The sequence below is a fragment of the Pseudomonas sp. MF4836 genome (genome assembly GCF_002018875.1).
Taxonomy (GTDB): domain Bacteria; phylum Pseudomonadota; class Gammaproteobacteria; order Pseudomonadales; family Pseudomonadaceae; genus Aquipseudomonas.
Genome location: NZ_MVOL01000003.1, coordinates 682176 through 737519, shown reverse-complemented (window position 1 = coordinate 737519; position 55344 = coordinate 682176). Strand labels below are relative to the sequence as shown.

Sequence of the window (55344 nt, the reverse complement as noted above, 5' to 3'; positions counted from 1 at the left end):
GTAGATGGAATAGAAGGTCACACCCACCCCTTCGCCGATCTCGGTTTGGTGCTTGATGAGCATGACGCCATTGCTGGTCCAGCCGGTGTAGTACAGCAGTGGGTGGGCGGCCTGGACCTCGGCGCTGTCGCTGTTGAGCGGCATCGGGTCGCTGTGACGGGCAAACACGACCTCACCATCGGCGATGGCGCGGACGGGTTCGGGATCGCTCGGTGCGCCTGGGGCTACCAGGTGCACGCCACCATGCCAGCCGAACTGGTGGCTGACAGGAAAGGCCCCTTTGCCGCTTTTCTCGCCCAGATTGAAGGTGCCATCGTCGATCGTATCTTTCTCTTGAAGATCGGCGTTGCGCAGGAAGGGGAAGCTGACAAGCATCTAGAGCACTCCTGGGGCCGGGCCGCTACTCGGACAGTGGCAGGCTGGTGGGATCGAGAGGGAGAACCGACATCGGCTGACCATCAGTAACTCCCTGTCACTGAGTCCTTGGGTTTTAGAGATCTGAGCCTATGCAGGTGTGCAGGACCTTCCATGGCTGAGGGAATCTAGGGCTGAGGTCGAGGGCGGGGATATAAGGAAAATCTGAAACTCTCCTGGGCCGGAGACGGAGTGCGTTGACAGTGAGGAGAAGCTCCCTCGCCATAGGTGCCAGGGCCATATACCGCTGAGCCGTGAAGAGGTTTCGCTTTGTTTTGTAGGGCGTTTCCTAGAGAATCCAAAACGCCTTTGAGCACCTTGTACAGCTCATACCGATCCGGCAGTCTCCGTGCGTCGCTGCAAAAACAGCGGCCCGGATGTGGAAGTTCGGGATTGAGTAAGCATGAGTGCTCTTGAGCAAGCGTCGATGCATTTTCATCGACGGCGCTTTATGGCAGTTGTGCGCGGGACACCTTCGGGTGTGCCGGGTTACTCAGTCCCGGTCTTCCACACCCACGCACAGCTGCCACCCCTCATGTGGAAGTGAGCTTGGCAGTCGGACAACTACTGAGTGAGTCACACACATGAAAAAGCTCGTCCCCGATCCACCCCACCAGCAACGCCGTGACCCAGACTTGGATCGCGCCAACGCCCACCTGCTTCAATCCCTGAAAAACACCCGGCCTCGCCCCTTTGGCCTGCGCGATGCCCAAGGTCATGCGCTGTTCGCCGTGCAACCCGGGGTCAATGCCGAAGACGCGCTGATGCACGTCGCGCTGCTGCTGAAATGCGCCGAAGAGGTGTCCGATGAAATCACCGAGCGCGCCAGCGGCATCGAGCGCGGGCTGATCTGGTCCATGGTGCACTCGGTGGAAATGGCCCGAGCGGTGGTGGAAGCATTGCTCGATGGTGCCCGTACCCGCGATTGACGCCGCCTTGTAGCCGCTGCCGCAGGCTGCGCTGGCCGGGGCTGACGTCACCGTCAGCTCAAGGCCAAGGGCTACAGGGCGTTGCGCCGAACCACGCTGAGTTCCGGCGTGGCGCTGCGGCGCTGGCTGAGGTAGCGGGTGCAGCTGACGCGCAGGAAGGAGGCGAAGTTCACCACTTCACCGCGGTAGTCCATGACCTCTTCATACAGCTTGGCGATCAGTTGGTTGGTGGTCATGCCGTCTTCCCCGGCGATTTCGCTGAGGATGTCCCAGAACTGGTTTTCCAGGCGCAACGTGGTGACCACGCCGCAGATGCGCAGCGAGCGTGAACGGGATTCGTAGAGAATCGGATCGGCTTTGACGTACAGCTCGCACATGCGCAGGGCCCTCCGTTACAGGGTGATTCGGGTGCCCAGCAGGCCGAGGAAGCCCGCCAGCCAGCTTGGGTGCGCCGGCCAGGCCGGGGCGGTGACCAGATTGCCCTGAACGTGGCCCTCGGTCACGGGAATATCGATGTACGTACCGCCCGCCAGTCGCACTTCCGGAGCGCAGGCCGGGTAGGCGCTGCATTCGCGGCCTTCAAGCACACCAGCTGCCGCCAGCAGTTGCGCGCCATGGCACACCGCGGCGATGGGCTTGCCCGCCTGGTCGAATTCCCTGACCAGTTGCAGGACTTTTTCATTCAGCCGCAGGTATTCCGGAGCCCGTCCGCCAGGAATCAGCAGCGCGTCGTAATCGGCAGCCTGCACCTTGGCAAAATCGAAGTTCAAGGCAAACAGGTGACCCGGCTTCTCGCTATAGGTCTGGTCGCCCTCGAAATCATGGATCGCGGTGCGTACGGTCTGGCCGGCGTTTTTGTCCGGACACACGGCATGCACGGTATGCCCCACCATCAGTAGCGCCTGAAACGGCACCATCACTTCGTAGTCTTCGACGTAATCGCCGACCAGAATCAGGATCTTTTTAGCGGCCATGGGATGACTCCTTTTACAGAAACACGTGGGCAGAAAGAGTATTCAAGGTAGTCCTAATCTGCCGGCCCAGGTAATACGCGGGTACTACACGAGCAGCGGCAAGCTTCAAGCTTGTAGCTTGCCGCTGCCCCACCAACTGTACCTCCAAGTCTGTGCCCAGCTGTAACAGCGCCGCTTGGCGGCTTTATGGCTAGATACGCCCTGCCCTCCCCTTGATCTGGTTGCCCTTATGTCCTCCCGCGAAAACACCGGCATGGCCCTCGGCTTGCTGGGTGTCATCATTTTCAGCCTGACCCTGCCCTTTACCCGCATCGTGGTGCTGGAGATCCACCCGCTGCTCAATGGCCTGGGGCGGGCGCTGGTCGCGGCGATTCCGGCGGCGTTGCTGTTGCTGTGGCAGCGGGAGAAGTGGCCGACCTGGCGTCAGATCAAAGGCCTGAGTTTGGTGATCCTCGGGGTGATTCTGGGTTTTCCGGTGTTGTCGGCCTGGGCCATGCAGACTCTGCCCGCGTCCCACGGCGCACTGGTCAATGGCTTGCAACCGTTGTGCGTGGCGCTGTATGCGGCGTGGCTGTCCCATGAGCGGCCGTCGAAAGCCTTCTGGGCCTGCGCCGCCCTGGGCAGCGCGCTGGTGCTGGGGTATGCGTTGATCAGCGGCGCCGGGAGCATTCAGGCCGGCGATGTGTTGATGCTGGGGGCGATTGCCGTCGGCGGCCTGGGTTATGCCGAGGGCGGCCGCCTGGCCAAGGAGATGGGTGGCTGGCAGGTGATCTGCTGGGCCCTGGTGCTGTCGACGCCCCTGCTGATTGGCCCGGTGTGGTACCTCGCGATGCAGCATCAAGGGGCGATTTCCAGCCGCACCTGGTGGGCCTTTGGCTATGTATCGCTGTTTTCGCAGTTCTTTGGTTTCTTCGCCTGGTACGCCGGGTTGGCCATGGGCGGCATTGCCCGGGTCAGTCAGATCCAGCTGTTGCAGATCTTTTTCACCATCGCCTTTTCCGCGCTGTTTTTTGGCGAGCACATCGAACCGATCACCTGGGTGTTCGCAGTGGGCGTGATTCTGACCGTGATGCTCGGGCGCAAGACCAGCGTGCGCCCGGCCCAACCCGCGCCAGCCCGGGCCCTGTAACCCCACACCATCCTGTAGCTGCTGCCGCCAGGTTGCGCTGGCCAACATAGACGCCGCGTTGGGTTACAGGTACCCATCCGCCTTGAGCAGGGTTTCCAGGCAGTGCTCGCTGATGTGGTAGAAGGCTTTGAGCTCTTCGATTTTCAGCAGCAACTGGGCCGGGTCTGCGGGTTCGGCGCGTTTGACGGCGAGGATCATTTTGTTTTTGTTGGTGTGTTCCAGGGAGATGAATTCGAAGACTTTGGTTTCATAACCACAGGCCTCGAGGAACAGCGCGCGCAGGCTGTCGGTGACCATTTCTGCCTGCTGGCCCAGGTGCAGGCCGTATTGCAGCATTGGCTTGAGCAGCGCCGGGCTCTGGATCTGCAGGCGGATCTGTTTGTGGCAGCACGGCGAGCACATGATGATCGCCGCGCCGGAGCGGATCCCGGTGTGGATCGCGTAGTCGGTGGCGATATCGCAGGCATGCAGGGCGATCATCACATCAAGCTCGCTGGGGGCCACACTGCGCACGTCGCCACACTTGAACACCAGCCCCGGATGCTCCAGGCGCGCGGCGGCGGTGTTGCACAGGGTGACCATGTCCTCACGTAGCTCGACCCCGGTGACTTCACCCTGGGCCTGCAAGGTGTTGCGCAGGTAATCGTGGATGGCAAAGGTCAGGTAGCCCTTGCCGGAACCGAAGTCCGCCACCCGCACCGGCTGCGCGAGATTGATCGGCGACGTGGCCAGGGCGTGGCTGAAGACTTCGATGAACTTGTTGATCTGCTTCCACTTGCGCGACATCGCCGGGATCAGCTCGTGCTGCTTGTTGGTCACCCCAAGATCAGCGAGAAACGGCCGGTTGAGGTCGAGAAAGCGATTCTTCTCGCGGTTGTGCTCGGCCGACGGCACTTCACGCTGCTGCTGGGGCTTGCCCTTGAACAGCGAACTCTTGCCCTTTTTGCTGTATTCCAGCTGCACTTCATCGGTCAGGGTCAGCAGGTGCGCGTTCTTGAACGAGGCCGGCAGCCACTCGCCAATCAACGCCGCGCCCTCCTCCAGGGAAAAGTTCTTGGTGATGTCCCGGGTCTTGTAGCGGTAGACGAAGGACAGGCACGGCTGCTCCTTGACCGTCAGTTGCTTGATGATGATGCGCTGCAAATCCGCTTCGTCGCCCACGTACTTGGCCAGCACCAGTTTGATAAAGGCGTTCTGCGCCAGGCTGGTGTCCAGCAAGGCCAGAAACTGGGCATGGTGATCCGGCGCCGGACGGGTGGAGGTTGCAGTGACAGACATGGGGGACGGTGCCTCGGGCGATACGCGCGGTGATTCAAAAGTGGCGGGTATTTTAGGGGGGATGGCCCGTCGGGGCACGGAGTTATTGACCCAGCGGTGTTTTTTCCGCGAGCCGGGGCGCGATCAGGGCAGGCAATCGAGCCGCGCCCCCGCTGGCTATCGGTTGCCGAACGCCCGGCGCAACGGGCGACAAGGAATCGCCCGGCGCCTGGCAACCTGAGGCATAAAGCGCCTGTTAAGCGCCTGATGCGGGATGAAAATAAGGGGTGGGTTCCAGCTCCCACTCATTGTCCCAATCCACCAGCCGTTGCTGATACGCACTGAAACCCTCATGAAAAAGCTGGGCCACAATGTGCAGGGCAAGGCGTTCGGCGGCGGCGGAAATCGCCGGGATATCCGAGGCAATCGAACCAAAGCTCAGGCTCGCGGCGTGGTTGAGCAGGTGCACCCGGTTCAGTTCGGAAGCACCGTCGGCCAGTCCGCGCTCTTGCAGTTCAAACCCCGCCCCCAGCCACGGAAACAGGCCCAGGTGCGGCCGTTCGGAACCGGCAGTCGGTTCAAAGCGATCACGCCACAGGGCCACGCGCCCGGCCACCTGGTCAAACAGCGGTTCACGGGCCAGGTCGACGCGAAAGCCGGTCCCGGCAATCAGGAAGTCCGCGTGATCGGTGCGCTCGGCCAAGGTCAGTTGCACCTGCCCGGCCACCTCGGACACGGCCTCGAACCGCGAGTCGAAATTAAGGGTAAAGCGCTCGCCCCCAGCCGCCAGGGTTCGCAGCACGGTCTCATGGGGCGGTGGCGGCGGCGTGTCGTCGAGGTAGGCCGAGACCGCCCACTTCTCCTGCGCGGCCAGCCCGTGCCAGCCCTCGATAAAGCCCGGATAAATATAGCCCCGGGCCTTGTTGATCTGCGGCAAATAACTGCGCCGGGCATACAGGGTGACCTGCGCCGCGCCGTGCTCCAGCGCTGTCGCGGCGTTGTCCCAGGCCGAGGAACCGGCACCGATCACCGCCACGCGACGCCCGGCCAGGGCGGCAAAGTCGATCGGGTCGCAGCTGTGGGCCGCGCGGGTTGGAAACAACCCCGGATCGATAAATCCAGGCAGGCTCGCGCCCCCCGTCCCCGAGCGCCCGGTGGCGATCACCAGGCGCCGGGCAATCAGGCTGCGCCCGTCCTCGTGCTGCAGGGTGACGGTCTGCGGCCCCACCGAAAAACGTCGGATCACCGCGTTGTGTTCGATCGGCAGGTCAAAGGCCTCGGCGATCCATTCGAGGTAGTCCTGCCACACCGCATTGGGAATCTTGTACAGCGCCTCCCAGGCCTCGGCGCTGTAGGTCGCTTCGTACCAGGCGCGGAAGGTCAGCGCGCGGATCCCGAAACTCAGCCCCGGCAGGTCTTTGGGCGAGCGCAGGGTCGGCATCCGCGCATAGGTGGTCCAGGGCCCGCTGCGGCCAGGCGGCTGGCTGTCGAACAGGCGGATGTTGTGCACGCCCTTGAGGATCAGGGCCACGGCGGCGGCAATGCCAAACATGCCCGCGCCGATAATCGCGACATCGGGCAGGTCGAGTCCGTCAGGGCCCTTGCCCGCGGCCGTCCAGGCCGCACTGGGCAATTTCAGGTAGGCCAGTTCTTCACGCAGGCGGCTCGTGGCCAGGGCGTTGGACGTTGTGTGCGTCATGGGTGGTAATGACCTCCGAGGTAAGCGTCGACAATGCGTGGATCGGCGGCAATCTGCGCGGCCGGTCCTTCAAGCGTGATATGGCCGCCGTCCAGTACCGCCGCATAGTCGGCGACCCGCAACGCGGCCTTGGCATTCTGTTCCACCAGCAACACGGTGAGGCCGGTGGAGCGGATGTGCTGGATCAACCGAAAAATCTCCCCCACCACTTTAGGTGCCAGCCCCAATGAGGGCTCGTCCATCAGCAGAATCCGCGGCCGGCGCATCAATGCCCGACCGATGCACAGCATCTGCTGCTCGCCGCCGGACAACGAGCCGGCCAGTTGGTGAAAGCGCTCGCCGATCACCGGAAACAGATCCAGCACCGATTCAGCCTCACGCATGCCATAAGGCCCACCGCCCACCAGCAGGTTTTCGCGCACGGTCATGTTGGAGAAAATCTGCCGCCCTTCCGGCGTCTGCAGAATCCCCTGCTGCACCCGTTTGTGGCTGGGCAGGCGGTTGATGTCCTGTCCATCGAACAGGATCTTGCCGGCGCTGGCCTGGTAGATCCCGGAAATCGCGCGCATCAGTGTGGTCTTGCCCGCCCCGTTGGCCCCCAGTACGGCAATGATGCTGCGCTCGGGCACGGCCAGGCTGATGCCGTGCAGAATGTCGTGGGTGCCCAGGTTGATCTTCAAGCCCTGGATGTCGAGGATGTTCATTCCCAATCAGTCCCCAGATAGGATTCCAGGACCGCCGCGTCGCAGCGGATGGCCGCCGGCGGTCCATCGGCGATCTTTCTGCCGGAGGCGAGCACCAGAATCCGCTGACAGATCGACATCACCAGGTTCATGTCGTGCTCCACCAGCATCACGCTGAGCCCGCTGCCGTGCAGGCGCTGGATACAGGCCGCAAGCTCGGCGGTTTCGGTGTCGTTGAGCCCGGCTGCCGGCTCATCCAGGATCAACAGCTCAGGCTGCATCGCCAGGGCCCGGGCAATTTCCAGGTACTTGCGCTGGCCGTAGGAGAGATTGGCCGCCAGCTGGTTCGCCAGGTGCTGCAACCCCACCGACTCCAACGCCTGCCAGCTCTGCTCCGAGATCCGTCGGCGACGCTCGCCGCGGCCGAAAATGGTTTCGACCAGGCCCTGGCCGATCATCCCTGTGGCGCCGACCGAGACATTGTCGAACACGGTCATGTTGGGGAAGATCCGCAGGTTCTGGAACGTGCGCGACAAACCGAGCCGAGCGACCACATGGGGTGGCTTGCCGGTCACATCGCGGCCAGCGAAATGCACCGTGCCGGCACTGACCGGGACGAACCCGGTGATCAGGTTGAACAGGGTGGTCTTGCCGGCCCCGTTGGGGCCGATCAGCCCCAGCAACTCGCCCTTGGCCACATGCCCCGAGACGTTATCGATAGCGGTAAGCCCGCCGAATCGGCGAGTCAGTCCGTTGAATTCAAGGAGCATTATTTCCAGCCCACCTTTTTGCCCGCATCGGTTTTCCAGGCGCCGCCCAACAGTCCGCGCGCCAGGCTGATCGCCGGCACTTCACCGCACAGGCCCTTGGGCAGGAACAGGATGGAGAGGAACATGACGCTGCCGACAATGATGTTGCGCAAGTCGCCAAAGCCGCGCAGCGCTTCCGGCAGCAGGACCAGCAGCAGCGCGCCGATGATTGCCCCCGGCAGGCTACCCAGGCCGCCCACCACCACCATGGCCAGGATCAGGATGGTTTCCGAGAATTTGAAATCGTTTGGCGAGATATAGCCCGTGGTGTAGGCCCAGAGCGCGCCGGCAATCCCGGCAAAGAACGCCGCCACCGTGAACACCTGGGTCTTGAGCCGCACCGCATCGATGCCCATGGCCGCCGCGCATTGATCGTCTTCGCGCAGGGCACGCAGCGCGTTGCCGTAATAGGAGTAACTGAGGCGGTAGATGGCCCACACCGACAGCGATACCGTCACCGCCACCACGTAGTAGATGCCGGTGTTGTCGGTGATCTCCCAGCCAAACAGGTCCATGGGGGCAAACAGCGTGACCCCATTCGGGCCGCCGGTGACCGGGACCCAGTTCATCAGGATGATGTTGATCATCTGCCCGATGGCCAGGGTCGCCACCGCAAAATAGATACTGACCAGGCGCATGGTGGGCAGCGCCACCAGCAGGGCGATCAACGCCGAGCCCAGGCCCGCCAGGGGCAGCGCCAACCAGAACGGCACGTGGCAGGCCACACCGGCCAGCGCCGCCAGGTAGGCGCCGACCCCGTAGAACGCTGCTTGCCCAAGGTGCAGCAGCCCGGTCACTCCCGACACCAGGTGGAGGGACGAGGCCAGCAGGATGAAGATCAACGCCAGGCTGGCGAGCTGGTAGTAATAGCCGCCACCGTGAGCGTGCAGAGCCAGGGGCACGGCAACGAATACCAGCAGCACCAGCGCGGCGATCACGGCGGCGGGAACAAAGCGCTCAGACACGTTCGCGCCCTCCGCCGAACAGGCCCCGGGGAAAGAAAATCAGGGTCAGGATCAGGAACAGGTACGGCACCATGTCCGCCCACGCCGAGGGCATGAAGGTGGTGGCCATGCTTTCAGAAACGCCGAGAATCAACGCACAGATCACCGCGCCGGGGATCGACACCAGGCCGCCCATGACCATCGCCACGAATGCCTTGATGCCCGGGGCAAAACCCATCGAAGGAAACACCGAACCGTAATAGAGCCCCACCAGCAATCCGGCCACCGCGCCCATCAACGAACCCAGGACAAAGGTCGAGACGATGGTGCGGTCGACATTGATCCCACTGTATTTGGCACCCAGGGGGTTATTGGACACCGCGCGGATCGACAGGCCGATCCGGGTCTTTTTCAGCAGCAGTTGCAAGCCGATCAACATGCTGGCCGATACCGCGAAGATCACCACATCGCCACTGACGATGGTGATGCTGCCCAGGACAATCGGCGTATTGAGCATGTAGTTGAAGGGGACGGGCTGCATCTGCGAGCCCATGACCAGCTCCAGCCCCTCGCGCACGATGATCGACAGCGCCAGGGACGACATCAGCGTCGACTCGCGCATGGCCCTGGACTTCAGCGAGGCCTCGTCGGAAAAACGCCGGAACGGCTTGAACGCCAGCCGCTCCAGGCCGAACCCGAGCGCCGCGCCTACCGCGGCCACCAACAGCACCACGCCGGCCAGGGGCGGGGCGTAGGCACCGATGACGAACAGCCCGGCCACGGCGCCAATGGTGTAGACCTCGGAATGAGCGAAGTTCACCGCGTTCAGCACACCAAAGATCAGGGTGAAGCCAATAGCGACCAGCGCGTAGGTCATGCCTTGCGACAGGCCGATCACCAGTTGCTGGAAATAGTAGGAATCGATCACGGGAAACGCCTCGAACAGGTACGGCTTTATCGCCGACGCAGACACCTGCGCCGGCTCCTGGGTGTTTCCACACAGTTGAATGCAAGGATTGCCGGCGACCGATCAGTGCGCCGAGGGCTCGAATTTGCCGTTCACGACTTCAACCTTGACCAGGGACTTGTGCGGCTCGCGGTCAGCATCAAAGGTGGTGGAACCGGTGACCCCGGGAAAGTCCTTGGTCTCTGCCAGCGCCTGGCGCACCTTGTCGCGCGTGGCGTCAGGGTAGGTCCGCGCCACAGCGGCGAGCATGATGTTGGTGGCGTCGTAGGCCTGGGCCGGGAATTGTCCGGGCTCCTCGCCGTTGCGCACGGCCTTCCACGCGGTCACGAAGTGGCGCACGTTTTCCGCATCCACGGTTGGCAGGAAGGTCGAGGTCAGGCGCAAGCCATCGGCGTCTTTACCCGCCAGCTTGATCAGTTGCTCGTTGTAGGCCGCCGAACTGGAGAACACCGGGGCCTTGACCCCCAGTTGGTGCAGTTGCTTGAGAAACTGCGCCGCGTCCTCGTAGAAAATGGCGCCGTAGATGGCGTCGGGGTGCACCCGGTCGACCTTGGTAATCAGCGAACGAAAATCGGGAATGCCACGGTTGAAGTACTCGGAAAAGACCACCTCGATCCCGTTTTCCTTGGCCTTTTTCTCAAACGCCTGCACTGCTGACTGACCCCAGTCGGTCTGCTCGCCAATCACCGCGACCTTCTTGAAACCCTGGGACGCGATCCAGTCAGCGTTGAACGGCCCCTCCTGGTCCTGGTTGGTGATGTTGCGAAATTGCCACTTGGAGATTTTCGTGTAGTCGGGATGGGAAGCGGTCTGGGACAGTTGCGACAGACCGGCACGCTTGTACACCTGCGCCGAGGCCATCGACACCGTCGAGGTGAAATCCCCCAGGACCCCGACAATGCTCGGGTCGTCAGCGAACTTGCGGGCAATCGACACGGCCTCCTTGGCATCGGACCGCGAGTCTTCGAACACGATTTCAACTGGCACCGGGATCCGACCCGACGCGTTGAACTCCTTGAGGGCGATTTCAGCGGCGGCCTTGAAGTCCTGCCCGTATTGGGCGGTGTTGCCGGTCAATGGCAATTGATAGCCGATGCGCACGCTCGGCTGCGCGGCATGGGCCATGCCCGCCCCGGCCAACGCCAGCGCCAGGAGCGCCAGGCTCGATACGGCTTTTTTACGAATATTCATTAATCCCCCAAACCCTTAAGTTAAAAAACCGTCACAGACCGCAAACAGCAAGCACACAGCCACCTGGCCGCCATTGAAGAAACACCAAGTTCCACGGCAGTTACCCGATACAAACACGTGATTAATCGACCTCGGCACACTCACTGCGAAGTTGCGCCGCCCTGGGCAACTTCAATAATAAGAAGACCGATCTGCAAGACACCCACTCCGAACTCGATGATTAATTCCCGGCTGCTCCCTGCCCTATCTTTAACCGATACGGACAACTCGGGTTCGAGTAGCGACAACCAGGAAAGGCCGCCGCGCAATGGATGGGGCCAGCGGCGGCAACCGCTCAACGACGCCCTGCGGAGCACAGGATAACGACTACACTTATTCCGCTCTAATATTATTTTTTACTTTTATATTCAAATATCGAATAAGAAAAGATGTGTTTCCTGCTTGTTACAACACAGAAAAAAGTCGGCAGATATAGGTTTGAATCCAGGCCATGCCGGATGGCGACATTCAAATGTGGGAAGAAGTGCCTGAACTCGGGGACTACTATTTTTACTACTTTAGTCGTAATTAACGGCATTACACCGGCCTGAAAAGCATTGCACTTTTATCAGCCTGGCAACCGGCAATAGCCCGCCTGTCAGGAACTATTGCCGTTTAATCAATGCTTACTGCAAACAACCCCCGCCTACTACTTTCGAACCATTAACCACCGACAACCGACTCAACCCAGCACCACCAGGCGATTGGGCAGCTCATTACGCACCTGGGTCACCGGCACGTGGACCTTGAGCAATTCGCCGCAAGCGTCGATGCAGTTGATAAAGCCTTGCAAGGTCTGGCCCTGCTTCACCTGCTGAGTGAAGGCTGCCACCAGCGGCGCCCAGGTCTGATCAGGCAGGCGCCGGGAGATTCCTTCATCCACCAGGATCTCCACGTAGCGCTCGGCCTCGCAGACGAAAATCAGCACCCCGGTGCTGCCCACGGTGTGGTGCAGGTTCTGCTCGAGAAATTGCCGGCGGGCCAGGTTCGACGCGCGCCAGTGGCGGACCGAGCGCGGAATCAGGCGGGTGGTGACCTTGGGAATGCGAAACACCAGGCACAGCACAATAAAGGTCGCCCATTGCGTCAGAAGCAAGGTGTAGGTGCCCATCCAGCCGAACAGGTGGATGACCCCGGGCACGATCAGCGCCAACAGGCTGGCCCAGAGCAGCGGAATATAGGCGTAATCATCAGCGCGGGCGGCGAGCACGGTCACCAGCTCGGCATCGGTCTGCTGCTCGACCCGGGCAATCGCCTCGGCGACCTGCCGTTGTTCGTATTCACTCAGTAATGCCATGTCGTCCAATACTCGCTGATTATTGTTGGTTACCAACCGCCCGACGCGCCACCGCCGCCAAAGCTGCCGCCCCCGCCACTGAAACCGCCGCCGCTTGAGCCGCCACCCGAACCGCCGCTGAACCCGCCGCTGCTTGAGCCGCCGCTGGAACCTCCTCGGCCACCGCCGCTGGGCAAGATCCCGAGGAACTGCAAAACCATCAGCGCGAGGATAAACAGCATCACCAGGAAGATGAAAAAGAACGAGTGCCGCTCGACAAAATCCTTGTCACTGACGCCGTCATCGGAGCCCGAGTCATAGGCAGTGCTCGCCTGCTCCAGCGGCGTACCGCCCAGCACCAGCAACATGGCGGCCACACCGTCCTTGATGCCTTTGCTGAAGTCGCCGGCCTTGAACGCGGGCGTGATCACCTGGTTGATGATCACCGAGGCCTGCGCGTCCGTCAGCCGGTCCTCCAGGCCGTAGCCCACCTCGATGCGCAGCTTGCGTTCGTCGCGGGCCACGATCAGCAGCGCGCCGTTGTTCTTGTCCTTCTGGCCGATGCCCCAATGGCGCCCCAGCAAGTAGCCAAAGTCCTCGATCCGGGCGCCCTGCAGGTTGGGCACAGTCACCACCACCAACTGCTCGCGGGTGGCCTGTTCGTGGGCTTGCAGCTCCTGGGTCAGGAACGCTCGAACCGCCGGCTCGATCAGTTGCGCGTCGTCCACCACCCGACCGCTCAACTCCGGGAACTTCAGCTCGGCCCGGGCCGTCACCGCCAGCACCCAGAGCAACAGCACCAGGCTCACTTTAATTGCTCGCATCAGCACCTCGTCCTTTCGTGATCGCCGTTACCAACTGCCGGACGCTCCGCCACCGCCAAAACTGCCGCCGCCGGAGCGCAGGCTGTCGCCGCTGTCGCTGGAACCTGCCGAACCGCTTGAGCCCTCATAGCTGCCCGTACTGGCAGAAGCGCTGTCACGGCTGCTGCTGTTCGAAGAACGCCTGGAGACGCCCGGTTGATACTTGCCCCGGACAAACTCGATATCCACCACCTGACGCAACAACAGAAACAGCAACCCGAGGACCACCGCCAGCAAGCCAAACAGGAAAAAATCCTCGCGGCGCTCGCTCTTGAGCTGCTCCTGGTAGGTTTCGACCCTGGCCATCGCTGGCCGACCCAAGGTGTCCAGAATAGCCTGGGTCCCGTTGATGATCCCCTGGGCGAACTCGCCCCGGGCAAAGTCCTGACCCATGCCGGCAATAATCTGCGAAGCCAGGGCATCGGTCAGCAGGCCCTCAAGCCCGTAGCCCACCTCGATGCGCATCTTGCGCTCGGCGCGGGCGACGATCAGCAGCACGCCATTGTTCAGGCCCCGCTGGCCAAGGCCCCAATGCCGCCCCAGTTGCACGCCGAACGCTTCAATGCTATTGCCGCGCAGGCTGTCGAGGGTGACCACCACCACTTGGTCGCCGGTACGCTGTTCATGGGCCGCGAGCAACGGCGTCAGGTAGCGGATGCTGGTGGAGCCGAGCATGCCTGCGCCATCCACCACCCGCCCGCTCAACTCGGGAAACAGGCTTTCCAGGGGCGCAGGCGTTTCATCCCGTGGCGCCGGCTCGGGCACCGGTTCAGGAGCGGCCTTGCGCAAATACAGCCCCGGTTTTTTGCCCGGGGCCTCAAGTTCGGCAGCGATTGCACCACTGGTCAGCAGCGCCAGCGCCAGCAGCACACCGTGCAGCACGCGCGGCAAGCGGCCCATCAGAATTTGACTTGCGGTGCTTTGTCGGCGTCGGGGCTGGTGGCCTCGAAGGTTTCACGAATCGGCAGGTCGCTGTACATCATGCTGTGCCACAGGCGGCCGGGGAATGTACGGATCTCGGTGTTGTACTTCTGCACCGCCAGGATGAAGTCGCGACGGGCCACGGCAATGCGGTTTTCCGTGCCTTCGAGCTGGGATTGCAGGGCCAGGAAGTTCTGGTTGGCCTTGAGATCCGGATAGCGCTCGGAGACCACCATCAGCCGGCTGAGTGCACCGCTCAACTGATCCTGGGCCTGCTGGAATTGCTTGAGTTTTTCCGGGTTGTCCAGGGTCGAGGCATCGACCTGGATCGAGGTCGCCTTGGATCGCGCCTCGATCACCGCGGTCAGGGTGTCTTCCTCGTGCTTGGCGTAACCCTTGACGGTCTCCACCAGGTTGGGAATCAGGTCGGCGCGACGCTGGTACTGGTTCTGCACCTGGCCCCAGTCGGCTTTTACCTGCTCATCGAGGGTCGGAATGTTGTTGATGCCGCAGCCACTGAGCAGGCTGGAGAGCAGCAACAAGACGGCGACGGGCCAGGTCGAACGCAGGCGTTGGGTGATGTTCATGGGTGGGGCTCCTTGCACAACCTGATTGAGATGAAGCTTTTGCCCGGTTTCACACATCCTGTGGGCAAAAACTGCCTGCGCCACTGGAATGCATCGGGCTGATGGGCTAAAAGATGCCCAGCGCAAAAAAGAGTTCAGAAGTGTGCGGCATTTATCCGAACAACAATAGGCGCTCCCTAAATTTCGGCTGTTCGACCCGTCTCACCGGTGTCGGCTTTAGCCCTTGAGAACAATATTCATGAAGAAGCTGTGTTTGCTGGGCCTGTTGATCAGCCTGGCCAGTCACCCCGTATTGGCCGCGACCTCGGTGGCCACCGTGCAAAACCAGCCGGCCCAGGGCGCGGCCTTGCAAGACAAGGACGCCTTTGTCGCCAACCTGCTGCAGCAGATGACCCTCGACGAAAAGATCGGCCAGTTGCGCCTGATCAGCATCGGCCCGGAAATGCCCCGCGAGCTGATCCGCAAGGAAATCGCCGCCGGCCGTATCGGTGGCACGTTCAACTCCATCACCCGCCCGGAAAACCGGCCGATGCAGGACGCAGCCATGCGCAGCCGGCTGAAGATCCCGATGTTCTTCGCCTATGACGTGATCCACGGCCACCGGACCATCTTCCCCATCAGCCTGGCCCTGGCCTCGAGCTGGGACATGGAGGCCATTGGCCTGTCCGGGCGCATTGCCGCCCAGGAAGCCAGCGCCGACAGCCTGGACATCACCTTCGCGCCGATGGTCGATATCTCCCGCGACCCGCGCTGGGGCCGGACTTCCGAAGGCTTCGGCGAAGACACCTACCTGGTCTCGCGCATTGCCAAGGTGATGGTCAAGGCCTACCAGGGCGTGAGCCCGAACGCCGCCGACAGCATCATGGCCAGCGTCAAGCACTTCGCCCTGTACGGCGCGGTGGAAGGTGGGCGCGACTACAACATCGTCGACATGAGCCCGGTCAAGATGTACCAGGACTACCTGCCGCCGTACCGTGCCGCGATCGACGCCGGGGCCGGTGGGGTGATGGTCGCGCTGAACTCGATCAACGGCGTGCCGGCCACTTCCAACATGTGGCTGATGCAGGACCTGTTGCGCAAGGAATGGGGCTTCAAGGGCCTGGCGGTCAGCGACCACGGCGCGATCATCGAACTGATCCGCCACGGCGTGGCCAAGGACGGACGTGAAGCCGCGAAGCTGGCGATCAAGGCCGGCATCGACATGAGCATGAATGACTCGCTGTATGGCAAGGAACTGCCGGGGCTGCTCAAGTCCGGGGAAATCGCCCAGAGCGATATCGACAACGCGGTGCGCGAGGTACTCGGTGCCAAGTACGACATGGGCCTGTTCAAGGACCCGTACCTGCGCATCGGCAAGGCCGAGGATGACCCGGCCGACACCAATGCCGAAAGCCGCCTGCACCGCAGCGAAGCCCGTGATGTGGCTCGCCGCAGCCTGGTGCTGCTGAAGAACCGCAACGAAACCCTGCCCCTGGCCAAGACCGCAAAAATCGCCCTGGTCGGCCCGCTGGCCAAGGCGCCGATCGACATGATGGGCAGCTGGGCCGCCGCTGGCGTGCCGGCACAATCGGTGACCCTGTTCGACGGCATGAGCCGCGCCCTGGGCGACAAGGCGACCCTGACCTACGCTCGCGGCTCGAACATCACCGCCGACAAGAAGGTGGTCGACTACCTCAACTTCCTCAACTTCGACGCACCGGAAGTGGTGGACGATCCACGCTCGGCGCAACAGATGATCGACGAAGCGGTGAAAGCCGCCCAGGCCTCGGACGTGGTCGTAGCCGCCGTGGGCGAGTCGCGGGGCATGTCCCACGAATCGTCGAGCCGCACCGACCTGCACATTCCGGCCAGCCAGCGTGAGCTGATCAAGGCCCTCAAGGCCACCGGCAAACCCCTGGTGCTGGTGCTGATGAACGGCCGTCCGCTGTCGTTGCTGGATGAAAACGAACAGGCCGACGCGATCCTGGAAACCTGGTTCAGCGGCACCGAAGGCGGCAATGCGATTGCCGACGTGCTATTCGGCGACTACAACCCGTCGGGCAAGCTGCCGATCACCTTCCCGCGCTCGGTCGGACAGATCCCGACCTACTACAACCACCTGACCATCGGCCGGCCGTTTACCCCAGGCAAGCCGGGCAACTACACCTCGCAGTATTTCGATGACACCACCGGGCCGCTGTTCCCGTTCGGCTATGGCCTGAGCTACACCAGCTTCAGCCTGTCGGACATGGCCTTGTCCTCCACCACCCTGAACAAGAGCGGCAAGCTCGACGCCAGCGTGACGGTGAAAAACAACGGCAAGCGCGACGGTGAGACCGTGGTGCAGCTGTATATCCAGGACGTGGCGGGATCGATGATCCGGCCGATCAAGGAACTGAAGAACTTCCAGAAAATCATGCTCAAGGCCGGTGAAGAGAAAGCCATTCACTTCACCATCACCGAGGACGACCTGAAGTTCTACAACGCCCAACTCAAGTACGCGGCCGAACCGGGTGACTTCAACGTGCAGATCGGCCTGGACTCACAGGACGTCAAACAACAGAGCTTCGAACTGCTCTGACTCTGTAGCCGCTGCCGCCAGGCTCGGGCCGCGTTCGGACGCTGGCCCGAAAGGGCGCCGCGATAATCCGGAGTGGGCACCGTGTTATTCGCAGGCAACGTGCTCAACTCCGACGATTGAGCATATTGACCACCAGCCGGTCGACCCAGCCCCAGATGCGTTGCTTGATACGGCGCCATAGCGGTCGCTGCTTCCAGGCTTCGAGGCTGACTTCCTGGCTCTGGGCAAAGTCGGCCTCGAAACTCGCGGTCACCGCCCCGGTCAGTGGCGGGTCCAGGGCCTCGAGGTTGGCTTCCAGGTTGAAGCGCAGGTTCCAGTGGTCGAAGTTGCAGGAACCAATGCTCACCCAGTCATCCACCAGCACCATCTTCAGGTGCAGGAAACACGGCTGATACTCGAAAATCTTCACCCCCGCCTTGAGCAACCTCGGGTAGTAGCGATGCCCGGCGTAGCGCACCGAAGGGTGATCAGTCCGTGGCCCGGTCAGCAGCAGCCGCACGTCGACACCCCGCGCCGCCGCCCGCCGCAACGAACGGCGCACCGACCAGGTCGGCAGGAAATACGGAGTCGCCAGCCAGATCCGCCGCTGGCCGCTGTTCAGGGCACGAATCAACGAATGCAAAATATCCCGATGCTGACGGGCATCGGCGTAGGCCACCCGGCCCATGCCCTCGCCCTGCGCCGGGACTTTCGGCAAGCGCTGCAAACCGAAGTTCGCGGCGGGTTTCCAGGCGGTGCGGTGGGGGTTGGCGAGCCACTGTCGATCGAACAGGATCTGCCAGTCGAGCACCAACGGGCCGACGATCTCGACCATGACTTCATGCCACTCGCTGTGATCGGCCTCCGGGTCCCAGAACTCATCGGTGACCCCGGTGCCGCCCACCACTGCCAGGGACTGGTCGACCAGCAGCAGCTTGCGGTGATCGCGATACAGGTTGCGGCCACCCCGGCGCCAGCTCAGGCGATTGTAGAAACGCAACTCAACCCCGGCCCCGGTCAGGCGCTGACGCAAGCGCAGGGTAAAGGCCAGGCTGCCGTAGTCATCGAACAGGCAGCGCACCCGTACCCCACGTTCGGCGGCGTGCACCAGGGCCTGGACCATGGCTTCGGCGCAGGCCCCCGCTTCCACCAGGTACAACTCCAGCTCGACCTGCTCGGTGGCACGATCGATGGCCGCCAGCATCCGCGGAAAGAAACGCGGGCCGTCGATCAGCAACTCGAAACGGTTGCCTTCACGCCAGGGAAACACCGCGCCGACCATGTCAGCGCGCCGTGAAGATCAGTACCGCACCCACCGGTACCGACAAACTGATGGCCGACAAGCCCGCGGCCTTGCGCAAGGTTTCGACGCCCGGCGCCAGCTTGAAGTCTTCGGCATCGAGCACCAGCGGCTCCAGGGTCACCACCTGAAACCGCCGATCATCCAGGCGCGTCGCCAGCAACTCGGCGTTGTAGGTGTGCTGCTGGCCATGCAAGTCGACGGTCACCGGCAGCAGCAGCTCGATCTGCGCCCCGGGCGCCAGGTCCTTGATCGGTTGCAGATTGAGCTGGGCGCTGATCGCCGCTTCGGGGTAGGCCTTGATCTCGAACAGCTCTTTGCGCACGCGCTCGTCGCGCAGCGGGATGGCGCTGTTGACCGACTCCAGCTCGACCTGCAACTGGGCCTTGCCCTGTTCATCGACCTTGCCGTGCAGCACGAGAAAGCGCTGCACCTCGGCAATACTGGAGTTCTTGGTGCTGACGAACGACAGGCGGGAAGACTCGTTATCCAGGTACCAGTCGGCGTGGGCCGGCACGGCCGCGCACGCCATTAACAGCAAGGCCAGGGCTTTGGGGAAGGACGGGTTGAACATAAACACTCATGGGCAGATAAACCTGAGCCGAACCTTAGCCTGCTTGAATGGCCTTGCAAACAGCAGAATGCTTCCCGTGCCCTGGCAGCGAGCATTGATGCGCAAACGCAGACCCAAGCGGCTTCTTTTCGAACAGACCGGCAGCCTTCCAGGGCACGCACTCACCGGCGCTCAGGCCAATACCCGTTGCACATCGTCAACGGTGGCCGCGAGGCTGGCCATGTGCAAGCTCAACACCCGCTCCACCGGTGCCTGATCCATCGGCCAATGCAGGGCCATACTGCCCACCAGCCGACCTTCGGCCCAAATCGGAAGCGCCACCGCGCGAATCAGGAACGGCAGGCGCACCGGGTACTCCCAATAACCTTCGGTACGCTGGCCAAACCCCTGGTGCTGCGACTGCTCGCAGGCCTGGTACTGATCTTCCAGGGGCACTTGCTCGCGGGCAGCAAGGCGCTCGACTTGCTGCGGCTCCAGTGCGGCCAGGCAGGCCTTGCCCATGGCCGAATGAAACAGGCTCGAATAATGCCCGACGATCTGACAGTTGTTCGGGTAGCGCTTGCGCAACACCGTCGGAATCGAGCTTTCCATGACCTCCAGCCGCTCGCCGTCAAAACACGACAGGTCAGTCACCAGGCCGGTGCGCTCGCTCAGCTCCTGCAACCAGGGCGCGGCCTGCTCCACCATGTGCCGCTTGAAACGCAGCTGGCTGTCACCAAACAGGCGCTTGGCGCTCAGTCGGTAACGCCGGTCGCTGAGCCCACGATAGATCCAGCCTTGCTCCTGCAAGGTCAACAACATGCGCGAAGCGGTGGCCTTGGGCAGCCCGGTCAGGTAGTGCAGCTCTTCAAGCCCCAGGGCCTGATGCAGCCCCAGCAGTTCGAGGATCGCCAAGGCGCGCTCGACCGAACGTACGCTACCGCTTTCTACCTTGCTGGCCATGTTCGGACCTCCCTGGAACCTGATAGGTAAGCCATTGATGCAGCAAGATGCGGGCCCACCGAGCGGCGTGGGTCGTGCGCTGCGGTTACAGCAGATTGCCAGGCCGGCGACGCTGGACCCAGCGGGTCAGTTGTTCATGGGCGAAGGCCAGTTGCAGCACCGCACGATCAGCCTGGGCCGGGCCAATGATCTGCATGCCCATGGGCAACCCGGTCGAATTGAAGCCCACCGGCACGCTGATGCTCGGCAAGCCGGCCAGGGTCGGGCCGATCACCACCTCCATCCAACGGTGGTAAGTGTCCATGGACTGCCCCCCGACGACGCTCGGCCATGGCTGGCGTGCATCGAAAGGGAACACTTGGGCCGAGGGCAGCAATAGAAAATCGTAACGCTCGAACAAATGGCTCAAGGCCCGGTACCAGTCACTGCGGGTCTGCGAGGCTTGGTAAACCTCGGCCCCGCTCAAGGCCATGGCACCTTCGATCTCCCATTGCGCCTCAGGCTTGAGCCGCTCGCGCTTCGCCGGGTCGGCATACAACGCCCCGATCGCCCCCTGGACCAACCAATGGCGATGCACCAGCCAGCACTGCCAAAGCTGCGCCATGGAAAAAGCCGGCTGGCAGGCCTCGACCTCGCACCCCAGCTCGGCAAAATCCGCCAAGGCCGTTTCACACAGACCCAGGACGCCATCGTCCATGGCCAGATACCCCTGGTAGTCACCCAGCCAACCCAGGCGCACGCCGTCGAAATCACGAGTCAACGGCTGACTGAACACACTGGCGTCTTCCTTGAGCGACAGCGGTACCCGTGGGTCGAACCCGGCCTGGGTACCGAGCAAGCGGGCGAGATCAGACACACTGCGCGCCATCGGTCCCTCGGTGGACAGTTGCTGCACGAACAGCTCCGGCGCCGGGCCGTGGGGGACCCGACCGTGGGACGGGCGCAGGCCGAAGACATTATTGAAGGCCGCCGGGTTGCGCAGCGAACCCATCATGTCGCTGCCATCGGCCACCGGCAGCATGCGCATGGCCAGGGCCACCGCCGCCCCGCCGCTGCTGCCGCCGGCACTGAGCGTCGGGTCGTAGGCGTTGCCGGTGGTGCCGAACAGCGGGTTGTAGGTGTGCGAACCCAAACCGAATTCCGGCACATTGCTCTTGCCCACCAACAGCGCCCCGCTCGCACGTACCCGTTCGACACTGATGGCGTCATGGGCAGGAATCTGCTCGGCGAACAGCGGCGAACCCAGGCTGGTGCGCAGCCCAGCGGTCGCCGCCAGGTCCTTGATCGCCTGGGGCATGCCGTGCATCCAGCCCAGGGATTGGCCCCGAGCCAACTGCCGATCGCGCTGATCGGCTTCGGCCAGCAGCACCTGCGGCTCACGCAAGGACACCAGGGCATTGACCTGCGGGTTGAAGCGTTCGATCTGTGCCAGATAGGCCAGCATCACCTCGCGACAGGAAACCTGCCGGGCATGAATCGCCTGCGACAGCGCCAGGGCGTCCAGCTCGACGATCGGGTTGTGCCAGGGTCCAGGGTGCTCGGTGGTCTTGATCAAGGTTCGACTCCATAGGTCAGTACGCCGGGTTTCTTTACCCTGGGGGTTTCCTGCAGGCAGTAGGTGCCCAACAAGGTCAGCAGGCAGGCGAACAGCACATAGAAAGCCGGCGCCACCGGCGTGCCCAGGACCTTGCTGAGCCAGGTCACGATCAACGGCGCGAACCCGCCAAAGACCATGACCGCCACGTTATAGGCCACCGATACGCCCGTGGACCGCACCTCCACCGGAAACTGCTCGGCCAGGGCGGTCGGCGCCGGTCCGAAGAACCCGCCAATCGCGGTGCACAGCAGCACCTGCATCACCAGTAAGCGCTCGATCGACGGCGCCGCGGCCACCCACACATACAACGGATACACCATGACAAAAAACGCCAGGCTGAAGGCCAGCAATACCGGGCGCCGACCAAGGCGGTCCGACAGGGCACCGGACAGCGGAATCACCACGGTCATCAGCGCCACCGCCAGCATCTGCACCAGCAGCACCTGGTCCAGCGGCAAGCCGAGGTTCTTGTGGGCAAAGGTCGGCATGTTGACCAGCACCACATAGAAGGACACGGTCGAGCCACAGCACAGGCCCATGGATACCAGGATGCTGCGCCGATGATCACGCACTACCTGCATCAGGGTCGGCCCTTTGCCGCGCACTTGCCTGCGCGCCTCGATAAAGGCTTGCGGCTCGTCCATGTGCTTGCGGATCCACAACCCCACCGGGCCGATCAGCAGGCCGATCAGGAACGGCAGGCGCCAGCCCCAGAGGTCGAGTACCTCGGGCGAGAACAAACGGGTCACCAGCGCCACCATCGCCGCGCCACCGAACACCGCGAGGCATTGCCCCACCAGTTGCCATGAGCCGTACAGGCCCTTGCGATGCGCCGGCGCACTCTCCACCAGAAACGCCGTGGCGCTGGCATATTCGCCGCCGGTGGCAAAACCCTGGAGCATGCGCGCGACCACGATCAACAGCGGCGCCCCCATGCCGATGGCGGCGTAGTTGGGCGCAAAGGCGATCAGGGCAATGGACACGGTCATCAACAGGATGATCAGTTGCATCGCCGCCTTGCGCCCCTTGCGATCCGAATAGATGCCCAGGAGGATGCCGCCCACCGGGCGCATGAAGAAGCCGACACCGAAGGTCGCCAGGGCCATCAGCAGCGAGGCGTACTCATCTTCGGCGGGGAAAAACTGGCGGGCGATGATGCTGGCCAGAAAGCCGTAAACGATAAAGTCGTACCATTCCAGGGCGTTGCCGATCACGGCGGCAACCACCTGCCGGGTACGGGAAACGCTGACTGTCGAAGTGCTCATCGGGACGTTCCTTCAATGCTCGTGGGTCATGCAACCCAATCGGGAAGTGCCGGGCACTGGCAGGCACCCGGTTCAGCGGCAGAGGAAAGGAAAAGCTCAGGCCGGCTTGAGCCAGCTCTCGGCCAACGCACCCCAGTAGGCAGCGCCCGTGAGCAGGATGTCGTCGTTGAAGTCATAGCCAGGGTTGTGGACCATCGGCCGCCCCAGGCCGTTGCCGATAAACAGGTAGCTGCCGGGGCAGCGTTGCAGCATCCAGGCGAAGTCTTCGCTGCCCATCAGTTTCGGCGTATTGCCATCGACCGCCTGCTCCCCCAGCAACGCCACACCGACCTGGCGTGCGAACTCGGTTTCCGCCGGGCTGTTGACCAGCACCGGATAGGCCGGCCGGTGGTCGATGCTGGCGGTGCAGCCATAACTCTGTGCCTGGCTGCGGATGATGGCCCTGACCCGTTCGAGCATCAGCTCGCGCACCGGAGCATTCAGCGCGCGCAGGCTCAGGCGCAGCAGCGCCTGTTGCGGGATGACGTTGGCGGCTTCACCGGCCTGCAATGCCCCTACGGTCACCACGGCCGCCTCCTGGGCATCGATATTGCGTGCCACCACCGTCTGCAACGCCATGACCATGCTCGCCGCTGCCACCAACGGGTCCACCGCCAGGTGCGGCATGGAGCCGTGGCCGCCAACCCCTTCAATAGTCACGGTAAGCAGGTCCTGGGACGCCATCATCGGCCCCGGCCGAAAACCCAGGTGCCCGGCCGGCAGCCCTGGCATGTTGTGCAGGCCGAACAGCGCATCGCAGGGGAAACGCTCCAGCAAACCATCGGCCAGCATGGCCTCGGCCCCGCCCTGGCCTTCTTCGGCCGGCTGGAAAATCAGGGTCAGGGTGCCGTCGAAACGGCGGGTAGCTGCCAGGTAACGTGCAGCACCGAGCAGCATTGCCGTGTGCCCGTCATGGCCACAGGCATGCATGCAACCCTGGTGCTGGCTGCTGTAGCCGAGCCCGGTGTTTTCGATGATCGGCAAGGCGTCCATGTCGGCCCGCAGGCCCAGCCGACCGGGGCCATTGCCATTGCGCAGCACGCCGACCACGCCGGTATGGCCAACGCCGGTGTGAACCTCGAACCCCCACTCTTCCAGGAAGCGCGCCACCAGCGCGGCGGTGCGCTGCTCTTCAAAGCCCAGTTCAGGATGGGCGTGAATATCCTGGCGAATGGCGTGCAACTCACTGGCGACGTCATTGAGCCAGGCCAGGATGTGCGGGTGTCGGGTCATGCTGGGTCTCCTTGGGTCGGGTGTGTTCCCGTTCTTTTTCGGAGCGCTTCACGGCGTAGCAAGGCGTGATCACGGCTCTGCGTCAGATAACCGCGAGCCGGATCAGAGGACAATCAAATGTGGTTCCACTGGGTGGAACAGGCTTGGGTGGGGTGGTTCAGGGAGCCAGCCGGCATCCCTCGCGCTCGCCGATCCAGGCCGCGCTGTGGCTGCGTCCCAGGCCACTGGCCGTGACCCGGCGGTGCTCCGGCTCATCGACAAATTGGCTCAGGGGCAAGTATTGCCGCACGTAACCCAGGCAATAATCGGCCGGGTTCTGCATCACATAACGACAGGAGCAGTACTCCTTGGCGCTGTAGGCGCCGAGGATGTCCGGGAATGCCCGCAGCGCCAGCCGTTCATGCCAGACCCAGGCCAGCAGCGCCGCCAGCAGCAACAGCAGCAGGCTGGAAACAGGTCGGCGCCGAACCCATGAACGGCTCATGGTCGCCCCTGCCGTCCGAATGCCAGCAGGGCCCGCTTCAGCAGTTCGTTGTGCCGGTAGCTGCCATCGCGATCGTCGGCGTAGCGCACGATGACCAGGTTTTCACTGGGCACTATGTACAGCGCCTGGCCCCAGTGCCCCAGGGCGGCAAAGGTGTCGCTCGGCGCATCGGGCCAGGGTGGCGCGGCGCCTTGCACGGCGCGGTTGAGCCACCAGTGGGCACCCGGCACCGCCTCGTCCTGGTGGGCCTGGTAGCCACTGAAGGGCGTGCGACAGAATTCGACCCAGGCCTTGGGCAGCAACTGGCGCTCGCCCCACCGCCCGTCGCGCTGCATCAACAGTCCGATGCGCGCCAGGTCGCGGGCGCGCAGGTAGGCATAGGAGGAGCCGACGAACGTCCCGGCAGTATCGGTTTCCCACACCGCCTGCCTGATTCCCAGGGGGTCGAACAACGCGGTCCAGGGGTAATCGGCATAGGCGGGCGCGCCGAGCATGTTCTGCAAGGCCGCAGACAGCAGGTTGCTGTCGCCGCTGGAATAACGGAAAGCCTGCCCTGGCGCGCTGAAGGCGGCATGGCCTGCGGCGAAGGCCGCCATATCCTGATGGCCGCGGGTGTAGAGCATGGCCACCACCGAGGAGTTGAGTGGAGCGTATTCATAGTCCTCCTGCCAATCCAGGCCCGAGGCCCAATGCAGCAGGTCGGCCATGCTGATCTGCGGGTGTTGTTGCAGGGCGGGATAGAAGCTCGCGGCCTTGTCCTCCAGCTGAAAGCGCCCTTGGCCATAAGCCACGCCCAGCATCACCGCGAGCAGGCTCTTGCTGATGGACCAGGTCAGGTGCGGGGTGTTGGCGGTGGTCGGCCCGGCGTAACGTTCGTAGATGAGCTGGCCATCGCGGATCACCAGCAGGGCGTCGGTGCGAATACCGGCACGGGTCGTGTCATCCCGCGGCACGAAGGCATAGGCCTCCAGCGCATCGAGTGCCGGGCCACTGGCTGCCGGACCCTGGCTCCATTGCTCGCCGGGCCAGTGTTCGGCGCGCACCGGCACAGTGACAAGCAAGAGCAAGGTGAGCAACAGGGTCGAGCCTTTGAACATTGCAGAAAACCCGGGGCCGGAAACCTGCACAGCCTAGCCCCGGCAGATGACAGTTTCAGCAGCGCCTCAAGCCGACAGCGGCGCCAAGCCGGCCAAGGCCTTGGCCAGGCGTTTGGCCCGGGCGCCGCCGGCGATCTCAAGCACGGATTGGTCGCGGGACCACAACTGTGCCCACTCCTGGGGGCCTTCGGCAAAGGCCTGCTGGATCTGCGCCTTGAGCCCATCGAACTGAGCGAACAACCCGCCCAGCAGAATATGTGTGCTGCTGGCCGAGGGATTTTGCCGGCTGGCTTCGGCACACCCGGCGAGCAGGGCCAGGAGTTGCAATTGCAGAGCCTGCGGCCATTGGCTGTCCTGGCCGACGCCATACAGCCAGGCGCCCAGGGCGCTGAGGACATAGATGTCCTCCAGGCTGCGAAAGGGTTTGACGTAGGCATCCCAGCCATCGCCGGCCAGCCGTTCGCAGAGCGCGTGTTCGAGGTGCAGGCGACCGTGGCTGATGTCGGGCATCAGCGGCAGGGGTGGGAGCTTTTCCACGCTGACCCCAGGCTCGCCGGCGTAGACCACCGCCAGGCTCAGGCGCGGATCTTCGCCCGGTGCTTCGCTGCGCGCGGCAATCAGCAGCCAGTCGGCGGCATCGCCTGCGGTGACGAAATCCTTGCGCCCGCTCAGGCGCAGATCCGCCAGCCGGGTCTGCATGTCCGCCGCGCGCAGGCTGCGCTGCTCGGTGGCGCACAAGGCGCCCAGGCTCGGCGGCGCGCTGGGCCAGAGCGCGCGCAACGCGGCTTGGTAACCCACCAGAAACGCCAGCCCCGGGCTGCTCATCAAGCGCCCGCCGCGCAGCGCCAGGTCGAACGGGGTGACCGGGCCCAGGTGCTCCAGCAGCGCGGCGTAACCCTCCGCCAGGTCCGGGTTGGCCGGCAGTCGTTCGCGGCAGTTGAGCAGGTCTGACCAAGGCATGGGGGGGCTCCTTCTGGGCTGTCATATAAGCATCACCAAAGCTTAATGGCGATGACACCGGGGCTACATAGCCTGACTTTGCACAACAAAGTCGATCGGCTGCAACCCAAGGCGGGTCAGCGGCCCGCACGGAGATTCACAATGACTCAGATCGCCCGCATCAGCGACACCGGCAGTGAACGCCGCCTGCAAGCCGAACGTCTGGTCGGCGCCCACGCCCTGCAAGAAGCCCAGGCGCTGCGCTTCACCGTCTTCAGCGGCGAGTTCAACGCCAAGCTCAAGGGCGCGGAATTGGGTCTGGACATGGATGACTATGACGTCCACTGCAGCCATATCGGTGTGCGTGACCTGAACACCGGGCGCCTGGTCGCCACCACTCGCCTGCTCGACCACCAGGCCGCCAGCAGCCTGGGGCGCTTTTACAGCGAAGAGGAATTCAGCCTGCACGGGCTGGTGCATCTAAAGGGCCCGATCCTCGAAATCGGTCGCACCTGTGTCGACCCGGCCTACCGCAACGGCGGCACCATTGCCGTGCTCTGGGGCGAGTTGGCCGAAGTGCTCAACCAGGGCGGCTACAGCTACCTGATGGGCTGCGCCAGCATCCCGATGCAGGACGGCGGCGTGCAGGCCCACGCCATCATGCAACGCCTGCGCGAGCGCTACCTGTGCACCGAACACCTGCGTGCCGAACCGAAAAAACCGCTGCCGAGCCTCGATATCCCGTCCAACGTGATCGCTGAAATGCCGCCGCTGCTCAAGGCCTACATGCGCCTGGGCGCGAAGATCTGCGGCGAGCCGTGCTGGGACGAAGACTTCCAGGTCGCCGACGTGTTTATCCTGCTCAAGCGCGACGAGTTGTGCCCCCGCTACGCCCGGCACTTCAAGGCGGCCGTGTAATGAGCCGGCTACGGGTCTACGGGCGGATTGCCCGGGTGCTGCTGGTGGTCGCGCTGGGCTTGAGCATGGCCACCGTGTTTGGCTTGTTCGAACGCCTGGGCGTGGCCAATTCCATGGTTCGGCGCCAGCGCTGGTCGCGCTTCTTCATGGCCCGCCTGAGCAACGCCCTGCCCTTTGAAATCACGGTACACGGCGAGGTGCCGCGGCAGCCGATGCTGTGGGTCAGCAACCACGTGTCCTGGACTGATATCCCGTTGCTCGGCGCGCTGAACCCGTTGTCATTCCTGTCCAAGGCCGAAGTGCGGACCTGGCCGGTGGCGGGCTGGCTCGCGGCCAAGGCCGGCAGCCTGTTTATCCGCCGTGGCGCGGGCGACAGCCAGTTGATCCGCAAGCAGATGACCCGGCACCTGCAGCAGCAACATCCGCTGTTGATGTTCCCTGAAGGCACCACCACCGATGGCCGTGGCCTGCGCACCTTTCACGGGCGTTTGCTGGCCAGTGCCATCGACGCCGACGTGGCGCTGCAGCCGGTGGCCATTCGTTACCTGCGCGACGGGCAGATTGACTCTCTGGCACCGTTTATCGGCGATGACGATCTGCTCTCGCACCTGATGCGCCTGTTTGCCAACGACCAGGGCCAGGTCGAAATCCACCTGCTCAAACCCATTGCCTGTCGCGGCCAGGAACGCGCGGCGCTGGCCTTCCAGGCGCAGCAGGCGGTGCAGAAGGCGCTGTTTGGCGAGGTGCCCAAGGGCGTTGAGGTTGGACGCGGCGAGGAATGGGTGGCGGCCTGAGGAATTGGTTTTTAGCGCGCCAGCCCAGTGCATCGCCAGCAAGCGCCTTCGTCACAGGACGCTTCCTGGGAAGCCGGCAGGTCAGCCGGTTTCCCTGAGGCGTTCTTGGGCAAACAGCTGCAACTGCGGGTAGAACTCCCGAAAATCCTCGCTCAATGGCTGATACAGCCGCTCCAGTTCGCCCATCGCCTGCGCCAGCTCCTCCGGGCGTGACAAGCGGCGCGAAATCCCTCGCAGCACTTGCTCCAGCACCTCGAACTCCCGATAGGAACCCAGCCAGTCATGGGCCGCCATATGCGGCGCGATCTGCGCCAGGCGTCCCGGCAGTTGCGGTTCACTGGCCAGCACCCGGTACACGTCCGAGGTGAACAGCGCCAGCGGCTGCGTGGCGTACAGAGCCCAGTCGCGCGCCAGGCAGTGATCGAAAAACACGTCGATGACAATGCCGGCATAGCGCCTGCGGGTCAGGGAAAAACGCGACAGCGCAGCGCCCACCAGTGGGTGGCTGTCGGTGTAAGTATCGATGCTGCGATGCAACGCAATCGCGGCTTCGATCTCCGGGTTGAACTGGCCTTGCAGCCGACCTTTGACGAAGTCGCCGTACAGACTGCCGAGCAATTGACCGGGGCGCTGGCCGCCGAGGTGCAGATGTGCGAGATAATTCATGGGCGCAGCTTAGCACCGCGCGACACGCATCGTTATAACCCGATATACCGATAAAGAATGATTTAAGACCAAAATCATATTGGTATATCGCGAAATACCGATTTAAAGTTCGCTTCATCGCGATATAACGTTTTACCCAAACCGAGCACTGCCATGCCTATCGATCTCGACGAAATAATAAAAGCCCTGGCGCACCCAGTACGGCGAGAAATTCTTCACTGGCTCAAAGACCCGACTGTTGAATTCCCTGATCAGAGCCACAGCAATGAACACGGCGTATGCGCCGGGCAGATCGATCAACGCTGCGGCCTGTCGCAGTCGACGGTCTCCGCCCACCTCGCCACCTTGCAACGAGCGGGACTGATCAGCAGCCGCAAAGTCGGCCAATGGCATTTCTTCAAACGCAATGAGGAAAACATTCAGCTGTTCCTCAAACAAATGAGCCAAGAGCTCTGATCTGACAAGGACCCACAATGCCCCTCTCGCTACTTATCCTGGCCCTGAGCGCCTTCGCCATCGGCACCACCGAGTTCGTCATTATGGGCTTGCTGCCCGATGTGGCGAACGACCTCGGTGTGTCGATCCCGGGCGCCGGCTGGCTGGTGACCGGTTACGCCCTGGGCGTGGCCATCGGTGCGCCCTTCATGGCACTGGCCACCGCCAAGCTGCCGCGCAAGGCCGCCCTGGTAGCCCTGATGGGCATTTTCATTGTCGGCAACCTGCTGTGTGCGCTGGCCAGTGACTACAACGTGCTGATGTTCGCCCGAGTGGTCACCGCCCTCTGCCACGGCGCCTTCTTTGGTATCGGTTCGGTGGTTGCCGCCGGCCTGGTGCCCGCCAACAAGCGCGCATCGGCCGTGGCCCTGATGTTCACCGGCCTGACCCTGGCTAACGTCCTCGGTGTTCCACTGGGCACGGCACTGGGCCAGGAAGCCGGCTGGCGCTCGACGTTCTGGGCCGTGACCGTGATCGGTGTCGTTGCCCTGATCGGCCTGATCCGCTTTCTGCCGGCCAAGCGCGACGAGGAAAAACTCGACATGCGCTCGGAACTGGCCGCCCTCAAGGGCGCCGGGATCTGGTTGTCACTGAGCATGACCGCGCTGTTCGCCGCGTCCATGTTCACCCTCTTCACCTATGTCGCGCCGCTGCTGGGCGACGTCACCGGGGTGTCGCCCAAAGGCGTGACCTGGACCCTGCTGCTGATCGGCCTGGGCCTGACCGTGGGCAACATCATTGGCGGCAAGCTGGCGGATAAACGCCTGGCGGCCACCCTGATCGGCGTGTTTATCAGCATGGCCGTGGTCTCCACCGTCCTGAGCTGGACCAGCGTCGCGCTGATCCCGACCGAGATCACCCTGTTCCTCTGGGCCACCGCCTCGTTCGCCGCCGTACCGGCGCTGCAAATCAACGTGGTGACCTTCGGCAAGGCCGCACCAAACCTGGTGTCGACCCTCAATATCGGCGCCTTCAACATCGGCAACGCCCTCGGCGCCTGGGTCGGCGGCAGCGTGATCGCCCATGGTTTCGGCCTGACCAGCGTGCCTCTGGCCGCAGCAGCCCTGGCGGTACTGGCGCTGCTGGTGACCCTGATTACTTTTCGCCAGGGCGGCAATGCCGATCTGGCCCCAGCGACCAACTGATACGTTTATTTAAGAAGGGTGTATTTCATGACAACTATTTTTGACCCGATCAAACTCGGCGACCTCGAACTGGCCAACCGCATCATCATGGCGCCCTTGACCCGCTGCCGCGCCGATGAAGGCCGAGTGCCCAACGCGCTGATGGCCGAGTACTACGTACAACGTGCTTCCGCGGGCCTGATCCTCAGCGAAGCCACATCTGTGGCACCCATGGGCGTCGGCTACCCGGACACCCCGGGCATCTGGTCCAACGACCAGGTTCGCGGCTGGAGCAACGTGACCAAGGCGGTCCACGGCGCGGGCGGCAAAATCTTCCTGCAACTGTGGCATGTCGGCCGCATTTCCCACCCGTCCTACCTGAACGGCGAGGCGCCAGTGGCACCGAGCGCCATTCAGGCCAAAGGTCACGTCAGCCTGGTGCGTCCGCTGGCCGACTACCCGACTCCGCGCGCCCTGGAAATCGCTGAAATCGCCGACATCGTCGACGCCTACCGCGTGGGTGCGGAAAACGCCAAGGCCGCCGGTTTCGACGGTGTGGAAGTCCACGGCGCCAACGGCTACCTGCTCGACCAATTCCTGCAAAGCAGCACCAACCAGCGTACCGACCATTACGGCGGTTCCCTGGAAAACCGTGCGCGCCTGCTGCTGGAAGTGACTGATGCGGTCATCGAAGTCTGGGGCCCGGGCCGGGTTGGCGTGCACCTCGCACCCCGTGCCGACTCTCACGACATGGGTGATGACAACCTCAGCGAAACCTTCACCTACGTCGCCCGTGAGCTGGGCAAGCGCGGCATTGCCTTTATCTGCTCGCGGGAAAAAGAAGGCGCCGACAGCCTCGGCCCACAATTGAAAGCCGCATTCGGTGGCCCGTACATCGCCAACGAACGTTTTACCAAAGACAGCGCCAACGCCTGGCTGGCTGCCGGCAAGGCCGATGCCGTGGCCTTCGGTGTGCCATTTATCGCCAACCCGGACCTGCCCGCCCGCCTGAAAGCCGATGCACCGTTGAACGAGCCGCATCCGGAAACCTTCTACGGTAAAGGCCCGGTCGGCTACATCGACTACCCGACCTTGTAAGCACAGCGCTAAAAACAAAGCCCCGACTCGTGAGAGCCGGGGCTTTTTCATTACCTGTTCAACAGGATCCTGGATTGCCTATCGTGGCTGGCAGCATGCAGATCAGGGCTATCCCTTTGATCGGCTGCTCGGTGCCCTTGAGCAATGAGGGTTCACACTCGTTCACACACCCGACACAAAATCCCTACAAAATACGTAGCCCGCTATCTATAAAGAAAGGGCCGGTGCGTATATAAAAGCACCCCATCGAAATAAGGCGAGCACCAGAATGATCTATGCTCGCCTTAACTGTTGACACAAGCGGTGGCAATTACGCATTTTGTCTTAAGTGCGCAAGCTGGGGCTCAGACGCAGCATATCCAGCCCGATGTCGGTCCAGCGCTCAGCCTGCTTATCAAGCTCGAAGCTGTCCGGGGCCAGAAGCCACTGATAAAGGATGCCGTCGATATAGGCGTGCATGCTGATGGCAGCGCGGGCAGTGTCGAGATTCGACGGCAGCTGTCCACGGTTCACTGCATTGCGCAACGTCAATTCGATACGCACGTTGCAGTCAATACTGGCAGCCCGGCGCTGATGGCGCAGGTCGCACATTTCATCGGTGAACTCGCACTTATGAAACAGAATTTCGTTGATTCGCCGAGTCTTTGGATCCAGAGCGACCTGATGGAACAGATGAATCAGCAGCTTGCGCATGCAGCCCAGCGGGTCGAGCTCTTCCTCGCTTTCACTGGCCCTGGCCAGTTCTTCCAGCGGCTCGCGCAAGGTATCCAGCATGGCCTGCACCAGATCCGCCTTATTGCTGAAATGCCAGTAGATCGCGCCACGAGTCACCCCTGCCAAGGTGGCAATGTCCGCCAATGTCGTACGGGCGACTCCGCGTTCATAGAAAGCCTTTTCTGCTGCCTCAAGTATTTGCTTGCGCGTTTCTTGAGCTTCCTCTTTGGTACGACGGGCCATGGCAGCAAAACCTCAATCAGGATGGCTCGGGGCGCACGAGGCCTTAATCCGAGCTTAATTACGGACGGCGATTGTTATGTGTTTATCGTCCGCCAACTCATGTTTTGTATTAAACCGGGTACGCGACCCGCTGTTTACAAACAACCATGAATGTAAGTATATTCCATAGCAAGCTACTTATCCACTCAGCGCACTTTTTTGACCCTTCCACCTTTCGAGTGCGCGTCTTGCGCGCCTGACCCGAGGATTTTCATGCAATTCAAGCCAGCTGTTACCGCTCTGGTCACTGCCGTCGCCCTGGCATCGCTGCTCAGCGGATGTAAAAAGGAAGAGGCGGCCCCTCCCCAACAGGCCCCTCAGGTCGGCGTAGTCACCCTGAAAACCCAACCCTTCACCCTGACTTCGGAACTCCCGGGGCGGACCACCGCCTACCGCATCGCCGAAGTGCGACCGCAGGTCAACGGCATCATCCTCAAGCGTCTGTTCAAAGAAGGCGGGGATGTCAAAGAAGGCCAGCAGCTGTACCAGATCGACCCGTCGGTCTATGAGGCGACGCTGAAAAGCGCCCAGGCCAACCTGCAATCGACCAAGTCGATCTCCGACCGCTACAAGCAACTGGTCGACGAACAGGCCGTAAGCCGCCAGGAATACGACACTGCCGTAGCCAACCGCCTGCAATCGGAAGCCACGCTGCAAAGCGCGCAGATCAACCTGCGCTACACCAAGGTGCTTGCGCCACTGACCGGCCGTGTCGGTCGCTCCTCGGTCACCGAAGGCGCGCTGGTCAGCAACGGCCAGGCCGACGCCATGGCCGTGATCCAGCAGCTCGATCCGATCTACGTCGACGTCACCCAGTCCTCCGTGGAGCTGCTGGAACTGCGCCGCGAGCTGGAAAGCGGTCGCCTGCAAAAGGCCGGCGACAACTCGGCCAAGGTCAAGCTGACCCTGGAAGACGGCAGCCAGTACCAACAGGACGGCAAACTTGAGTTTTCCGAAGTCTCGGTCGACGAAACCACCGGCTCCGTGACCCTGCGCGCCGTGTTCCCGAACCCTAATCACACCCTGTTGCCAGGCATGTTCGTGCACGCGCAATTGCAGGCCGGGATCAACGCTGCGGCCATTCTTGCCCCGCAACAAGGCGTGACCCGTGACCTCAAAGGCACGCCAACCGCCCTGGTGGTCGGCCCGGACAACAAGGTCGAACTGCGTCAGCTCAAGGCCAGTCGCACCGTCGGCAGCCAATGGCTGGTGGAAGACGGCTTGAAAGCCGGCGATCGACTGATTACCGAAGGCCTGCAATTCGTCAAGCCAGGCATTGAAGTCAAGGCGACCGAAGCGACCAATGTTCCGGCGACCAACCCGGCCCCTGCACAGGCAACAGACAAAGCTGCAGGCGGCAAAGGGGAGTAAACCATGTCGAAATTTTTCATCGACCGTCCGATTTTCGCCTGGGTAATTGCCCTGGTGATCATGCTGGTCGGGGCTCTATCGATCCTCAAGTTGCCGATAAACCAGTATCCAAGCATCGCGCCACCGGCGATCGCTATCTCCGTGACCTACCCAGGCGCCTCTGCACAAACCGTGCAGGACACCGTGGTTCAGGTCATCGAGCAGCAGCTCAACGGTATCGATAACCTGCGTTATGTGTCCTCGGAAAGTAACTCCGACGGCAGCATGACCATCACCGCGACCTTCGAACAAGGCACCAACTCCGATACCGCTCAGGTCCAGGTCCAGAACAAACTGAACCTGGCCACCCCGTTGCTGCCGCAAGAAGTGCAGCAACAGGGCATCCGGGTAACCAAGGCAGTGAAGAACTTCCTGTTGGTTATCGGTGTGGTTTCCGAAGACGGCAGCATGTCCAAGGACGACCTGTCCAACTACATCGTGTCCAACATGCAGGACCCGGTGTCGCGGACCGCAGGTGTCGGCGACTTCCAGGTGTTCGGTGCACAGTACGCCATGCGTATCTGGCTCGACCCAGCCAAGCTCAACAACTACAGCCTGACCCCCGTGGACGTGAAAACCGCCGTTGCGGCGCAGAACGTCCAGGTGTCGTCCGGCCAGATCGGTGGTTTGCCGGCGCTGCCTGGCCAGCAACTGAACGCCACGATCATCGGCAAGACCCGCCTGCAGACTGCCGAGCAGTTCAAGGCGATCCTGTTGAAGGTCAACAAGGACGGCTCGCAGGTTCGCCTGGGTGATGTCGCCGACGTTGCGCTGGGTGGTGAAAACTACGCAGTCAGCGCCCAGTTCAATGGCAAGCCGGCTTCCGGCCTGGCGGTCAAACTGGCCAACGGCGCCAACGCCCTGGATACCGCCAAGGCGCTGCGCAAGACCATCAGCGACCTGGAACCCTTCTTCCCGTCCGGGATGAAAGTGGTATTCCCGTACGACACCACCCCGGTGGTGACGGAGTCCATCAGCGGTGTGGTTCACACCCTGGTCGAAGCCATCGTGTTGGTGTTCCTGGTGATGTTCCTGTTCCTGCAGAACTTCCGCGCCACCGTCATCACCACCATGACCGTTCCGGTGGTGTTGCTCGGGACCTTCGGGATCCTTGCGGCAGCCGGCTTCAGCATCAACACCCTGACCATGTTCGGCATGGTGCTGGCCATCGGTTTGCTGGTGGACGATGCCATCGTCGTGGTGGAAAACGTCGAGCGGGTGATGCAGGAGGAAGGGCTATCGCCCAAGGAGGCCACGAAAAAGTCCATGGGCCAGATCCAGGGCGCACTGGTGGGTATCGCCCTCGTGCTTTCCGCGGTACTGCTGCCAATGGCGTTCTTCAGTGGTTCCACCGGGGTGATCTACAAGCAGTTCTCGATCACCGTGGTTTCGGCCATGGCCCTGTCGGTACTGGTTGCCCTGATCTTCACCCCGGCCCTGTGCGCCACCATGCTCAAGGCTCACCCACAAGGCGAGCACGCCACCGAGAAACGCGGTTTCTTCGGCTGGTTCAACCGCACCTTCGACCGCAGCGTCAAAAGCTACGAGCGCGGCGTGGGCAATATGCTGCGTCACAAGGTGCCGTACCTGTTGGCATACGTGCTGATCGTGCTCGGCATGATCTGGCTGTTCACCCGTATTCCATCGGCGTTCCTGCCGGAAGAAGACCAGGGCGTACTCTTCGCCCAGGTGCAGACGCCAGCCGGCTCCAGTGCCGAGCGGACCCAGGTGGTGGTCGATGAAATGCGCGCCTATCTGCTGGACAAGGAGAAGGACACCGTAGCCTCGGTATTCACCGTGAACGGGTTCAACTTCGCCGGTCGCGGCCAGAGTTCGGGTATGGCGTTCATCATGCTCAAGCCGTGGGGCGAGCGCTCTTCGGAAAACAGCGTGTTCAACCTCGCGGCCCGTGCCCAGCAGCACTTCTTCAGCTTCCGCGACGCGATGGTGTTTGCATTCGCTCCGCCAGCCGTACTGGAGTTGGGTAACGCCACCGGTTTCGACGTGTTCCTGCAGGACCGCGCCGGTATCGGGCACGAGAAACTGATGGCAGCACGCAACCAGTTCCTCGGCATGGCCGCGCAGAGCAAGATCCTGAGCCAGGTGCGTCCGAACGGCTTGAGCGATGAGCCGCAGTACCAGTTGACCATCGACGATGAACGCGCCAGTGCCTTGGGCGTGACCATCTCTGATATCAACAACACCCTGTCGATCGGCCTGGGCAGTAGCTATGTCAACGACTTCATCGACCGTGGTCGAGTGAAGAAGGTGTACATCCAGGGTCAGCCCGGCGCTCGCATGAGCCCGGAAGACCTGAAGAAATGGTACGTGCGCAACAGTGCCGGGACCATGGTGCCGTTCTCCTCGTTCGCCAAGGGTGAGTGGATCTACGGTTCGCCGAAGCTGGCGCGCTACAACGGTGTCGAGGCGATGGAAGTCCTGGGGGCTCCGGCGCCTGGATACAGTACCGGTGAAGCCATGGCCGAAGTCGAAGCCATTGCCGCGAAGCTGCCGGCGGGCGTGGGTATTTCCTGGACCGGCCTGTCCTATGAGGAACGCCTGTCGGGTTCCCAGGCACCGGCGCTGTATGCCCTGTCGCTGCTGATGGTGTTCCTGTGCCTGGCGGCGCTGTATGAAAGCTGGTCGATTCCGATCGCGGTCATGCTCGTGGTACCCCTGGGGATCATCGGTGCACTGATGGCCACCAGCCTGCGGGGTCTGTCCAACGACGTGTACTTCCAGGTGGGGCTGTTGGTGACCATCGGTCTGGCGGCGAAAAACGCCATTCTGATCGTCGAGTTCGCCAAGGAACTGCATGAGCAGGGTCGCAGCCTGACGGACGCGGCGATCGAAGCCTGCCGCATGCGTCTGCGACCGATCATCATGACCTCGCTGGCCTTCGTGCTGGGTGTGGTCCCCCTGGCCATCTCCACCGGCGCGGGCTCGGGCAGCCAGCACGCCATCGGTACCGGGGTGATTGGCGGTATGCTCACCGCGACGATTCTGGCGATATTCTGGGTGCCTTTGTTCTTCGTCACAGTGTCTGGCATGGGTCGCAAGAAAAACGCGGACTCGGCAGAAACATCTGAAACTCCTAAAGAGGCTGGCCAATGAGCAAGTCGCTACTCTCCCTGGCAATCACCGCCGCCGTGCTAAGTGGCTGCTCGCTGATACCCGATTATCAGCAGCCGCAAGCACCGGTGGCCGCGCAATACCCGCAAGGCCCCGCCTATTCGCCAACGGAGGCCGCCAACCAGGCGGCCGCCGAACAGGGCTGGCGGCAGTTCTTCCATGACCCGGCGCTGCAACAGCTGATCCAGACCGCGCTGGTCAACAACCGCGACCTTCGGGTGGCGGCGCTGAACATCGACGCCTATGCCGCGCAGTACCAGATCCAGCGCGCGGACCTGTTCCCCGCGGTATCGGCCAATGGCAGCGGCAGCCGCCAGCGGACCCCGGCGCGCATGTCGCAAACCGGCGAGTCGGGCATCACCAGCCAGTACTCGGCCACCCTGGGTATCAGCGCCTATGAGCTGGACCTGTTCGGCCGCGTTCGCAGTTTGAGCGAGCAGGCCCTGCAGACCTATTTCTCCAGCGAAGAAGCCCGGCGCAGCACCCAGATCAGCCTGGTGGCCAGCGTGGCCAACGCCTACCTGACCTGGCAGGCCGACAAGGAACTGCTGAAGCTGACCCAGGACACCCTGGGCGCTTTCGAGGAGAGCTACCGGCTCACCTCGCGCAGCAACGAAGTCGGGGTTGCCTCGGCGCTGGACCTGAGCCAGTCGCGGACCTCGGTCGAGAACGCCCGGGTGCAACTGGCGCGCTACACGCGCCAAGTGGCCCAGGACGAAAACAGCCTGACCCTGCTGCTGGGCACCGGCCTTCCAGCCAACCTGCCTGGCGCACAGCCCCTGGCGGCCGACCTGTTGAGCGAAATGCCAGCGGGCCTGCCTTCGGAGCTGTTGCAACGGCGTCCGGACATCCTTGAAGCCGAACACAAGCTCAAGGCGGCCAATGCCAATATCGGCGCCGCCCGCGCGGCGTTCTTCCCGAGCATCAGCCTGACCGCCAATGCCGGCACCTTGAGCCCGGACCTGTCCGGCCTGTTCAAAGGTGGTTCGGGGACCTGGCTGTTCCAGCCGCAGATCAATCTGCCGATCTTCAACGCCGGTAGCCTGCGCGCCAGCCTGGACTACTCGAAGATCCAGAAAGACATCACGGTTGCGCAGTACGAGAAATCCATCCAGACCGCCTTCCAGGAAGTCTCCGATGGCCTGGCGGCACGTCAGACCTACAACCAGCAGTTGCAGGCCCAGCGTGATTTCGTCACCGCCAACCAGGACTACTACCGTCTGGCCGAGCGCCGCTACCGCATCGGGGTCGACAGCAACCTGACCTTCCTCGACGCCCAGCGTTCGTTGTTCAGCGCGCAACAGGCGCTGATCAGTGACCGCCTTTCGCAGCTGACCAGCGAGGTCAATCTGTACAAGGCCCTGGGTGGCGGCTGGAACGAGCAGACCGCGAAGAACGAACCGGTGGCCGAACAGGCACCGAAGCTGCGCCTGTTCTAAGCACCTCCCGGCTGTGAAAAAACCCACCTCACGGTGGGTTTTTTTTGGCCTGTGCTCAGCCTGTCACTTGTGTTCGTTTATCGCCCAAAACCCGCTCATGCCCGATTGAATCGCCCTATCTGGCACCGCACCATTCCCCGCAGCGATAAAAACCAATAACAACAGGCTCTGCACCATGACCCCTCGCCCTGCCCTCTCCGGCTGATTTGCAGCCGTTTCACCACGCCCACTTTCCACCTGGCTCTGCGACTGACGTAGCGGCAGTGCCGTGCTGCGCCCTAACAATTAGAGAGACCGACAACATGAAGCCAACGACCCCCACTTCTCCTTTCCTCCTGCCTGGCCTGCTCGGCGTGGCGCTGGCCGCTGCCGCCCTGCCGGCGATGGCCGAAGAGTCCGGTTTTCTCGAAGATGCCAAGGTCAACCTGAACCTGCGCAACTTCTACATCAACCGCAACTTCACCAACCCGACCAAGGCCCAGGGCAAGGCCGAAGAGTGGACCCAGAGTTTCATCCTCGATGCCAAGTCCGGGTTCACCCAAGGCACCGTGGGTTTCGGCATGGACGTGCTGGGCCTGTACTCGCTGAAGCTCGACGGCGGCAAAGGCACCGGCGGCACTCAGTTACTGCCCCTGGACCGTGACGGGCGCCCGGCCGACAACTTCGGGCGCCTGGGGGTGGCGTTCAAGGCGCGCTTGTCGCAGACCGAGGTCAAGGTGGGCGAATGGATGCCGGTGCTGCCGATCCTGCGTTCCGATGACGGCCGCTCGCTGCCACAGACCTTCCGTGGCGGCCAGATCACGTCCAAGGAAATCGACGGCCTGACCCTCTACGGCGGCCAGTTCCGCGCCAACAGCCCGCGAGACGACAGCAGCATGAGCGACATGTCGATGACCGGCAAAGCCGCGTTCACGTCCGACCGTTTCAACTTCCAGGGCGGCGAATACAGCTTCAACGACAAGCGCACCCAGATCGGCCTGTGGAACGCCGAACTCAAGGACATCTACAGCCAACAGTTCATCAATCTGGTTCATACCCAACCCGTTGGGGACTGGACCCTGGGCGCGAACCTCGGTTTCTTCTACGGCAAGGAAGACGGCAGTGCCCGCGCCGGCGACCTGGATAACAAGACCTGGTCCGGCCTGTTCTCGGCCAAGTACGGCGGCAGCACCTTTTATGTCGGCCTGCAAAAACTCACCGGGGACAACGCCTGGATGCGGGTCAACGGCACCAGCGGCGGCACCCTGGCCAACGACAGCTACAACTCCAGCTACGACAACGCCAAGGAAAAATCCTGGCAGCTGCGCCACGATTACAACTTCGCCGCCGTCGGCGTACCGGGCCTGACCCTGATGAACCGCTACATCAGCGGTGACAACGTGCACACCGGCACCATCACCGATGGCAAGGAATGGGGCCGCGAGTCGGAACTGGCCTATACCGTGCAGAGCGGCACCCTGAAGAACCTCAACTTCAAATGGCGCAATTCCAGCATGCGTCGCGACTACAGCAACAACGAGTTCGACGAGAACCGCGTGATCGTCAGCTACCCGATCAGCCTGCTGTAAGTCGTTTCGCCAGGACCTGCTCCGGCAAAACCCACCCATGAAAAAGGCCAGCCCGGTTTACCGGTGCTGGCCTTTTTTATCGGCGTGCGGGGTTCAGGCCTCGCGGGACTCGACACCCAATTCATCCCACACCGACTCGGCGAGATGGAAGGTCGCATTGGCCGCAGGAATGCCGCAGTAGATCGCGCTCTGCATGATCACTTCCTTGATCTCGCCACGGGTCACCCCGTTGTTGGCGGCGGCACGCAGGTGCAGCTTGAGCTCTTCATTGCGGTTCATGCCGATCAGCATGGAAATGGTGATCAGGCTGCGGGTATGCCGCGGCAGGCCCGGACGGGTCCAGATATCACCCCAGGCGTGGCGGGTGATCATCTCCTGGAACTCCGAGTTGAACTCGGTCAGGGCATTCAGGCTGCGATCGACGTGGGCATCACCCAGCACCGCGCGGCGCACCTGCATCCCCTCGTCATAACGTTGTTTCTCGTCCACAAGCGACTCCTCAAATGCTCTTGTCGGCCAGCAGGAATTCCACGACCCGGTCGCTGAATGCGGCGCCAGCCTGCACGTTGGACAAGTGCGCGGCGTAGAACTCGGCGTACTCGGCGCCCAGCACATGTTCCTGAATGTAGTGCCCGCCCGACGGCGGCGTGACCGCATCTTCGGTACCGGAAATCACCAGGGTCGGAACCTTGACCGCCGACACCTGGTCACGGAAGTCTGCATCACGCACAGCCGCGCAGTTGGCTGCATAGCCCTCGGGCGAAGTCGCCGCCAGCATGTCGGTGATCAACTTGGCCTGGTCAGGGTGAGCTTCGGCGAAGTCCGCGGTGAACCAGCGGGCGATCGAAGCATCGCGCAACGCCACCATGGCTGCCTCGCCGTCACGCAGTACGGTTTCGATGCGCGGGTTCCAGATCGACGGCTCGCCAATCTTCGCCGAGGTGTTGCACACCACCAGCTTGTGCAGGCGCTCGCCGGCATTGATGCCCAGCCATTGGCCGATCAGGCCGCCCATGGACAGGCCGCAGAAGTACGCGCGTTCGATGTGCAAGGCATCCAGCAGCGCCAGCACGTCATGGCCCAACTGTTCAATGGTGTAGGGCCCCGGGGTGACCAGCGACTTGCCGTGGCCTCGGGTATCCATGCGCAGCACACGGAAGTGTTGGGTAAAGGCCGGGATCTGGATATCCCACATGCGCAGGCTGGTGCCCAACGAGTTGGACAGCACCAGTACCGGAGCGTGTTCCGGACCATCAAGCTGGTAGTGCAGTTCGCCATCGGCGAGTTTTACGAATGCCACAGCAGTCTCCTTCAGGCGTTCAAGGCAAAGTGTTCGGCCACCGCGCGTTCGACCCAGGTCTGGGCCTGGCCGAGGTAATGGGCCGGATCGAGCAGGCGATCCAGTTCAGCGGCCGAAAGCTCGGCACCGACCTGGGGTTCATCGCCCAGTACCGCACGCAGGTGGCGCCCTTCGGCCACCGCCCGCTTGCAGCATTGTTCCAATAGATGATGGGCCGTCTCGCGTCCCAGGCGCTGGGCCAGGGCGATGCTCACGGCTTCGGCCAATACCAGGCCGCGGGTCAGGTCGAGGTTGCTGGCCATGCGCTCGGCGTCGACCTCCAGGCCCTCGGCCACCAGCAAGGCTTGTTGCAGGGCACCGGAAACCAGGCAGCAGATCTCCGGCAGGGTTTCCCACTCGGCATGCCACAGGCCCAGGCTGCGTTCGTGCTCCTGGGGCATGGCGCTGAACATGGTCGCCAGCAGCCCGGGAACCCGGGTCGCGGTACTGATCAAAACCGCCGCGCCCACCGGATTACGCTTGTGGGGCATGGTCGATGATCCGCCCTTGCCCGGCGCCGAGGGCTCGAACACTTCCGCCGCTTCGGTCTGCATCAACAGGCTGATATCCCGTCCCAGCTTGCCCAGGCTGCCGGCGATCAGGCCAAGCGCAGCGGCGAACTCCACCAGACGGTCACGCTGGGTGTGCCAGGGTTGTTCCGGCAGGCACAGGTGCAGCTCGCCGGCCAATGCCTGTGCAATCGGCAATGCCTGCTCGCCGAGGGCCGCCAGGGTCCCGGAGGCGCCGCCGAACTGCAGCACCAGCAGCCGCGGCTTCAACTCCTGCAGGCGTTGCCGGCTGCGGCTGACCGCCCCCAGCCAGCCGGCGATTTTCATGCCCAGGGTGACCGGGGTCGCATGCTGCAACCAGGTCCGCCCGGCCAGCGGCGTGCCGGCATAGCGGGTGGCCTGGGCCGCAAGGATGTGCCCCAGGCGCCCCAGGTCGGCTTCGATCAAGCCCAGGGCCTGGCGCAGTTGCAGCACCAGCCCGCTGTCCATTACGTCCTGGCTGGTCGCCCCCAGGTGCACATAGCGCTCGGCCTCGGCGTCGCGTTGGGCAATCTGCTTGCCCAGTGCCTTGACCAATGGAATCGCCGAGTTGCCGGCCGTGGCAATGGCTTCGCCGAGGGCCGCGAAATCATAGAGCTCGGCGCGACAGGCCGCCTCGATCGGCGCCACCGCACTCTGCGGAATCTGCCCGACGCGGGCCTCGGCTCGGGCCAGGGCCGCTTCGAAATCCAGCATGGCCTGGACCCGGCCCTGATCACAAAACACTTCACGCATGCTGCGAGCAGTGAAATAAGCATCGAACAATTGGTTGCTCGCCGGTGTACTCATAAACAATCCCTTGGAGGCACGCGCCCGTGATGGGCGCGCGCGGACAGGTCAAAGATCGTGGTGCAGATACGCCGCCTGCTTGGGCAGGCGCAGACTGAACAGGAACGCCACCGCCATCATGACCGTGACGTACCAGTAAAAGGTGTTTTCCATGCCCAGGGTCTTCAGGCCCAGGGCGACATACTCCGCCGAACCGCCGAAAATCGCATTCGCCACCGCATAAGCCAGGCCAACCCCAAGGGCCCGCACCTGAGGTGGGAACATCTCGGCTTTCACCAGACCGCTGATGGAGGTGTAGAAACTCACGATCGCCAGGGCCAGGGTGATCAGGACAAAGGCCAGGAACGGGCTGGAAACGGTTTTCAGGGTCATCAGGATCGGCACCGTGAACAAGGTCCCCAGGGCCCCGAACCAGAGCATCGAGTTCCGGCGGCCGATCTTGTCGGCCAGCATGCCGAACAACGGCTGCATGCACATATAGAGAAACAGCGCACCGGTCATGATGTAGCTGGCGGTCTTGGCGTGCATCCCGGCGGTGTTCACCAGGTACTTCTGCATATAAGTGGTGAAGGTGTAGAAAATCAGCGAGCCGCCGGCGGTGTAGCCCAGCACGGTGATAAAGGCGGCGCCGTGATTCTTGAACAGCGCGACAATACTGCCCGCGTCCTTGTCTTCACGCATTTCCTTGCTGGTGGTTTCTTTCAACGTGCGGCGCAGCAACAACGAGATCACTGCGGCAATCGCACCAATCACAAAGGGTACTCTCCAGCCCCAGGCCTTGAGCTCCTGCTCATCGAGGAACTGCTGCAGGATCACCACCACCAGTACCGCCAGCAATTGCCCGCCGATCAGGGTCACGTACTGGAAGGAGGCGAAGAAGCCGCGCTGGCCCTTGAGCGCCACTTCACTCATGTACGTGGCAGTGGTGCCGTACTCGCCGCCCACCGACAAACCCTGGAACAGCCGCGCAACCAGCAGCAACGCCGGGGCCCAGGCGCCAATCGTGGCGTAGGTCGGGAGGAAGGCGATGACCAGGGAGCCGGCGCACATCATCAGCACCGAGATCATCATCGAATTCTTGCGCCCGTGCTTGTCGGCTACCCGGCCGAACAGCCAGCCGCCGATGGGACGCATCAGAAACCCGGCGGCAAATACGCCGGCGGTGTTGAGCAACTGCACCGTGGGATCGTCGGAGGGGAAAAATGCCGGGGCGAAATAGATCGCACAAAAGGCATAGACATAGAAGTCGAACCATTCGACCAGATTGCCCGAAGACGCGCCGACGATCGCGAAGATCCTCTTGCTGCGTTCTTCACCGGTGTAGTGACTGGTTGTGCTTGTCATGGGTTTTCACTCTTTGGGGACAGTGTGAGTCTAGACACACTTGGCAACAGTCCCGTTCCCCTGTCTGCCGCCGCTGCTTGCGGCAACCCCGAAGGGCCGCCGCAGACACCGGCACCGGCGTCGCCGGTCAGTAATCGAAAAACACCGTCTCGGCCTCAGTGCATTGCAGGATCACGTTCCACTGATACGTGCCGTCGGCATCGGCCTTGGCCAGCAAGGTGCTGCGGCGCTCGGCCGGCACGCAGGCCAGCAACGGGTCGGCGGCGTTGGCCGGTTCGCCGTCGAAGTAAATGCGCGTCAGCAAGTGCTTGACCAGGCCACGGGCAAACACCAGCACCACCAGGTGCGGCGCCTGGGTCGCGCCCTTCAGGCCCGGCACCGTACCCGGCTTGATGGTGGTGAAACGGAAGCGCCCTTCGGCGTCCACCGGCACCCGGCCAAATCCCTGGAAGCTCGGGTCCAGGGCCTTGGGCTGGTCGTCTTCAGGGTGGTCGTACTTGCCTGCGGCATTGGCCTGCCAGATCTCCAGCATCGCGTCGTTGACGAAATCGCCATTGCCGTCCACCACCTGCCCGGTGATCGCCACGCGCTGGCCAAGGGTCTCGGCCTGGGTCAGGTCTTCGCGGTTCAGCCAGGTCAGGCCGATGTGGTAGTAGGGGCCGACGGTGTGTGAAGTGGTCGCGGTCAGCGTCATCTTATTTCTCCATCGGCGTGGCATCGCGGCCGCGCAAAACGATGTCCCAACGGTAACCGAGGGCATAGGAAGGAATGGTCTTGTCCAGGTCGAAACTGGCGATCAGGCGTTCCTTGGCGCGGGTGTCCGGCACGCAGTTGTAGATCGGGTCGTAAGCCAGCAGCGGGTCACCCGGGAAATACATCTGGGTCACCAGGCGCGTCAGCACGCTGGGACCGAACAACGAGAAGTGGATATGGGCCGGGCGCCAGGCGTTTTCGTGGTTACCCCACGGGTAGGCACCGGGCTTGATGGTCTGGAACTGATACCAGCCGTCGGCATCGGTCACGGTGCGCCCGGTGCCGGTGAAATTCGGGTCCAGGGGGGCGTCGTGCAGGTCGCGGTCATGGTTGTAGCGGCCGGCGGCGTTGGCCTGCCAGATCTCCACCAAAATGCCCGGTACCGGCAGGCCGTTCTCGTCCAGGACCCGGCCGTGGATGATGATGCGCTCGCCCTGGGGCTCGCCGGCGTGTTGTGCGGTCAGGTCGTTATCACCCTCGTGCAGCGACTCGGCACCGATGGTTGGGCCGGTGATTTCCGACAGCGAATGGGGCAAGAACACCAGCGGCTTGGAGGGCGAGCGGGTGTTGGTCGACTTGTAGGCCGGGTGCAGATAATCAGGCTGAGTACCCGCTTGCGGGCGCCGGTAACCGGGCTTGTCAATCATGGTCAATCCTCTTTTCTTATTAGAACCTGGTCACGATCTGCTGCGCTTGGCTCAGGCGGCGTTGAACATGCCTGAGGGTCGCTGGCCAGATCGTGAACAGGCTCCTGGAGCAGGCGTCAGACGCGTTCGATGGCCAGCGCCAGCCCTTGGCCGACACCCACACACATGGTCGCCAGGCCTTTTTTACCGCCGTTTTTTTCCAGTTGATGCAGCGCCGTCAGCACCAGACGTGCACCGCTCATGCCCAGCGGATGACCCAGGGCGATGGCGCCACCGTTCGGGTTGACCTGCGGCGCATCGTCCGCCAGGCCCAGCTCACGCAGGACCGCCAGGCCCTGGCTGGCAAAGGCTTCGTTGAGTTCGATCACGTCGAAATCGCTGATTGCCGCACCCAGGCGCTCGATCAGCTTGCGCACCGCAGGCACCGGGCCGATGCCCATGACCCGTGGTGCGACACCGGCGCTGGCCATGCCCAACACCCGGGCGCGGGCAGTGAGGCCGTGTTTCTTCACCGCTTCGGCCGACGCCAGGATCAGCGCCGCGGCACCGTCGTTGACACCCGAGGCATTGCCGGCGGTGACGGTCTTGTCCGGGCCGTTGACCGGCTTGAGTTTGGCCAGGGTTTCCAGGGAGGTATCGGCACGTGGGTGCTCATCCTGCTCGACCACGCTTTCGCCCTTTTTATGGGCAATGCGCACCGGCACGATTTCCTCGGCAAAGAACCCGGCCGCCTGGGCCGCCGCCGTACGTTGCTGGCTGCGCAGGGCAAAGGCGTCCTGGTCGGCGCGGGACACCCGGTAATCGTCCGCCACGTTGTCGGCGGTCTGTGGCATGGCATCCACGCCGTACTGGGCCTTCATCAACGGGTTGATAAAGCGCCAACCGATGGTGGTGTCTTCCAGCTTCATGTTGCGCGAAAAAGCGCTGTCGGCCTTGCCCATGACAAAGGGCGCACGGGACATCGACTCGACGCCACCGGCAATTGCCAGTTCCATCTCGCCGCTGGCAATCGCACGGAAGGCGGTGCCGATGGCGTCCATCCCCGACGCGCACAGGCGGTTGAGGGTGACCCCCGGAATGCTTTCCGGCAGGCCGGCCAGCAGCAAGGCCATGCGGGCCACGTTGCGGTTATCTTCGCCGGCCTGGTTGGCGCAGCCGAGGAACACCTCGTCTACCGCGCTCCAGTCCACCGATGGGTTGCGTTCCATCAGCGCCTTGATCGGCACCGCCGCCAGGTCGTCGGCGCGCACGGCCGACAGGCCACCGCCGAAACGGCCGATCGGGGTACGGATCGCATCACAGATAAAGACTTCGCGCATCAGGCTTCTCCCGGTGCCTGGCCATGGGCCGCGGCGGTACGTGCTTCCAGATCGCGCAGTGCGGTCAGTTCGACTTCAGTCGGCTCGGCGGTCTGCTCGACATTGTCGGCAAAGCGAATCGCCCAGCCGGTGGCGGCAACCACCTGCTCACGGGTCACGCCCGGGTGCAGCGCGGTGACCACGAATTCATGGCTGCCGGCTTCCGGTTCCATGATGCACAGGTCGGTGATGATCCCCACCGGGCCGGCACCCGGCAAGCCCAGGCGTTTGCGGGAGTCGCCGCCTTCGCCATGGCCCACCGAAGTGATGAAGTCGAGCTTGTCGACGAACGAACGCGACGACTGCTTGAGGATGATCAGTACGCTTTTCGCCGAACCGGCGATTTCCGGGGCGCCACCGGCACCGGGCAAGCGCACTTTGGGGTGGTGATAGTCACCGACCACCGTGGTGTTGATGTTGCCGAAGCGGTCAACCTGGGCCGCGCCGAGGAAGCCGACGTCAATGCGCCCGCCCTGCAGCCAGTAGCGGAAGATTTCGCCGGTCGGCACCACGGTGTCGGCGGTTTCGGCCAGTTCGCCGTCACCGATCGACAGCGGCAGTACGCTGGGCTTGGCACCAATCGGGCCCGATTCGTAGATCAGCACCACGTCCGGCGACGACGTCAGGCGCGCCAGGTTGGCGGCCTTGGACGGCAGGCCGATGCCGACGAAACACACCGAACCGTTCTTCAGGCGGCGGGCGGCGGCAACGGTCATCATTTCATTGGTGGAGTAAGTCATTATTTGGCCTCCGAAGCGCGGGCCAGCTTGGCCTGGAATTCACTGAAATCGGCGCTGCCGTGGATGTATTCGTTGATCCACGCGGTGAAGGTTTCACGGTCGCGAGCGATCGGATCCCAGGCCTGGTAGAAAATATTGTCGCGCTCGGTGTAACCGTGGGCGTAGGACGGATGTGCACCGCCAGGTACGTGGCAGACCGCGCTCAGGGCCCAGGTCGGCAGCACACAGGCGTTCATCGGGGCGTTGAGGTCGTCGACGATTTCTTCGACGGTGACGATGCAGCGCTTGGCCGCCAGTGCCGCCTCTTTTTGCACCCCGAGGATGCCCCACAGCAGCACGTTGCCCTTACGGTCGGCCTTTTGCGCGTGAATCACGGTGATGTCCGGACGCACCGACGGCACTGCCGCCAGCACTTCGCCGGTGAATGGGCAGGTCACGCTCTTGATCAGCGGGTTGACCTTGGGCAGGTCGGAACCGGCATAAGCGCGCAACACAGCAAACGGCAAGCCCGAGGCACCGGCCACGTAGGCATTGGCCAGGTCGGCGTGGCTGTGCTCTTCGATTTCCAGGGCGTGCGGCCACTGTTTTTCCACAGCGTCGCGCAGGCGGTGCAAAGAACCGACACCGGGGTTGCCACCCCAGGAGAAAATCAGCTTGCGAGCGCAACCGGCACCGATCAACTGGTCGTAGATCAGATCAGGGGTCATCCGAACCAGGGTCAGGTCTTTCTTGCCTTGGCGGATGATTTCATGACCTGCGGCCGTAGGAATCAGGTGGGTGAAGCCTTCGAGCGCGACGGTATCGCCGTCGTTGACGAACTGCTTCACCGCGTCGTGCAGCGAAAGGATTTCAGCCATTGGGGGGCTCCCGATTGTTATTGAGCGACTGGACGAAAAAGGCGCGACAAGCGCTGCCTGCGTGCCCTGAAGATTAAGCCGGGGCCATGGCCCAAACAATCCGATAATCGACTGAGTGTTCGTTTATCGAACATATTGTTGTCGAGCTATCGATCCCCATGCCCTCCCCCTTTACCTCAAAACCAACCGCTCTCAAGTCGCATCCGCGTGACTCACCATGCCCTTGATCACCACCGCCGTCGCCGCCAGGCCCGCCGGAATCACCAGAGCAGTCAGCACCTGCTCGAAATTCCAGCCAAGCCCCAGCAAGGTGGCGCCCATCCAGGCCCCGAGAATCGCACCGAAGCGCCCGATCCCGAGCATCCACGACACGCCCGTGGCACGCCCCTGGGTCGGATAGAACCGCGCCGCCAAGGACGGCATGGCCGATTGCGCGCCGTTGACGCACATACCCGCGATCAGCACCAAGGTCGCCAGCAGGGTGATATTGCCCAGGCTCTGACCCACCGCGTAGGCAAAGACCCCAGCCAGCAGGTAAAAGGTGCCAATGACCTTGTGCGGATTGAACCGGTCCATGGCCCAGCCCACCGCCACTGCGCTCAGCACTCCACCGAACTGGAACAGCGCGCCGATAAACGCCGCCTGCTCCATGCTCGCGCCACTGTCACGCATCAGGGTCGGCAGCCAGCTGGTGAGCAGGTAGACGATCACCAGCCCCATAAAATAGGTCAGCCACAGCAGCAAGGTGCCGACGCTGTAGGTGCCGGAGAAAATCACCGCAAACACATTGCGCGCCTTGACCGTCTTTTGTTCCGGCACGCTGAAGCTCGCGGCCTGACCGACGATGGTCGGCTCGATGGGCGCCAGGGCCTTGCGCACCTTGTCGGTTCCTCGATTGCGCACCACCAGGTAACGCGCCGACTCCGGCAACCAGACCAGCAGCACCAGCGCCAGAATCAGCGGCAGGATCCCGCCGATCAGCAACAGGCTGTGCCAGCCAAACGCCGGGATCAATTTGGCGGAAATGAAACCACCACCGGCCATGCCCAGGTTGAAGCCGCAGAACATGCTGGTCACCAGCAGCGACTTGTGCCGCTCCGGGGTGTATTCGGACAGCAGCGTGGTGGCGTTCGGCATGCCCGCACCCAGCCCCAGGCCCGTGAGGAAGCGCAGTACCAACAGTTGATCGACGTTAGTGCTGTAGGCCGAGGCCAGGCTGAAGGCGCCGAACAGCAGCACCGCCCCCACCAACACCACCTTGCGCCCGAAACGATCGGCCAGCGGGCCCGAACCCAGGGCACCGAAGACCATGCCGATCAGCGCCGCACTCATCACCGGCCCGAGGCTGGCGCGGTCGATGCCCCAATCCTGGGACAGTGCCGGGGCAATAAAGCCCATGGCCGCGGTGTCCAGGCCGTCGAGGAAGACAATCAGGAAGCACAGGATCACCACTCGCCACTGATAACGCGACAAGGGCTGGGCATTGATAAAGGACTGCACATCGAGGCAGTTGCCAGAAGCTGACAGGGGTTGGTTCATTATTTTTATTCCAGGGTAAAACGCAGGCGCGCCGAAGCTCGCCGAGGGTTGGTCAGGTCATTGCAAAGGAGAGAATTCCGGGATCAGGCGGCCAGGGGTCGAAGGCAGCTTCGATGACGGCGCAGGGGGAGCATGCTCATGGGATTGGACCTCTTCTTTATTATGGGGTCGCCGTACGGCCGCCCGCTGAAACAGGGGCGGCGGCCGATGACGCTGCCGCGACATTAATAAGGCAAGGGAAAGAGCGTCAATTCGCCAAATGCGTAGTTGTGCGTTTATCGAACAGGTTAGGAAAACAGCTGGGCGCTCAGGTCTCGACTGGCACTGAGCAGACCCGGCAGAAAACGCTGCTCCAGCTCGGTACGGCTGACCCGGCCGGCGTGGGTGCTGACGTTCAGCGCCGCCAGCACCTGGCCCGAAGCGTCATAGACCGGCACCGCGATAGAGCGCAGGCCCTGTTCCAGTTCCTGGTCGACAATGCACCAGCCCTGCTGGCGAACCTGCTGCAGGCATTCGAGCAAGGCCTCTGCGGTGTGCAGGGTACGGCTGGTCTTGGCTTGCAGGTCGGCGTGCTCGAGGTATTCACGCAGGGAAGCGTCGTCCAGTGCCGCCAGCAGGATGCGGCCCATGGACGTGCAGTAGGCCGGCAACCGTCCACCGACGGAGAGGTCCACCGAAATCAGGCGCTGGGTGGTGGCTGAACGGGCGATATATAAAATGTCATCTCCCTCCAGGGTCGCCATGTTGCAGGCTTCGTGAAGCTGCTCGCTCATGCGGTCCAGGTAAGGCTGGGCAGACACCGCCAGCGGCGTCGACGACAGATAGGCGTGTCCCAGGGTCAGCACCTTGGGCAGCAGCGAATAGGTCCGCCCGTCGGTGGTGGCGTAGCCGAGCTTGATCAGGGTATGCAGGCAGCGACGCACTGCCGCCCGGGGAATCTCGGTGCGGTGGCTGATCTGGGCGATGGTCAGGTGGCGCTTGCGCTCTTGAAATGCCTGGACCACGGCCAGGCCACGGGCCAGAGAGGTCATGAAATCCGGATCACCGGTCAACGCCTGAATCCTCTTCGCCGGAGAGGCAACAATCGGAGGCGCCACCGAGGCGAAGGAATTGCGCAATTGATCGTTCATTTCATGCTCTCTGCGTCGAAGTTCGGCCTTATTACAAGCCGTATTGGAGAAAATGCACAAGCCGGTACAGCCAACATTGGGCGATTATCGAACCATCGGCCGATAATCGCAATCAGATGAGGTTCAGCATCAAAAACCGCCATTTGCGCCGGGCGTCATAAAAAATCCACAGGGCGACGTTATCTTCCCCGCACTGCAACATTGCCGCGCCCTTGATTTACCCGATAACTTGCCCCATCTAACCTGAAGACCCCACAGCCTGTACTGCCTGGCAACAGAAGGCATTAGTGATTAAAACTTTCGTGTAATAAAAGCCTCATATGTAATGACGCTTTTTAACTTATCGACGATAGAGTTGTTCATGACCCTCGCTATAATGTAAAACGGTGAGGTTCACAGCATTCTTTGCTTTGATCACTCCATCACCCAGGCAACGCATCATTGCATGCTGTTTCCTGTCGCAAGTGTCTACCCCCCGTCATTGACCCGGTAAAAGCGCTTGCAGGAAGTAAATGAAGACTGTTGCTACGACAGTTGTTCTTGAATCGGTGGCGTGGCCGCGTGCAACAAGGACATGACTTGGCGAACTCCAATGGCAACCTCGGTGCTGCAATGGATCCGAGTACCCGTGAGTTGATGAGTCATGCACCGGGCAATGCGTATCACCGATTTTTATCCCACTTAATTAGGTAACACTGTGACGAAAGACGAACTGCGCGCGGAACTTGAGCGCCAGGAACAACGTTACAAGGAAGTTTACGGCGGGGAAGTCACCACCTACGCCGCTCAGCCTGAACCGGAACGCAAGCCATGGCGTAAACGCGCCAGCATTCTTGACCAGGCCTTCACTCAAGAACTGCAAAAGATGGAACAAGAACTCAAGGCCGATCATCCTTGACGACTGTTGCCTGAACTCTTCAAGGCTGGCCACCTGTTCGACCCGATTACCGCGGACGACAGGGCTGGCCACCGGCGCTCGTTACCCTCGGGCGACCTATTGCCTCCATCGACCGGAGCGAGGCATTTGGCCGCGGCTAGCCCTGAAGAGTAAATTTCATACAGTCGTTTGAATGATCGACTGTCCCCGCCTCGCGCCCTCTCCCGGGACTGTACCCTGCAAAATCAATGACTTGCCCGACCTTCCGGCAACCCGAGGAAAAGCTGCCCTGGGTCAGTTTTTTCATTGAAGAATGTTACCGATGAGCACCTTGTGCATTGATTACCAGGGTTTTCTGGCATAATCGCGCCCCCTTATGACCGGGTCAGAAAACCTTCATGATCGATTTATTCAGCGGACTGGATGCTTGGGTTCTTGTGAGCCTGTTGCTCGCCCTGGCCTTTGTCCTCGCCTTCGAGTTCATCAACGGCTTTCATGACACCGCTAACGCGGTTGCCACTGTTATCTACACCAAAGCCATGCCTCCTCATCTGGCAGTGTTCTTTTCCGGGGTGTTCAACTTCCTCGGGGTGCTGCTCGGCGGTGTTGGCGTGGCGTATGCCATCGTCCATTTGCTGCCGGTCGAGCTGCTGATCAACGTCAACACCGGCCACGGGCTGGCGATGGTGTTCTCGCTGCTGGCCGCCGCCATCACCTGGAACCTGGGCACCTGGTACTTCGGTATCCCGGCCTCCAGCTCCCACACCCTGATCGGCTCGATCCTGGGGGTCGGCCTGGCCAACGCCCTGATCAACGACATTCCGCTGGCGGATGGGGTCAACTGGCAGAAAGCGATCGATATCGGCGCCTCGCTGGTGTTCTCGCCGATGGCCGGCTTCCTGGTAGCTGGCCTGGTGCTGGTCGGCTTGAAGTGGTGGCGCCCGCTGTCGAAGATGCACAAGACCCCGGACCAACGCCGCAAGCTGGACGACAAGAAGCACCCACCGTTCTGGAATCGCCTGGTGCTGGTGATCTCCGCCATGGCGGTCAGCTTCGTGCACGGCTCCAACGACGGTCAGAAAGGCATCGGCCTGATCATGCTGGTGCTGATCGGTATCGTGCCTGCGCAGTTCGTACTCGACCTGGGCAGCACCACTTACCAGATCGAGCGCACCCGCGATGCCACCTTGCACCTCAATCAGTTCTATCAGCGCAACAACGAGACCCTGGGTGAGTTCCTGGCCCTGGGTAAAAGCGTTAAAGATGACCTCCCGGGTAAATTCCGTTGCAATCCGCAACAGACCGAACCGACCATCAACGCCCTCCTCGGCACGCTCAAGGGCGTCTCCGACTACCACTCGCTGAGTTCCGAGCACCGCATCGAAGTTCGCCGTTACCTGCTGTGCCTGGACGACACCGCGAAGAAAGTCGGCAAGTTGCCAGGGCTTGATGCCCGTGAAAAATCCGACCTCGACAAGCTGCGTAAAGACCTGACCGCCACCACCGAGTACGCCCCGTTCTGGGTGATTCTCGCCGTTGCACTGGCCCTGGGCCTGGGCACTATGGTCGGCTGGAAGCGCGTGGTACTGACCATCGGCGAAAAAATCGGCAAGCAGGGCATGACCTACGCCCAGGGCATGTCGGCGCAGATCACCACGGCCAGCATGATCGGCCTGGCCAACATCTTCAGCCTGCCGGTGTCGACCACCCACGTGCTGTCCTCGGGTGTGGCCGGGACCATGGTCGCCAACAAGAGCGGACTGCAGGGCGGTACCGTGAAGACCATCCTGATGGCCTGGGTCCTGACCCTGCCGGCAACGGTCGGCTTGTCGGCCGGTCTGTTCTGGCTGGCATCGAAGGCCCTCGGTTCCTGATAGCTCAGGCCGAACACAAAAAGGTGCGCCCTGTGGGTCGCACCTTTTTTTATGCCTGGCCGCCAGCGGCGCATCTGGTTTTTTCAAGGCAAAAAAAAGGGCAACCGAAGTTGCCCAAAATGCCTTGCGTGCTCGTATAACTGGAAAGATCGACGTTGATCTATGGTTTTTTACGCTTGTTCGCGTCTTTCCAGATGAAGAATCCAAACCCTGCGAAAAACAGAACCATGAGGCCGACAGTCAGCACTCCGGCGATCACCACATTATCGAAAAACATGACTGGCCTCCTGCTCTTGCCCTGTTGCGATGGGGCTAAGTTAACCAAAGAGGCGGGGGGATAAATTGACCGGGGTCAATGTCGCCCAAGACAGGGCGACAGGGAGGGGGAATAACTGATCCACATCAACAGAAAACCGCCTGTTCAGCGCTTTTTCGGTTTGTTTTTCGGTTTTTTCTTGGCTTTGCCCAACGGCATCGCCTGCTCGAATGCCTGGCGCACTTCATTCAGGCGCTTGTCATTGAGGTCATGCACGCGCTTGGCACGTTCGGTGTTGAGATCGATCAGTTTGTCGTCTTGGCTCATGGCGTCGGCTTGCGTCTAGTAAGGGTCAATGCCCGCCGCATGCTCATCCTGGATGAGAGCTGCGGCTGAGGCGGATGCGCCAATAATGCGGCGCCCGGCAACGCTTGACCAGCCATGAGGGACTTGCCGGAGTGGCAGTGCCTCAGACTTCGACGTCGACCCACAGCCCCTGGCGCGGCGCATCTTCCATCAGCGGTACCACGGGCACCGTGTTGTCGGCGTTGAGTTCATCACCGGGGATCGCCAGGTGCTCCTCGGGATCGTCCTCGGCTTCGCGCTGGCGCTTTTGCCGTTCCTGCTGGCGTTGCTGCTCTTCGCGCAACAGCAGCGCCGACTGCTCGGTGTCGCGCTTTTTCAGGTCGATCGTGCTTTCGTTGGAACTCTGTTGCACAGGCACCACTGGCGGGATGTCCGGACGTGGCCGGATCGGGTCCTGCTGTGAAGTGATGGGCACGGCACTCAAGGGGAGCATCGGTGGCAGCATATTATTGATCTCCTGTCGGCAGGCTGTCGGCTGCGGCAACGACGACTTGAGCCATCTGTCGCAAACTTGTGACCCAGTCGTCAGCCAATGGTGCCCCAGAGCCCGACAAATAATGCGATGCGCTACCTTTTATCCAGGCTGTTTTGATCAG

Annotated in this window: 52 protein-coding genes and 1 pseudogene; 14 read left to right on the top strand and 39 right to left on the bottom strand. The window is 62.5% G+C overall.

Annotated elements, in window-relative coordinates:
* Positions 1–375, bottom strand: a pseudogene (locus tag MF4836_RS10140) (hypothetical protein); the annotation flags it as partial.
* A 623-nt stretch (positions 376–998) separates the two neighbouring features.
* On the opposite strand from MF4836_RS10140, the gene MF4836_RS10135 reads away from it, so the two are divergent.
* Entirely contained in the window at positions 999–1343 is a 345-nt protein-coding gene (locus MF4836_RS10135) for a DUF6124 family protein (RefSeq protein WP_078470216.1), read from the top strand.
* 71 nt (positions 1344–1414) lie between these two features.
* Here MF4836_RS10135 and MF4836_RS10130 read toward each other — a convergent pair whose 3' ends face one another.
* A complete protein-coding gene (locus MF4836_RS10130) occupies positions 1415–1720 on the bottom strand; it encodes a ribbon-helix-helix domain-containing protein (RefSeq protein WP_020299022.1) in 306 nt (101 codons plus the stop codon).
* 15 nt (positions 1721–1735) lie between these two features.
* Positions 1736–2317, bottom strand: a complete 582-nt coding sequence (locus MF4836_RS10125; protein ID WP_078470215.1) for a DJ-1/PfpI family protein — start codon at positions 2315–2317, stop codon at positions 1736–1738.
* Between the two features lie 229 nt (positions 2318–2546).
* On the opposite strand from MF4836_RS10125, the gene MF4836_RS10120 reads away from it, so the two are divergent.
* Entirely contained in the window at positions 2547–3446 is a 900-nt protein-coding gene (locus tag MF4836_RS10120) for a DMT family transporter (RefSeq protein WP_078470214.1), read from the top strand.
* Positions 3447–3509: 63 nt separating this feature from the next.
* Here the strand turns inward: MF4836_RS10120 and MF4836_RS10115 are convergent, their stop codons facing one another.
* From MF4836_RS10115 to MF4836_RS10065, 11 genes are all read right to left on the bottom strand, one after another.
* Positions 3510–4724, bottom strand: a complete 1215-nt coding sequence (locus MF4836_RS10115; RefSeq protein ID WP_078470213.1) for a class I SAM-dependent methyltransferase — start codon at positions 4722–4724, stop codon at positions 3510–3512.
* A 235-nt stretch (positions 4725–4959) separates the two neighbouring features.
* Positions 4960–6402: an NAD(P)-binding domain-containing protein gene (locus tag MF4836_RS10110; protein WP_078470212.1), complete on the bottom strand. Its 1443-nt coding sequence runs from the start codon at positions 6400–6402 to the stop codon at positions 4960–4962.
* Positions 6399–7106: an ABC transporter ATP-binding protein gene (locus MF4836_RS10105; protein ID WP_078470211.1), complete on the bottom strand. Its 708-nt coding sequence runs from the start codon at positions 7104–7106 to the stop codon at positions 6399–6401. Before MF4836_RS10105 ends, MF4836_RS10110 begins: the two co-directional genes overlap by 4 nt.
* The gene (locus tag MF4836_RS10100; RefSeq protein ID WP_078470210.1) at positions 7103–7855 is read right to left on the bottom strand and encodes an ABC transporter ATP-binding protein; all 753 of its coding nucleotides are present in this window, start codon (positions 7853–7855) and stop codon (positions 7103–7105) included. Before MF4836_RS10100 ends, MF4836_RS10105 begins: the two co-directional genes overlap by 4 nt.
* Entirely contained in the window at positions 7855–8859 is a 1005-nt protein-coding gene (locus tag MF4836_RS10095; RefSeq protein ID WP_078470209.1) for a branched-chain amino acid ABC transporter permease, read from the bottom strand. Before MF4836_RS10095 ends, MF4836_RS10100 begins: the two co-directional genes overlap by 1 nt.
* The gene (locus MF4836_RS10090; RefSeq protein ID WP_078470208.1) at positions 8852–9811 is read right to left on the bottom strand and encodes a branched-chain amino acid ABC transporter permease; all 960 of its coding nucleotides are present in this window, start codon (positions 9809–9811) and stop codon (positions 8852–8854) included. Before MF4836_RS10090 ends, MF4836_RS10095 begins: the two co-directional genes overlap by 8 nt.
* 57 nt (positions 9812–9868) lie before the next feature.
* Positions 9869–10996 carry an ABC transporter substrate-binding protein gene (locus MF4836_RS10085; RefSeq protein ID WP_078470207.1) on the bottom strand — a complete coding sequence of 376 codons (1128 nt, stop codon included), beginning with the start codon at positions 10994–10996 and terminating at the stop codon, positions 9869–9871.
* A 721-nt stretch (positions 10997–11717) separates the two neighbouring features.
* On the bottom strand, positions 11718–12332 hold the full coding sequence (locus MF4836_RS10080; protein WP_078470232.1) for a TPM domain-containing protein: 615 nt from the start codon (positions 12330–12332) through the stop codon (positions 11718–11720).
* 29 nt (positions 12333–12361) lie between these two features.
* Complete coding sequence (locus MF4836_RS35955; RefSeq protein ID WP_078470206.1) at positions 12362–13135, bottom strand: TPM domain-containing protein; 774 nt, start codon at positions 13133–13135, stop codon at positions 12362–12364.
* Between the two features lie 27 nt (positions 13136–13162).
* Entirely contained in the window at positions 13163–14074 is a 912-nt protein-coding gene (locus MF4836_RS10070; protein WP_078470205.1) for a TPM domain-containing protein, read from the bottom strand.
* Positions 14074–14682, bottom strand: a complete 609-nt coding sequence (locus tag MF4836_RS10065) for a LemA family protein (protein WP_078470204.1) — start codon at positions 14680–14682, stop codon at positions 14074–14076. The genes MF4836_RS10070 and MF4836_RS10065 overlap by 1 nt, the downstream gene beginning before the upstream one ends.
* A 238-nt stretch (positions 14683–14920) precedes the next feature.
* On the opposite strand from MF4836_RS10065, the gene bglX reads away from it, so the two are divergent.
* Positions 14921–17242, top strand: coding sequence for a beta-glucosidase BglX (bglX, locus tag MF4836_RS10060; protein WP_078470203.1), 2322 nt, complete (start codon positions 14921–14923; stop codon positions 17240–17242).
* Positions 17243–17345: 103 nt separating this feature from the next.
* On the opposite strand, the gene MF4836_RS10055 is transcribed toward bglX, so the two are convergent.
* The 9 genes from MF4836_RS10055 to MF4836_RS10015 all read right to left on the bottom strand — a co-directional run bounded on the left by MF4836_RS10055 (position 17346) and on the right by MF4836_RS10015 (position 26712).
* Positions 17346–18503 (bottom strand): phospholipase D-like domain-containing protein, encoded by a 1158-nt coding sequence (locus MF4836_RS10055; RefSeq protein WP_078470202.1) that lies wholly within the window; start codon positions 18501–18503, stop codon positions 17346–17348.
* 1 nt (position 18504) lies between these two features.
* Positions 18505–19095: a YceI family protein gene (locus tag MF4836_RS10050; protein WP_078470201.1), complete on the bottom strand. Its 591-nt coding sequence runs from the start codon at positions 19093–19095 to the stop codon at positions 18505–18507.
* Positions 19096–19266: 171 nt separating this feature from the next.
* Positions 19267–20037 (bottom strand): IclR family transcriptional regulator, encoded by a 771-nt coding sequence (locus MF4836_RS10045; RefSeq protein ID WP_078470200.1) that lies wholly within the window; start codon positions 20035–20037, stop codon positions 19267–19269.
* 85 nt (positions 20038–20122) lie between these two features.
* Positions 20123–21589: an amidase gene (locus tag MF4836_RS10040; RefSeq protein WP_078470231.1), complete on the bottom strand. Its 1467-nt coding sequence runs from the start codon at positions 21587–21589 to the stop codon at positions 20123–20125.
* On the bottom strand, positions 21589–22899 hold the full coding sequence (locus MF4836_RS10035; RefSeq protein ID WP_078470199.1) for a citrate-proton symporter: 1311 nt from the start codon (positions 22897–22899) through the stop codon (positions 21589–21591). The genes MF4836_RS10040 and MF4836_RS10035 overlap by 1 nt, the downstream gene beginning before the upstream one ends.
* Positions 22900–22995: 96 nt before the next feature.
* Positions 22996–24171, bottom strand: coding sequence for a M20 aminoacylase family protein (locus MF4836_RS10030; protein ID WP_078470198.1), 1176 nt, complete (start codon positions 24169–24171; stop codon positions 22996–22998).
* A 157-nt stretch (positions 24172–24328) separates the two neighbouring features.
* Positions 24329–24655, bottom strand: coding sequence for an amidase (locus MF4836_RS10025; RefSeq protein ID WP_078470197.1), 327 nt, complete (start codon positions 24653–24655; stop codon positions 24329–24331).
* A complete protein-coding gene (locus MF4836_RS10020; RefSeq protein ID WP_078470196.1) occupies positions 24652–25752 on the bottom strand; it encodes a serine hydrolase domain-containing protein in 1101 nt (366 codons plus the stop codon). The genes MF4836_RS10025 and MF4836_RS10020 overlap by 4 nt, the downstream gene beginning before the upstream one ends.
* A gap of 66 nt (positions 25753–25818) precedes the next feature.
* Complete coding sequence (locus MF4836_RS10015; RefSeq protein WP_078470195.1) at positions 25819–26712, bottom strand: acyl-CoA dehydrogenase family protein; 894 nt, start codon at positions 26710–26712, stop codon at positions 25819–25821.
* Positions 26713–26853: 141 nt separating this feature from the next.
* Here MF4836_RS10015 and olsB point away from each other — a divergent pair, with 141 nt between their 5' ends.
* Positions 26854–27609 (top strand): L-ornithine N(alpha)-acyltransferase, encoded by a 756-nt coding sequence (olsB, locus tag MF4836_RS10010; RefSeq protein WP_078470194.1) that lies wholly within the window; start codon positions 26854–26856, stop codon positions 27607–27609.
* Positions 27609–28403 (top strand): lysophospholipid acyltransferase family protein, encoded by a 795-nt coding sequence (locus MF4836_RS10005; protein WP_078470193.1) that lies wholly within the window; start codon positions 27609–27611, stop codon positions 28401–28403. Before olsB ends, MF4836_RS10005 begins: the two co-directional genes overlap by 1 nt.
* 81 nt (positions 28404–28484) lie before the next feature.
* Here MF4836_RS10005 and MF4836_RS10000 read toward each other — a convergent pair whose 3' ends face one another.
* Positions 28485–29069, bottom strand: coding sequence for an acyl carrier protein phosphodiesterase (locus MF4836_RS10000; RefSeq protein WP_078470192.1), 585 nt, complete (start codon positions 29067–29069; stop codon positions 28485–28487).
* Between the two features lie 153 nt (positions 29070–29222).
* Between MF4836_RS10000 and MF4836_RS09995 the strand changes: the two genes are divergently transcribed.
* The 3 genes from MF4836_RS09995 to MF4836_RS09985 are packed head-to-tail and all read left to right on the top strand — an operon-like array spanning position 29223 to position 31786.
* Entirely contained in the window at positions 29223–29525 is a 303-nt protein-coding gene (locus MF4836_RS09995; protein WP_020299051.1) for an ArsR/SmtB family transcription factor, read from the top strand.
* A gap of 17 nt (positions 29526–29542) precedes the next feature.
* Positions 29543–30709, top strand: a complete 1167-nt coding sequence (locus tag MF4836_RS09990) for an MFS transporter (RefSeq protein ID WP_020299052.1) — start codon at positions 29543–29545, stop codon at positions 30707–30709.
* Positions 30710–30736: 27 nt separating this feature from the next.
* Entirely contained in the window at positions 30737–31786 is a 1050-nt protein-coding gene (locus MF4836_RS09985) for an alkene reductase (protein WP_078470191.1), read from the top strand.
* Positions 31787–32110: 324 nt separating this feature from the next.
* On the opposite strand, the gene emhR is transcribed toward MF4836_RS09985, so the two are convergent.
* Entirely contained in the window at positions 32111–32743 is a 633-nt protein-coding gene (emhR, locus tag MF4836_RS09980) for an efflux system transcriptional repressor EmhR (RefSeq protein ID WP_078470190.1), read from the bottom strand.
* Positions 32744–32995: 252 nt separating this feature from the next.
* On the opposite strand from emhR, the gene emhA reads away from it, so the two are divergent.
* The 4 genes from emhA (at position 32996) to MF4836_RS09960 (ending at position 40331) form a co-directional block, all read left to right on the top strand.
* The gene (gene emhA / locus MF4836_RS09975) at positions 32996–34153 is read left to right on the top strand and encodes an efflux RND transporter periplasmic adaptor subunit EmhA (RefSeq protein WP_020299056.1); all 1158 of its coding nucleotides are present in this window, start codon (positions 32996–32998) and stop codon (positions 34151–34153) included.
* A gap of 3 nt (positions 34154–34156) precedes the next feature.
* Complete coding sequence (locus MF4836_RS09970; RefSeq protein ID WP_078470189.1) at positions 34157–37306, top strand: efflux RND transporter permease subunit; 3150 nt, start codon at positions 34157–34159, stop codon at positions 37304–37306.
* On the top strand, positions 37303–38763 hold the full coding sequence (adeC, locus tag MF4836_RS09965; RefSeq protein WP_078470188.1) for an AdeC/AdeK/OprM family multidrug efflux complex outer membrane factor: 1461 nt from the start codon (positions 37303–37305) through the stop codon (positions 38761–38763). Before MF4836_RS09970 ends, adeC begins: the two co-directional genes overlap by 4 nt.
* Before the next feature lie 302 nt (positions 38764–39065).
* Entirely contained in the window at positions 39066–40331 is a 1266-nt protein-coding gene (locus tag MF4836_RS09960) for an OprD family porin (protein WP_078470187.1), read from the top strand.
* Positions 40332–40424: 93 nt separating this feature from the next.
* Here the strand turns inward: MF4836_RS09960 and pcaC are convergent, their stop codons facing one another.
* The 11 genes from pcaC to pcaR all read right to left on the bottom strand — a co-directional run bounded on the left by pcaC (position 40425) and on the right by pcaR (position 51375).
* Complete coding sequence (gene pcaC / locus MF4836_RS09955) at positions 40425–40820, bottom strand: 4-carboxymuconolactone decarboxylase (protein ID WP_078470186.1); 396 nt, start codon at positions 40818–40820, stop codon at positions 40425–40427.
* 10 nt (positions 40821–40830) lie between these two features.
* Positions 40831–41631, bottom strand: coding sequence for a 3-oxoadipate enol-lactonase (pcaD, locus tag MF4836_RS09950; protein ID WP_078470185.1), 801 nt, complete (start codon positions 41629–41631; stop codon positions 40831–40833).
* A gap of 11 nt (positions 41632–41642) precedes the next feature.
* A complete protein-coding gene (locus MF4836_RS09945) occupies positions 41643–43007 on the bottom strand; it encodes a 3-carboxy-cis,cis-muconate cycloisomerase (protein ID WP_078470184.1) in 1365 nt (454 codons plus the stop codon).
* A 48-nt stretch (positions 43008–43055) separates the two neighbouring features.
* Entirely contained in the window at positions 43056–44351 is a 1296-nt protein-coding gene (locus tag MF4836_RS09940) for an MFS family transporter (protein WP_078470183.1), read from the bottom strand.
* A gap of 127 nt (positions 44352–44478) precedes the next feature.
* On the bottom strand, positions 44479–45045 hold the full coding sequence (pcaG, locus tag MF4836_RS09935; protein WP_078470182.1) for a protocatechuate 3,4-dioxygenase subunit alpha: 567 nt from the start codon (positions 45043–45045) through the stop codon (positions 44479–44481).
* Position 45046: 1 nt separating this feature from the next.
* Complete coding sequence (gene pcaH, locus MF4836_RS09930; protein ID WP_078470181.1) at positions 45047–45751, bottom strand: protocatechuate 3,4-dioxygenase subunit beta; 705 nt, start codon at positions 45749–45751, stop codon at positions 45047–45049.
* A 116-nt stretch (positions 45752–45867) separates the two neighbouring features.
* Positions 45868–47073 carry a 3-oxoadipyl-CoA thiolase gene (gene pcaF, locus MF4836_RS09925; RefSeq protein ID WP_178102928.1) on the bottom strand — a complete coding sequence of 402 codons (1206 nt, stop codon included), beginning with the start codon at positions 47071–47073 and terminating at the stop codon, positions 45868–45870.
* On the bottom strand, positions 47070–47852 hold the full coding sequence (locus MF4836_RS09920) for a CoA-transferase subunit beta (RefSeq protein WP_178102927.1): 783 nt from the start codon (positions 47850–47852) through the stop codon (positions 47070–47072). The genes pcaF and MF4836_RS09920 overlap by 4 nt, the downstream gene beginning before the upstream one ends.
* Complete coding sequence (locus MF4836_RS09915; RefSeq protein ID WP_078470178.1) at positions 47849–48706, bottom strand: CoA transferase subunit A; 858 nt, start codon at positions 48704–48706, stop codon at positions 47849–47851. The genes MF4836_RS09920 and MF4836_RS09915 overlap by 4 nt, the downstream gene beginning before the upstream one ends.
* Before the next feature lie 192 nt (positions 48707–48898).
* On the bottom strand, positions 48899–50245 hold the full coding sequence (locus tag MF4836_RS09910; protein ID WP_078470177.1) for an MFS transporter: 1347 nt from the start codon (positions 50243–50245) through the stop codon (positions 48899–48901).
* Positions 50246–50532: 287 nt separating this feature from the next.
* On the bottom strand, positions 50533–51375 hold the full coding sequence (pcaR, locus tag MF4836_RS09905) for a pca regulon transcriptional regulator PcaR (protein WP_078470176.1): 843 nt from the start codon (positions 51373–51375) through the stop codon (positions 50533–50535).
* Between the two features lie 697 nt (positions 51376–52072).
* Between pcaR and MF4836_RS09900 the strand changes: the two genes are divergently transcribed.
* Both MF4836_RS09900 and MF4836_RS09895 read left to right on the top strand, forming a co-directional pair.
* On the top strand, positions 52073–52273 hold the full coding sequence (locus MF4836_RS09900; RefSeq protein WP_020299072.1) for a hypothetical protein: 201 nt from the start codon (positions 52073–52075) through the stop codon (positions 52271–52273).
* 377 nt (positions 52274–52650) lie between these two features.
* Positions 52651–54126 (top strand): inorganic phosphate transporter, encoded by a 1476-nt coding sequence (locus MF4836_RS09895; RefSeq protein WP_078470175.1) that lies wholly within the window; start codon positions 52651–52653, stop codon positions 54124–54126.
* 160 nt (positions 54127–54286) lie between these two features.
* On the opposite strand, the gene ccoM is transcribed toward MF4836_RS09895, so the two are convergent.
* The 3 genes from ccoM to MF4836_RS09890 form a co-directional block, all read right to left on the bottom strand.
* The gene (gene ccoM, locus MF4836_RS36020) at positions 54287–54403 is read right to left on the bottom strand and encodes a cytochrome c oxidase subunit CcoM (RefSeq protein ID WP_015634423.1); all 117 of its coding nucleotides are present in this window, start codon (positions 54401–54403) and stop codon (positions 54287–54289) included.
* Between the two features lie 144 nt (positions 54404–54547).
* The gene (locus MF4836_RS35500) at positions 54548–54709 is read right to left on the bottom strand and encodes a hypothetical protein (RefSeq protein WP_020299074.1); all 162 of its coding nucleotides are present in this window, start codon (positions 54707–54709) and stop codon (positions 54548–54550) included.
* 142 nt (positions 54710–54851) lie between these two features.
* The gene (locus MF4836_RS09890) at positions 54852–55193 is read right to left on the bottom strand and encodes an aspartate-semialdehyde dehydrogenase (RefSeq protein ID WP_078470174.1); all 342 of its coding nucleotides are present in this window, start codon (positions 55191–55193) and stop codon (positions 54852–54854) included.
* Positions 55194–55344 lie beyond the last annotated feature (151 nt).

Coding starts and splice junctions, on each gene's coding strand:
- pcaH (WP_078470181.1), bottom strand. CDS start 45,751: ATGATTGACAAGCCCGGTTACCGGCGCCCGCAAGCGGGTACTCAGCCT.
- MF4836_RS10045 (WP_078470200.1), bottom strand. CDS start 20,037: ATGGCCAGCAAGGTAGAAAGCGGTAGCGTACGTTCGGTCGAGCGCGCC.
- MF4836_RS10125 (WP_078470215.1), bottom strand. CDS start 2,317: ATGGCCGCTAAAAAGATCCTGATTCTGGTCGGCGATTACGTCGAAGAC.
- MF4836_RS09960 (WP_078470187.1), top strand. CDS start 39,066: ATGAAGCCAACGACCCCCACTTCTCCTTTCCTCCTGCCTGGCCTGCTC.
- MF4836_RS10035 (WP_078470199.1), bottom strand. CDS start 22,899: ATGAGCACTTCGACAGTCAGCGTTTCCCGTACCCGGCAGGTGGTTGCC.
- MF4836_RS10015 (WP_078470195.1), bottom strand. CDS start 26,712: ATGCCTTGGTCAGACCTGCTCAACTGCCGCGAACGACTGCCGGCCAAC.
- MF4836_RS10000 (WP_078470192.1), bottom strand. CDS start 29,069: ATGAATTATCTCGCACATCTGCACCTCGGCGGCCAGCGCCCCGGTCAA.
- MF4836_RS09915 (WP_078470178.1), bottom strand. CDS start 48,706: ATGGCTGAAATCCTTTCGCTGCACGACGCGGTGAAGCAGTTCGTCAAC.
- ccoM (WP_015634423.1), bottom strand. CDS start 54,403: ATGTTTTTCGATAATGTGGTGATCGCCGGAGTGCTGACTGTCGGCCTC.
- MF4836_RS09985 (WP_078470191.1), top strand. CDS start 30,737: ATGACAACTATTTTTGACCCGATCAAACTCGGCGACCTCGAACTGGCC.
- MF4836_RS35500 (WP_020299074.1), bottom strand. CDS start 54,709: ATGAGCCAAGACGACAAACTGATCGATCTCAACACCGAACGTGCCAAG.
- MF4836_RS10105 (WP_078470211.1), bottom strand. CDS start 7,106: ATGAACATCCTCGACATCCAGGGCTTGAAGATCAACCTGGGCACCCAC.
- MF4836_RS10030 (WP_078470198.1), bottom strand. CDS start 24,171: ATGACCCGACACCCGCACATCCTGGCCTGGCTCAATGACGTCGCCAGT.
- MF4836_RS09940 (WP_078470183.1), bottom strand. CDS start 44,351: ATGACAAGCACAACCAGTCACTACACCGGTGAAGAACGCAGCAAGAGG.
- pcaG (WP_078470182.1), bottom strand. CDS start 45,045: ATGACGCTGACCGCGACCACTTCACACACCGTCGGCCCCTACTACCAC.
- MF4836_RS10025 (WP_078470197.1), bottom strand. CDS start 24,655: ATGAGCCGTTCATGGGTTCGGCGCCGACCTGTTTCCAGCCTGCTGCTG.
- MF4836_RS10130 (WP_020299022.1), bottom strand. CDS start 1,720: ATGTGCGAGCTGTACGTCAAAGCCGATCCGATTCTCTACGAATCCCGT.
- MF4836_RS10115 (WP_078470213.1), bottom strand. CDS start 4,724: ATGTCTGTCACTGCAACCTCCACCCGTCCGGCGCCGGATCACCATGCC.
- pcaR (WP_078470176.1), bottom strand. CDS start 51,375: ATGAACGATCAATTGCGCAATTCCTTCGCCTCGGTGGCGCCTCCGATT.
- MF4836_RS09970 (WP_078470189.1), top strand. CDS start 34,157: ATGTCGAAATTTTTCATCGACCGTCCGATTTTCGCCTGGGTAATTGCC.
- emhA (WP_020299056.1), top strand. CDS start 32,996: ATGCAATTCAAGCCAGCTGTTACCGCTCTGGTCACTGCCGTCGCCCTG.
- MF4836_RS10050 (WP_078470201.1), bottom strand. CDS start 19,095: ATGTTCAACCCGTCCTTCCCCAAAGCCCTGGCCTTGCTGTTAATGGCG.
- MF4836_RS09890 (WP_078470174.1), bottom strand. CDS start 55,193: ATGCTGCCACCGATGCTCCCCTTGAGTGCCGTGCCCATCACTTCACAG.
- adeC (WP_078470188.1), top strand. CDS start 37,303: ATGAGCAAGTCGCTACTCTCCCTGGCAATCACCGCCGCCGTGCTAAGT.
- MF4836_RS09945 (WP_078470184.1), bottom strand. CDS start 43,007: ATGAGTACACCGGCGAGCAACCAATTGTTCGATGCTTATTTCACTGCT.
- MF4836_RS10110 (WP_078470212.1), bottom strand. CDS start 6,402: ATGACGCACACAACGTCCAACGCCCTGGCCACGAGCCGCCTGCGTGAA.
- MF4836_RS09995 (WP_020299051.1), top strand. CDS start 29,223: ATGCCTATCGATCTCGACGAAATAATAAAAGCCCTGGCGCACCCAGTA.
- MF4836_RS10005 (WP_078470193.1), top strand. CDS start 27,609: ATGAGCCGGCTACGGGTCTACGGGCGGATTGCCCGGGTGCTGCTGGTG.
- emhR (WP_078470190.1), bottom strand. CDS start 32,743: ATGGCCCGTCGTACCAAAGAGGAAGCTCAAGAAACGCGCAAGCAAATA.
- MF4836_RS09895 (WP_078470175.1), top strand. CDS start 52,651: ATGATCGATTTATTCAGCGGACTGGATGCTTGGGTTCTTGTGAGCCTG.
- MF4836_RS10020 (WP_078470196.1), bottom strand. CDS start 25,752: ATGTTCAAAGGCTCGACCCTGTTGCTCACCTTGCTCTTGCTTGTCACT.
- MF4836_RS10120 (WP_078470214.1), top strand. CDS start 2,547: ATGTCCTCCCGCGAAAACACCGGCATGGCCCTCGGCTTGCTGGGTGTC.
- MF4836_RS35955 (WP_078470206.1), bottom strand. CDS start 13,135: ATGCGAGCAATTAAAGTGAGCCTGGTGCTGTTGCTCTGGGTGCTGGCG.
- MF4836_RS10065 (WP_078470204.1), bottom strand. CDS start 14,682: ATGAACATCACCCAACGCCTGCGTTCGACCTGGCCCGTCGCCGTCTTG.
- MF4836_RS10085 (WP_078470207.1), bottom strand. CDS start 10,996: ATGAATATTCGTAAAAAAGCCGTATCGAGCCTGGCGCTCCTGGCGCTG.
- MF4836_RS09910 (WP_078470177.1), bottom strand. CDS start 50,245: ATGAACCAACCCCTGTCAGCTTCTGGCAACTGCCTCGATGTGCAGTCC.
- MF4836_RS10135 (WP_078470216.1), top strand. CDS start 999: ATGAAAAAGCTCGTCCCCGATCCACCCCACCAGCAACGCCGTGACCCA.
- MF4836_RS10080 (WP_078470232.1), bottom strand. CDS start 12,332: ATGGCATTACTGAGTGAATACGAACAACGGCAGGTCGCCGAGGCGATT.
- MF4836_RS10055 (WP_078470202.1), bottom strand. CDS start 18,503: ATGGTCGGCGCGGTGTTTCCCTGGCGTGAAGGCAACCGTTTCGAGTTG.
- MF4836_RS10100 (WP_078470210.1), bottom strand. CDS start 7,855: ATGCTCCTTGAATTCAACGGACTGACTCGCCGATTCGGCGGGCTTACC.
- MF4836_RS10070 (WP_078470205.1), bottom strand. CDS start 14,074: ATGGGCCGCTTGCCGCGCGTGCTGCACGGTGTGCTGCTGGCGCTGGCG.
- bglX (WP_078470203.1), top strand. CDS start 14,921: ATGAAGAAGCTGTGTTTGCTGGGCCTGTTGATCAGCCTGGCCAGTCAC.
- MF4836_RS09990 (WP_020299052.1), top strand. CDS start 29,543: ATGCCCCTCTCGCTACTTATCCTGGCCCTGAGCGCCTTCGCCATCGGC.
- olsB (WP_078470194.1), top strand. CDS start 26,854: ATGACTCAGATCGCCCGCATCAGCGACACCGGCAGTGAACGCCGCCTG.